At 71.1% G+C, this 57,078-nt stretch carries 55 protein-coding genes and 1 pseudogene (1 of these 56 only partly in view); 46 read left to right on the top strand and 10 right to left on the bottom strand.

The window, feature by feature from the left end:
• Positions 1-1,398, bottom strand: the 5' portion of a protein-coding gene (locus tag AB0K82_RS31065; protein WP_364403887.1) for an elongation factor G-like protein EF-G2. 747 nt of this gene lie to the left of the window's left edge; 1,398 of the gene's 2,145 nt are visible here — the first part of the coding sequence; it begins with the start codon at positions 1,396-1,398; its stop codon lies beyond the left edge, outside the window.
• A gap of 233 nt (positions 1,399-1,631) precedes the next feature.
• Here AB0K82_RS31065 and pgsA point away from each other — a divergent pair, with 233 nt between their 5' ends.
• From pgsA to AB0K82_RS30975, 18 genes are all read left to right on the top strand, one after another.
• A complete protein-coding gene (gene pgsA / locus AB0K82_RS31060; protein ID WP_364403927.1) occupies positions 1,632-2,255 on the top strand; it encodes a phosphatidylinositol phosphate synthase in 624 nt (207 codons plus the stop codon).
• Entirely contained in the window at positions 2,252-3,139 is an 888-nt protein-coding gene (locus AB0K82_RS31055; protein WP_364403886.1) for a phosphatidylinositol mannoside acyltransferase, read from the top strand. Before pgsA ends, AB0K82_RS31055 begins: the two co-directional genes overlap by 4 nt.
• Positions 3,140-3,186: 47 nt before the next feature.
• Positions 3,187-4,317, top strand: a complete 1,131-nt coding sequence (locus AB0K82_RS31050) for a glycosyltransferase family 4 protein (protein ID WP_364403884.1) — start codon at positions 3,187-3,189, stop codon at positions 4,315-4,317.
• A gap of 2 nt (positions 4,318-4,319) precedes the next feature.
• Positions 4,320-4,877, top strand: a complete 558-nt coding sequence (locus AB0K82_RS31045) for a hypothetical protein (protein ID WP_364403882.1) — start codon at positions 4,320-4,322, stop codon at positions 4,875-4,877.
• Positions 4,878-4,964: 87 nt separating this feature from the next.
• Complete coding sequence (locus AB0K82_RS31040) at positions 4,965-6,005, top strand: DUF3048 domain-containing protein (RefSeq protein ID WP_364403880.1); 1,041 nt, start codon at positions 4,965-4,967, stop codon at positions 6,003-6,005.
• Between the two features lie 103 nt (positions 6,006-6,108).
• Positions 6,109-7,026, top strand: a complete 918-nt coding sequence (gene pdxS / locus AB0K82_RS31035; RefSeq protein WP_308206030.1) for a pyridoxal 5'-phosphate synthase lyase subunit PdxS — start codon at positions 6,109-6,111, stop codon at positions 7,024-7,026.
• Between the two features lie 216 nt (positions 7,027-7,242).
• On the top strand, positions 7,243-7,887 hold the full coding sequence (locus AB0K82_RS31030; protein ID WP_364403878.1) for a hypothetical protein: 645 nt from the start codon (positions 7,243-7,245) through the stop codon (positions 7,885-7,887).
• Positions 7,888-8,042: 155 nt separating this feature from the next.
• Positions 8,043-9,239, top strand: coding sequence for a helix-turn-helix domain-containing protein (locus AB0K82_RS31025; protein WP_364403876.1), 1,197 nt, complete (start codon positions 8,043-8,045; stop codon positions 9,237-9,239).
• Positions 9,240-9,430: 191 nt separating this feature from the next.
• Positions 9,431-10,036, top strand: a complete 606-nt coding sequence (pdxT, locus tag AB0K82_RS31020; RefSeq protein WP_364403874.1) for a pyridoxal 5'-phosphate synthase glutaminase subunit PdxT — start codon at positions 9,431-9,433, stop codon at positions 10,034-10,036.
• The gene (locus AB0K82_RS31015) at positions 10,033-10,785 is read left to right on the top strand and encodes a YebC/PmpR family DNA-binding transcriptional regulator (protein WP_364403872.1); all 753 of its coding nucleotides are present in this window, start codon (positions 10,033-10,035) and stop codon (positions 10,783-10,785) included. The genes pdxT and AB0K82_RS31015 overlap by 4 nt, the downstream gene beginning before the upstream one ends.
• A 67-nt stretch (positions 10,786-10,852) precedes the next feature.
• On the top strand, positions 10,853-11,995 hold the full coding sequence (locus AB0K82_RS31010; RefSeq protein WP_364403870.1) for a GNAT family N-acetyltransferase: 1,143 nt from the start codon (positions 10,853-10,855) through the stop codon (positions 11,993-11,995).
• A gap of 95 nt (positions 11,996-12,090) precedes the next feature.
• The gene (ruvC, locus tag AB0K82_RS31005) at positions 12,091-12,615 is read left to right on the top strand and encodes a crossover junction endodeoxyribonuclease RuvC (protein WP_364403868.1); all 525 of its coding nucleotides are present in this window, start codon (positions 12,091-12,093) and stop codon (positions 12,613-12,615) included.
• 94 nt (positions 12,616-12,709) lie between these two features.
• Positions 12,710-13,312, top strand: a complete 603-nt coding sequence (gene ruvA, locus AB0K82_RS31000) for a Holliday junction branch migration protein RuvA (protein WP_364403867.1) — start codon at positions 12,710-12,712, stop codon at positions 13,310-13,312.
• A 40-nt stretch (positions 13,313-13,352) separates the two neighbouring features.
• Positions 13,353-14,390: a Holliday junction branch migration DNA helicase RuvB gene (gene ruvB / locus AB0K82_RS30995; RefSeq protein ID WP_364403865.1), complete on the top strand. Its 1,038-nt coding sequence runs from the start codon at positions 13,353-13,355 to the stop codon at positions 14,388-14,390.
• A 156-nt stretch (positions 14,391-14,546) separates the two neighbouring features.
• Entirely contained in the window at positions 14,547-15,080 is a 534-nt protein-coding gene (gene yajC, locus AB0K82_RS30990; RefSeq protein WP_364403863.1) for a preprotein translocase subunit YajC, read from the top strand.
• 121 nt (positions 15,081-15,201) lie between these two features.
• On the top strand, positions 15,202-16,926 hold the full coding sequence (gene secD / locus AB0K82_RS30985; RefSeq protein ID WP_364403925.1) for a protein translocase subunit SecD: 1,725 nt from the start codon (positions 15,202-15,204) through the stop codon (positions 16,924-16,926).
• On the top strand, positions 16,926-18,074 hold the full coding sequence (gene secF / locus AB0K82_RS30980; protein WP_364403862.1) for a protein translocase subunit SecF: 1,149 nt from the start codon (positions 16,926-16,928) through the stop codon (positions 18,072-18,074). Before secD ends, secF begins: the two co-directional genes overlap by 1 nt.
• A gap of 76 nt (positions 18,075-18,150) precedes the next feature.
• A complete protein-coding gene (locus AB0K82_RS30975) occupies positions 18,151-18,690 on the top strand; it encodes an adenine phosphoribosyltransferase (protein WP_364403860.1) in 540 nt (179 codons plus the stop codon).
• Positions 18,691-18,728: 38 nt separating this feature from the next.
• Here AB0K82_RS30975 and AB0K82_RS30970 read toward each other — a convergent pair whose 3' ends face one another.
• Complete coding sequence (locus AB0K82_RS30970; RefSeq protein ID WP_364403858.1) at positions 18,729-20,168, bottom strand: penicillin-binding transpeptidase domain-containing protein; 1,440 nt, start codon at positions 20,166-20,168, stop codon at positions 18,729-18,731.
• Positions 20,169-20,526: 358 nt separating this feature from the next.
• On the opposite strand from AB0K82_RS30970, the gene AB0K82_RS30965 reads away from it, so the two are divergent.
• Positions 20,527-22,701 (top strand): bifunctional (p)ppGpp synthetase/guanosine-3',5'-bis(diphosphate) 3'-pyrophosphohydrolase, encoded by a 2,175-nt coding sequence (locus tag AB0K82_RS30965; RefSeq protein ID WP_364403923.1) that lies wholly within the window; start codon positions 20,527-20,529, stop codon positions 22,699-22,701.
• Between the two features lie 65 nt (positions 22,702-22,766).
• On the opposite strand, the gene AB0K82_RS30960 is transcribed toward AB0K82_RS30965, so the two are convergent.
• Positions 22,767-23,996: a DUF349 domain-containing protein gene (locus AB0K82_RS30960; protein ID WP_364403856.1), complete on the bottom strand. Its 1,230-nt coding sequence runs from the start codon at positions 23,994-23,996 to the stop codon at positions 22,767-22,769.
• 212 nt (positions 23,997-24,208) lie between these two features.
• Entirely contained in the window at positions 24,209-25,039 is an 831-nt protein-coding gene (locus AB0K82_RS30955) for a peptidylprolyl isomerase (protein ID WP_364403854.1), read from the bottom strand.
• A 215-nt stretch (positions 25,040-25,254) separates the two neighbouring features.
• On the opposite strand from AB0K82_RS30955, the gene AB0K82_RS30950 reads away from it, so the two are divergent.
• From AB0K82_RS30950 to aspS, 3 genes are read left to right on the top strand one after another with little or no spacing between them, the layout of a single operon-like run.
• Positions 25,255-25,938: an MBL fold metallo-hydrolase gene (locus AB0K82_RS30950; protein WP_364403852.1), complete on the top strand. Its 684-nt coding sequence runs from the start codon at positions 25,255-25,257 to the stop codon at positions 25,936-25,938.
• A 10-nt stretch (positions 25,939-25,948) separates the two neighbouring features.
• Positions 25,949-27,217 carry a histidine--tRNA ligase gene (gene hisS / locus AB0K82_RS30945; RefSeq protein WP_364403850.1) on the top strand — a complete coding sequence of 423 codons (1,269 nt, stop codon included), beginning with the start codon at positions 25,949-25,951 and terminating at the stop codon, positions 27,215-27,217.
• Complete coding sequence (gene aspS / locus AB0K82_RS30940) at positions 27,214-29,004, top strand: aspartate--tRNA ligase (RefSeq protein WP_364403848.1); 1,791 nt, start codon at positions 27,214-27,216, stop codon at positions 29,002-29,004. Before hisS ends, aspS begins: the two co-directional genes overlap by 4 nt.
• A 45-nt stretch (positions 29,005-29,049) precedes the next feature.
• Here the strand turns inward: aspS and AB0K82_RS30935 are convergent, their stop codons facing one another.
• Positions 29,050-29,871: a DUF4253 domain-containing protein gene (locus AB0K82_RS30935; RefSeq protein WP_364403847.1), complete on the bottom strand. Its 822-nt coding sequence runs from the start codon at positions 29,869-29,871 to the stop codon at positions 29,050-29,052.
• 162 nt (positions 29,872-30,033) lie between these two features.
• Positions 30,034-30,885 carry a LysR substrate-binding domain-containing protein gene (locus AB0K82_RS30930; RefSeq protein ID WP_364403845.1) on the bottom strand — a complete coding sequence of 284 codons (852 nt, stop codon included), beginning with the start codon at positions 30,883-30,885 and terminating at the stop codon, positions 30,034-30,036.
• Positions 30,886-30,965: 80 nt separating this feature from the next.
• Between AB0K82_RS30930 and AB0K82_RS30925 the strand changes: the two genes are divergently transcribed.
• The 5 genes from AB0K82_RS30925 to AB0K82_RS30905 all read left to right on the top strand — a co-directional run bounded on the left by AB0K82_RS30925 (position 30,966) and on the right by AB0K82_RS30905 (position 35,738).
• A complete protein-coding gene (locus tag AB0K82_RS30925; RefSeq protein ID WP_364403843.1) occupies positions 30,966-31,460 on the top strand; it encodes a cupin domain-containing protein in 495 nt (164 codons plus the stop codon).
• 251 nt (positions 31,461-31,711) lie between these two features.
• Positions 31,712-32,305 (top strand): DUF4291 domain-containing protein, encoded by a 594-nt coding sequence (locus tag AB0K82_RS30920; protein WP_364403841.1) that lies wholly within the window; start codon positions 31,712-31,714, stop codon positions 32,303-32,305.
• Positions 32,306-32,394: 89 nt separating this feature from the next.
• Positions 32,395-33,624 carry a cytochrome P450 gene (locus AB0K82_RS30915; RefSeq protein WP_364403839.1) on the top strand — a complete coding sequence of 410 codons (1,230 nt, stop codon included), beginning with the start codon at positions 32,395-32,397 and terminating at the stop codon, positions 33,622-33,624.
• Between the two features lie 74 nt (positions 33,625-33,698).
• Positions 33,699-35,132 (top strand): hypothetical protein, encoded by a 1,434-nt coding sequence (locus AB0K82_RS30910; RefSeq protein ID WP_364403837.1) that lies wholly within the window; start codon positions 33,699-33,701, stop codon positions 35,130-35,132.
• Between the two features lie 216 nt (positions 35,133-35,348).
• A complete protein-coding gene (locus AB0K82_RS30905; RefSeq protein WP_364403835.1) occupies positions 35,349-35,738 on the top strand; it encodes a tautomerase family protein in 390 nt (129 codons plus the stop codon).
• On the opposite strand, the gene AB0K82_RS30900 is transcribed toward AB0K82_RS30905, so the two are convergent.
• The gene (locus AB0K82_RS30900) at positions 35,735-36,445 is read right to left on the bottom strand and encodes an N-acetyltransferase (protein ID WP_364403833.1); all 711 of its coding nucleotides are present in this window, start codon (positions 36,443-36,445) and stop codon (positions 35,735-35,737) included. The two genes, AB0K82_RS30905 and AB0K82_RS30900, sit on opposite strands and share 4 nt — an antisense overlap.
• Before the next feature lie 169 nt (positions 36,446-36,614).
• Between AB0K82_RS30900 and AB0K82_RS30895 the strand changes: the two are divergent.
• The 10 genes and pseudogenes from AB0K82_RS30895 to AB0K82_RS30850 all read left to right on the top strand — a co-directional run.
• Positions 36,615-36,719: pseudogene (locus AB0K82_RS30895) on the top strand (NAD(P)H-dependent oxidoreductase); the annotation flags it as partial.
• Positions 36,720-36,748: 29 nt separating this feature from the next.
• Entirely contained in the window at positions 36,749-37,444 is a 696-nt protein-coding gene (locus AB0K82_RS30890; RefSeq protein WP_364403831.1) for an NAD(P)H-binding protein, read from the top strand.
• Positions 37,445-37,625: 181 nt separating this feature from the next.
• Positions 37,626-38,381 (top strand): phosphatase PAP2 family protein, encoded by a 756-nt coding sequence (locus AB0K82_RS30885; protein ID WP_364403829.1) that lies wholly within the window; start codon positions 37,626-37,628, stop codon positions 38,379-38,381.
• Between the two features lie 70 nt (positions 38,382-38,451).
• Entirely contained in the window at positions 38,452-39,711 is a 1,260-nt protein-coding gene (locus AB0K82_RS30880) for a replication-associated recombination protein A (RefSeq protein ID WP_364403921.1), read from the top strand.
• Positions 39,712-39,822: 111 nt separating this feature from the next.
• Positions 39,823-40,197 (top strand): DUF948 domain-containing protein, encoded by a 375-nt coding sequence (locus AB0K82_RS30875; protein ID WP_252799986.1) that lies wholly within the window; start codon positions 39,823-39,825, stop codon positions 40,195-40,197.
• On the top strand, positions 40,194-40,436 hold the full coding sequence (locus AB0K82_RS30870) for a hypothetical protein (RefSeq protein ID WP_345356324.1): 243 nt from the start codon (positions 40,194-40,196) through the stop codon (positions 40,434-40,436). Before AB0K82_RS30875 ends, AB0K82_RS30870 begins: the two co-directional genes overlap by 4 nt.
• Positions 40,436-43,102 (top strand): alanine--tRNA ligase, encoded by a 2,667-nt coding sequence (alaS, locus tag AB0K82_RS30865; protein ID WP_364403827.1) that lies wholly within the window; start codon positions 40,436-40,438, stop codon positions 43,100-43,102. The genes AB0K82_RS30870 and alaS overlap by 1 nt, the downstream gene beginning before the upstream one ends.
• The gene (gene ruvX / locus AB0K82_RS30860; RefSeq protein ID WP_364403825.1) at positions 43,099-43,557 is read left to right on the top strand and encodes a Holliday junction resolvase RuvX; all 459 of its coding nucleotides are present in this window, start codon (positions 43,099-43,101) and stop codon (positions 43,555-43,557) included. The genes alaS and ruvX overlap by 4 nt, the downstream gene beginning before the upstream one ends.
• A complete protein-coding gene (gene mltG, locus AB0K82_RS30855; RefSeq protein WP_364403823.1) occupies positions 43,554-44,729 on the top strand; it encodes an endolytic transglycosylase MltG in 1,176 nt (391 codons plus the stop codon). The genes ruvX and mltG overlap by 4 nt, the downstream gene beginning before the upstream one ends.
• The gene (locus tag AB0K82_RS30850) at positions 44,726-45,505 is read left to right on the top strand and encodes a shikimate dehydrogenase (RefSeq protein WP_364403821.1); all 780 of its coding nucleotides are present in this window, start codon (positions 44,726-44,728) and stop codon (positions 45,503-45,505) included. Before mltG ends, AB0K82_RS30850 begins: the two co-directional genes overlap by 4 nt.
• Here the strand turns inward: AB0K82_RS30850 and AB0K82_RS30845 are convergent.
• Positions 45,500-46,510 carry a hypothetical protein gene (locus tag AB0K82_RS30845; RefSeq protein WP_364403819.1) on the bottom strand — a complete coding sequence of 337 codons (1,011 nt, stop codon included), beginning with the start codon at positions 46,508-46,510 and terminating at the stop codon, positions 45,500-45,502. The genes AB0K82_RS30850 and AB0K82_RS30845 overlap by 6 nt on opposite strands.
• On the bottom strand, positions 46,507-46,839 hold the full coding sequence (locus AB0K82_RS30840) for a PadR family transcriptional regulator (protein ID WP_364403817.1): 333 nt from the start codon (positions 46,837-46,839) through the stop codon (positions 46,507-46,509). The genes AB0K82_RS30845 and AB0K82_RS30840 overlap by 4 nt, the downstream gene beginning before the upstream one ends.
• 79 nt (positions 46,840-46,918) lie before the next feature.
• Here AB0K82_RS30840 and AB0K82_RS30835 point away from each other — a divergent pair, with 79 nt between their 5' ends.
• From AB0K82_RS30835 to AB0K82_RS30815, 5 genes are all read left to right on the top strand, one after another.
• On the top strand, positions 46,919-47,788 hold the full coding sequence (locus AB0K82_RS30835; protein WP_364403815.1) for a putative RNA methyltransferase: 870 nt from the start codon (positions 46,919-46,921) through the stop codon (positions 47,786-47,788).
• A 205-nt stretch (positions 47,789-47,993) separates the two neighbouring features.
• Entirely contained in the window at positions 47,994-48,641 is a 648-nt protein-coding gene (gene infC, locus AB0K82_RS30830) for a translation initiation factor IF-3 (protein ID WP_364403813.1), read from the top strand.
• A gap of 152 nt (positions 48,642-48,793) precedes the next feature.
• Entirely contained in the window at positions 48,794-48,988 is a 195-nt protein-coding gene (gene rpmI, locus AB0K82_RS30825; RefSeq protein WP_252783340.1) for a 50S ribosomal protein L35, read from the top strand.
• Positions 48,989-49,101: 113 nt separating this feature from the next.
• A complete protein-coding gene (gene rplT / locus AB0K82_RS30820; RefSeq protein WP_252783341.1) occupies positions 49,102-49,479 on the top strand; it encodes a 50S ribosomal protein L20 in 378 nt (125 codons plus the stop codon).
• Positions 49,480-49,505: 26 nt separating this feature from the next.
• The gene (locus tag AB0K82_RS30815; RefSeq protein ID WP_364403810.1) at positions 49,506-50,330 is read left to right on the top strand and encodes an RNA methyltransferase; all 825 of its coding nucleotides are present in this window, start codon (positions 49,506-49,508) and stop codon (positions 50,328-50,330) included.
• A gap of 11 nt (positions 50,331-50,341) precedes the next feature.
• On the opposite strand, the gene AB0K82_RS30810 is transcribed toward AB0K82_RS30815, so the two are convergent.
• Positions 50,342-51,097 carry a sulfite exporter TauE/SafE family protein gene (locus tag AB0K82_RS30810; RefSeq protein ID WP_364403808.1) on the bottom strand — a complete coding sequence of 252 codons (756 nt, stop codon included), beginning with the start codon at positions 51,095-51,097 and terminating at the stop codon, positions 50,342-50,344.
• 538 nt (positions 51,098-51,635) lie between these two features.
• Here AB0K82_RS30810 and AB0K82_RS30805 point away from each other — a divergent pair.
• The 4 genes from AB0K82_RS30805 to pheT all read left to right on the top strand — a co-directional run bounded on the left by AB0K82_RS30805 (position 51,636) and on the right by pheT (position 56,938).
• Complete coding sequence (locus AB0K82_RS30805) at positions 51,636-51,968, top strand: STAS domain-containing protein (RefSeq protein ID WP_364403919.1); 333 nt, start codon at positions 51,636-51,638, stop codon at positions 51,966-51,968.
• Between the two features lie 109 nt (positions 51,969-52,077).
• A complete protein-coding gene (locus AB0K82_RS30800; protein ID WP_364403806.1) occupies positions 52,078-53,226 on the top strand; it encodes a HAMP domain-containing sensor histidine kinase in 1,149 nt (382 codons plus the stop codon).
• A gap of 122 nt (positions 53,227-53,348) precedes the next feature.
• Positions 53,349-54,458 (top strand): phenylalanine--tRNA ligase subunit alpha, encoded by a 1,110-nt coding sequence (gene pheS, locus AB0K82_RS30795; RefSeq protein WP_364403804.1) that lies wholly within the window; start codon positions 53,349-53,351, stop codon positions 54,456-54,458.
• Complete coding sequence (gene pheT / locus AB0K82_RS30790) at positions 54,458-56,938, top strand: phenylalanine--tRNA ligase subunit beta (protein ID WP_364403802.1); 2,481 nt, start codon at positions 54,458-54,460, stop codon at positions 56,936-56,938. Before pheS ends, pheT begins: the two co-directional genes overlap by 1 nt.
• Positions 56,939-57,078: the final 140 nt, after the last annotated feature.

Genomic DNA, 57,078 nt, shown 5'->3' with positions numbered 1-57,078 from the left:
GGTCTCGGAGTTGTTCTCCAGCCGCAGCGTCGGATCCTCGGCCACCAGCCGGGCCAGCGCCTGGGACAGCTTGTCCTCGTCGGCCTTCGACTTGGCCTGGATCGCCGTCGGCAGCAGCGGATCCGGCATCGACCAGGGCGCCATCAGCAGCGGGGCGTCCTTGGAAGAGATCGTGTCGCCCGTCTCGGCGTGGGTGAGCTTGGCGACCGCGCAGATGTCCCCCGCGATGCAGGAGGACATCGTGCGCTGGGCCTTGCCCAGCGGAGAGGTGATCGCGCCGACCCGTTCGTCGACGTCGTGGTCCTCGTGGCCGCGGTCCGCCAGCCCGTGCCCGGAGACGTGCACGGTCTCGTCCGGCCGGAGCGTGCCGCAGAACACCCGGACCAGCGAGATCCGGCCGACGTACGGGTCGGAGGTGGTCTTGACGACCTCGGCCACCAGCGACCCGCCCAGATCGCAGGTCAGGTCGCCCGCCGGTGAGCCGTCGACCTTGGTGACCGCCGGGATGCCGTGCTCGAGCGGCGACGGGAACGCCTGCGTCATCACCTCCAGGAGCTCGCGCATGCCGATCACCGGCCCGGGATGGTCCCCGTGCGGGACCGACGTGGCCAGTACGGGATAGAAGCTGCCGCGCGCCACGGCCTTCTCCAGGTCCTCGACCAGGATCTTGACGTCGATCTGCTCCCCGGAGAGGTAGCGATCCATGAGCGTCTCGTCCTCGCTCTCCTGGATGATCCCCTCGATGAGGGCGCCGCGCTGCTCCGCGAGGCGGTCCAGGAACTCCGGGTCCGGGTCGCGCTCGACGCGCTCGCCGGAGGAGTAGTCGAAGCACCTGCCCGTGAGCAGGCCGATCAGGCCGGCCTCGCACGGGAAGTAGCAGGGCAGCACGCTCTCGCCGAAGGCGTCCTGGCAGGCGGTCAGCACCTCGTCGAAGTCGCCGCGCTGTTGGTCGATCTTGGTGATGACGACCGCGCGCGGCATGCCGACCAGCGCGCACTCCTCCCACAGCATCCGGGTGAGGCCGTCGACGCCGTCGACCGCGGAGACCACGAACAGCGCCGCGTCGGCCGCCCGCAGCCCGGCCCGCAGGTCACCGACGAAGTCGGCGTAGCCCGGAGTGTCGAGTAGGTTGACCTTGATCCCGGCGTGCGTGAACGAGGCGAGCGAGAGGTTCACCGAGCGCTGCTGGCGGATCTCGACCTCGTCGTGGTCACTGACCGTCGAGCCGTCCTCGACGCGACCGGGCCGCTGGATGGTACCGGTCGCAGCGAGCAGCGCCTCGACGAGCGTCGTCTTACCCGCTCCGGAGTGGCCGACCAGCGCGATGTTGCGAATCTTGTCGGGCTGGTCGACCGTCGGTGCCCTGCCGGCGGCTTGGGGAGCTGTCTTGTCCGCCACGTGCCCACCTCCAAAGGACGGATGGGTGTGACGGGTGCCACACCCGTGGTCACCACCATTACCGCCCCGGCCACATATCACAAGGGGTGACCAGGATCGGGTTGAGGCCTACCTGATATGAGCCGTTCCCACCTGCACCGACGCCACGCACTACGATTGGCCCGCCCGGGGGATGGCGCGGCTACGGCCACGGGGCGATGAAATCGAGGCCAGAACACGATCAGAGGATGGCAATGCTCAACCAGTTGCGGCCGGCCCTTTCGCGTGTGATCACGCCGGTGGGCAGGGCGCTGGCCCGCACCGGTCTCACGCCGAACGCGATCACCCTCATCGGCACGCTCGGCGTCGTCGGCGGCGCGCTCGGTTTCTACCCGCGCGGCGAGTTCTTCTGGGGAACCGTCGTCATCACGGTTTTCGTGTTCTTCGACATGTTCGACGGCGCGGTGGCGAGGGTGACGGGGAAGACGAGCCGCTTCGGGGCCTTCCTCGACTCCAACATGGACCGGGTGTCCGACGCGGCGATCTTCTCCGGGCTGATCTTCTACTTCGCCCGGCAGGACCACCAGGACCTGCTGATGATCGGCCTCGCGCTGTTCTGCCTCGTGTCCGGCGCGCTGGTCTCGTACGCGCGGGCGCGCGCCGAGGGCATCGGCGTCGGCGCGACCGTGGGCATCGCCGAGCGCGGCGAGCGACTGATCGTCAGCCTGGTCGCGATCGGCCTCGACGGGCTCGGCGTCCCGTACGTCCTGGCCGTCGGCCTCTGGCTGCTCGCCGTGGCCAGCGCCATCACCGTCTTGCAGCGGTTCGTGGCGGTGCGCCGTCAGCTCGAGGTGCTCGAGGTGAGCGAACCGTCATGAGGGACGAGGCGGCGGACGCGGCGTACGCGCTGGGCTGGGCGGCGGTCCGCCGGCTGCCCGAGCCGGTCGCCCGGGACATCTTCCAGCTGATCGCCGACCGGACGTGGCGACAGCGCGGCCGCGGCGTGCTGCAACTGGAGAAGAACCTCCGCCGGGTCGTCGGCCCGGACGTCTCCGAAGAGGACCTGCGCGAGCTGAGCCGCCGGGGCATGCGCTCGTACATGCGCTACTGGATGGAGGCGTTCCGGCTGCCCGCGACCCGGCGGGAGCGGATCCTGTCCGGCATGCGCATCACCGGCATCGAGGACCTGCGCAAGGACGTCGACGAAGGGCGCGGCGTCGTCGCGGCCCTCCCGCACATGGGCAACTACGATCACGCGGGCGCCTGGATCACCCTGTCCGGGGTGCCGTTCACCACGGTGATGGAGCGGCTGCGGCCCGAGTCGCTGTACGACCGGTTCATCGCCTACCGGGCGAGCCTCGGCATGGAGGTGCTCCCGGCCACCGGCGGCGACGGCGACGTCTTTCGCACCCTGGCCGCCCGGCTGCGCGACGGCAGGCTGGTCTGCCTGGTCGCCGACCGGGACCTCACCGCGTCGGGCGTGGAGGTGGAGTTCTTCGGCGAGACCGCGAAGATGCCCGCCGGGCCCGCCGCGCTGGCCATCGAGACGGGTGCCGCGCTGCGGCCGGTCACTCTGTGGTACGAAGGAGCCGACTGGGCGGTCCGCGTCCACGAGGAGATCCCCGTGCCCGATGAGGGAGAGCGGCAGGACAAGGTCCGCGCGATGACGCAGTCCCTCGCGGACGTCTTCGCCGACGGCATCGCCGCCCACCCGGAGGACTGGCACATGCTGCAACGGGTCTGGCTAAAAGACCTCCGGTGAGACGAGATGAGTGAGACGGCGCGGGCGGCGGAAAGGGCGGGCGGTCGATGAAGATCGGGATCGTCTGTCCCTACACCTGGGACGTCCCCGGCGGCGTCCAGCAGCACGTCCGTGACCTCGCCGAGGCGCTGGTCGCGCTCGGCCACGAGGTGTCGGTGATCGCCCCCGCCGACGAGGACACGCCGCTGCCCTGGTACGTCGTCTCCGCGGGCCGCGCCGTGCCGGTGCCCTACAACGGCTCGGTGGCGCGGCTGGCGTTCGGGTTCCTGTCCGCGAGCCGGGTGCGCCGCTGGATCAGGGAGGGCGGGTTCGACGTTCTTCACGTGCACGAGCCGGCCGCCCCCTCGCTCGGCCTCCTGGCCTGCTGGGCCGCCGACGGGCCCATCGTCGGCACCTTCCACGCCTCATTCGAGCGGTCCCGTGCCCTGTCGGCGGCCGGTCCGATCCTGCAGAGCGCCCTGGAGAAGATCACCGCGCGGATCGCGGTGTCGGAGAAGGCGCGCAAGACCCTCGTCGAGCACCTCGGCGGCGACGCCGTGCTCATCCCGAACGGCGTGACCACCGAGCGCTACGCCATGGCCGAGCCGCTGCCCGGCTGGCCCGGAGACGACGGCGCGCTCGGCTTCCTCGGCCGCATGGACGAGCAGCGCAAGGGCCTGCCGATCCTGCTGTCCGCCTTCGAGGTCCTGGGCCGGCGACGGCCTCGGCTGCGGCTGCTGCTGGCCGGGCCCGGTGACGAGGAGGAGATCCTCGCCCGGGTCTCACCGGATCTTCGCGACCGGGTCGTCATGCTCGGCATGGTCAGTGAGGCCGACAAGGTCCGCGCGCTGCACTCCGTCGACGTGTTCGTCGCGCCCAACACCGGCGGGGAGAGCTTCGGCATCGTGCTGGCCGAGGCCATGTCGGCCGGCGCGCCGATCCTCGCCAGCGACATCGAGGCGTTCCGGCGCGTGCTGCTCGACGGCCGGGCCGGGGCGCTGTTCCCGGTCGGCGACGCGGAGGCGCTGGCCACCGCGGCGGCCGAGCTGCTGGACGACCCGCCCCGCCGCAAGCAGCTGTCGGCGGAGGCCAAGACGGCCGTGCGCGCCTACGACTGGTCGACCGTCGCCCGCGACGTCGTACGCGTGTACGAGACCGTCGCCGGGGAGGCCACCGTCGTCGAGACGTCGGCGGTCTGAGCATGTACCACGTCATGCTCAACATCGCGCTCGCCGCCGCGGTCGTCATCCTGCTCGGCGTCTACGTCTCCTGGCGCGCCACCCGCATCGACCGGCTGCACGTGCGCCTGGAGACCGCGCGCGCCGGGCTCGACGCCGCGCTCGTCCGGCGCGCGGCGGTCGCCCTGGAGCTCGCCGCCTCCCGCCTCCTCGACCCGGCCACCAGCCTGCTGCTGGCCGCGGCCGCGCACGAGGCCCGCATCGCCGACGCCGACAACCGTGAGTTCGCCGAGAGCGACCTGTCCCGCGCGCTGCGGGCCGTCATCGAGCAGCCGGGCTTCCGTGACACCCTCGCCGGCCGCGGGGACGGCGCGGCCCTGCTCGAGGAGCTCGACGCCGCCGCGCGGAAGGTGGCGTACGCGCGCAGTTTCTACAACAACGCGGTCACCGGGACGCGCACCGCGCGGCGCAAACTCCTGCCGCGCCTGCTGCACCTGGCCGGCCGGGCGCCGCTGCCGGAGTTCTTCGAGATCGACGACGCCCCGCCGGAGACTCCGACCGGAGCGGTATCAGCGCGCTGACCGGCCCGGATGCGTGGGCGGGGCCGTCGGCGGACGAGTCGTTCGGCTAGTCTGGCCCTTTCCCGGAATAGTGGGAGAGGACGCCTCATGTCCGTTCTCCAGCCGCATAAAGGGCCACGCGCCGCCGCGCTGAGCGCGGCCGCGCTCACCGTCCTGACGTTCTCGGCGTGTTCCAGCACCCCGAACAGCGCCGCCCCGCCGAGGGCCGTGGGCACCCCCACTCCGGCGGTGTCCGCCACGCCCTCCCCGTCGGCGCGGGCCGTCCATCCGTTCACCGGCCGGCCGGGCGCCCGGAACGGCCCCGTCCTGGCGGTGAAGGTCGACAACACGCGATCCGCGAAGCCGCAGCGCGGCCTGCGCTCGGCGGACATCATCTATGTCGAGCAGGTCGAGGGCGGTCTGTCCCGCATCATGGCGGTCTACTCCTCGACCCTTCCGCCCCGGGTCGGGCCGGTCCGCAGCGCCCGGATCTCGGACCTGCACATCCTGCCGCAGTTCGGCCGTCCCGCCTTCGCCTACTCCGGCGTGCAGAGCAAGATGAAGCCCTACCTCGCCCAGGCGCCGCTGATCGACGTGTCCCCGGACAAGGCATCCGCCGCCTACACCCGGCTCGGACCCCACCCCGCTCCGTACAACCTGTACGCGTCACCACAGCAGTCGCTCGCCGGCGCCCCCGGAGCGACGAAGGCCCGGGACATCGGCTTCCGGTTCGGGACCGCGCCGTCCGGCGGCACCCCGACGACGTCCTACACCGCGCGCTACCCGTCGGCGACGCTCGTCTTCCGCTGGTCGGCCAAGGATCACCGCTGGCTCGTGTCGCAGGACGGCCGTCCGGACCAGGCGGCCGAAGGCGGGCAACTCGGCGGCCAGACGGTCGTGGTCCAGCGGGTCCGCACGACCCGGTCGCAGTTCCACGACTTCCTGGGCAACTACACGCCCCTGGTGCAGACGGTGGGCAGCGGCACCGCGACGGTGCTGCGCGACGGCAAGGCGTACGACGCCCGCTGGTCCCGCGCGTCCGAGGACCAGGGCACGACCTTCACCACCCCGTCGGGGCGGCCGATGACGTTCGCGCCCGGCCAGGTCTGGATCGTCCTCGTGAACGCGGGCCGTCCCGTCACCCCGTGAACAGGGCATGATCGGGCCGCGGCGGAGCCCGGCACCGGCCCCTCCCACCTGGAACTACCATGGAGAGCGACAAGCGTGATCGATTTCTCCTAAGAGGTAGCCCGTGTCCACTGCCACCCCCGCCCAGCCCACCGCCACTCCGGAGACCGGAACCGCCCGCGTCAAGCGGGGTATGGCGGAGATGCTCAAGGGCGGCGTGATCATGGATGTCGTCACCCCGGAACAGGCCAAGATCGCTGAAGACGCCGGCGCCGTGGCGGTCATGGCGCTCGAGCGGGTGCCCGCCGACATCCGGGCCGAGGGCGGCGTCTCCCGGATGAGCGACCCGGACATGATCGAGGGCATCATCAACGCGGTGTCGATTCCGGTCATGGCCAAGGCGCGCATCGGACACTTCGTCGAAGCCCAGGTCCTGCAGGCGCTCGGCGTCGACTACATCGACGAGTCCGAGGTCCTGACCCCGGCCGACTACGAGAACCACATCGACAAGTGGGCGTTCACCGTGCCCTTCGTCTGCGGCGCCACGAACCTCGGCGAGGCGCTCCGCCGCATCACCGAGGGCGCGGCCATGATCCGCTCCAAGGGCGAGGCCGGCACCGGTGACGTCTCCAACGCCACGACGCACATGCGCCGGCTGCGCCAGGACATCCGGCGCCTCGGCGCCCTGCCCGAGGACGAGCTGTTCGTCGCGGCCAAGGAGCTGCAGGCCCCGTACGAGCTGGTCAAGGAGGTCGCCACGGCCGGCAAGCTGCCCGTCGTGCTGTTCACCGCGGGCGGCATCGCCACCCCGGCGGACGCCGCGATGATGATGCAGCTGGGCGCCGAGGGCGTGTTCGTCGGCTCGGGCATCTTCAAGTCCGGTGACCCGGCCAAACGCGCCGAGGCGATCGTGAAGGCCACCACCTTCTACGACGACCCCGACGTCATCGCCAAGGTGTCCCGCGGGCTCGGCGAGGCGATGGTCGGCATCAACGTCTCGACGCTGCAGGACTCCGACCGGCTCGCCGGGCGCGGCTGGTAGGGGCGACGGGCCCGCGTCGCCGTCCGGGCATGAGGACCGAGCATCCTGGAGAAGGGGCCCCCGGCCAGGGGGCCCGGAGGGCCCGTCATCCGGGCGTGAAAGATCCCGGCGCGATCGGGCCCTCCCCAGTCCGGCGTCGGCGGGCTACCCTGACTGGGCCCGGCGGCGTGACGCTTCCGCGGTACCGGTGCAGTGGCCGCAGGAGGGACGAGACCCATGGCGTGGTCCATCGCACTCGCGTGTGCGAGCGTTGACGATCCAGGCCGGGTGTTCCGGCAGGGCCTGACCCCGGACCCGGACGCCGCCGCCGACCTGGCGCGGCGGCTCTACCCCGAGTCGGCGATCGTCGAGAGCGGCGACACGGTCCTGGACTTCGCGCTGTGGCCGTTCGAGGACGAGCTGTTCGTCGGCGCGTACGGCGACGCGCTGGTCGTCTGCGACCGGCGGCTCTACGACGTCGACGACCGGGCCCGTACGCTCGCCGACCAGATCGCGGCGGCGCTGCCCGGATCGACCTGCGGCGTGCTCGTCCTGCACAGCATGGTGTCGGGATGCTGGTTCCGGTGGTACGCCGGCGACCGGCCGCGCCGCGACGTGTTCGTCACGGCCGAGGACGGCGTCGTCGTCGACCTGGGCGAGCGGCTCCCGGCGGAGGCGCCCTTCTGGAAGGCGATCGACGAGGGCGCGCCCGACGTTCCCCTGCCGTTCGACTACGAGGAGTTCGGTCTGGCGCTGGCCCGCGAGTACCTGTTCGGCCGGGGCCTCAGCGAGCGCGGCCGGGACGGCTTCCTGCCCCTGGAGCTCTCGCTCCGCCGGTTCAAGATCCGTTCACTGAGCAGGCTGGGCAGAGGCTCTCACTGACCGGCGAGCACCTTCATGCCGGCCTCTTCGATCACCCGCTGAAGGCGCAGACCGCGGCGATATCCGGTTTGAGGCGCGCCGGTCTGGATAATTCGGTCATAGCCTTATATGTAGCGCCACATCGGAGCGCAGGCGGCACCAGGGGGTGCAGAACAGTGTCCGAGCCCGACAACATCGGTGACCGGCTCAGGTCGCTCCGCGAAGGGCGCTCCCTGACCCGGCAGGAACTCGCGGACGACTCCGGAGTGGACGTCGACCTGATCGAGAAGCTCGAGCACGGCCGGCGGCAGACGGCGCGTCACACCTCGCTGACCAGGCTCGCGAACGCGCTGAACGTCGGGATCTCCCGGCTGCTCGGCGGCGGGCGGCCCGAGGAGCGCGCCCCAGGTACGCCCGACGACGTCCGGCAGGTCCGCGACGTCGTCGCGTCGGCGGACTCGATGCCCGGCATGGACGCCGACGACGCCGGCGAGGCACCCGACCTCGCCGAGCTGAACGCCGCCGTCGACGCCGCCTGGCACGACTACCGGGCGGGGAACATGAGTCGGCTCGCCGGGGTCCTGCCGGGCCTGATCGGCGAGGCCCGCCTGGCGTCCAGCGAGCTCGGGCCGGGCGCGGCCGGGCCGCTCGCCGAGGCGCACGAACTCGCCGCGCGTCTGTTCGTGCACTACGGCAGGTGCGACCTCGCCGAGATCGCCACCGAACGCGCGATCCGGGCCGCCGAGGGCGGCGGCGACGAGCTCGAGTGGGAGACGCTCCACGGCACCTACTCGTGGACCCTGCTCTGCGAGGGCCGGCACCGGGCGTCGGAGGAGCACGCGCTCTCGATCGCCGCGAGCACCGAGCCGGCGATGGACGAGACCGCACTCCGCGACCTGACGGTGTGGGGCGGCCTGATGCTTGCCGCCATGGCGGCGGCCAGCGCGGCGGAGCGCACCGCGTCGATGACCGAGTACCTGGGAATCGCCGGGTCGGCCGCGCACCGGTTCGCCCACGATCGTCTCGACCACCACGTGGGATTCGGCCCGGCCCGCGTGGCGACGCAGGCCACCCGCGACTACGCGATGCTCCACGAGCCCGGCCTGGCACTGCGCGCGGCCGAGGACGTGCACGCCGGCGAACTGCCGCGCAGGTCGTACGGCCGCCATCTGATCGACGTCGCGCGGGCCCAGGCGGAGATCCGGGACCTGCGGGCCGCGGAGGAGACGCTGCGCGCGGCCGAGAGCCTGTGCGCCGAGTCGTTCTCACCCGCCGGACCGGCCTGCGCCGTGGTCGGCGACGTCATGGTCGACGTCGGGCACCTGACCCCGGAGCTGCGCCGCATGGCGCGGTCCGTCGCGGTCCAGGTGTGACGCGCGGCGCGGGCGGGACGCCGGGCGCGGGCCGGGACACGACGCGCGGCAGGTGACGGGCGCGGGCCGGGCGGCCGGCCGGGAGGCGGGCGGAGCACGCCACGCGAACGGGGGAAGATCACTCCCTGCTGTCGTTGTTATGACAGGCACTAGGCTCATTGTCCGTACATCTCATTCTGAAGGGCTGATTCGTGGCTGCTGTCCCGACGATCGGCGTGCTCGCACTACAGGGCGACGTCCGTGAGCACCGGCGCGCGCTGGAGTCCTGCGGCGCCGCGACGGAGTCCGTGCGCCGTCCGGAGGAGCTCGAGCACGTCGACGCCATCGTCATCCCCGGTGGGGAGTCCACGACGATGTGGCGGCTCGCGCGTACGTTCGAGCTGCTGGAGCCGCTGCGCAAACGGATCGAACAGGGCATGCCGGCCTACGGTTCCTGCGCCGGCATGATCATGCTGGCCGACCGGATCGCCGACGGCGCCGAGGGCCAGGAGACCATCGGCGGCATCGACATGCTCGTGCGCCGTAACGCCTTCGGCCGTCAGGTCGACTCCTTCGAGGAGGACATCCACGTGACGGGCCTCGACACGCCGTACCACGCGGTGTTCATCCGGGCGCCCTGGGTGGAGTCGGTCGGCGGCGACGCCGAGGTCCTCGGGCGTGCGGAGGCCGGCGACGCCGCCGGTAGGATCGTTGCGGTCCGGCAGGGACATTTGCTCGCGACGTCGTTCCATCCGGAGCTCACCGGCGACGCGCGGATCCACCGGCTCTTCCTCGACATGGTGAAGGGAACCCAATGAGCGGCCACTCCAAGTGGGCGACGACGAAGCACAAGAAGGCCGCCGTCGACGCCAAGCGGGGCAAGCTTTTCGCCAAGCTCATCAAGAACATCGAGGTGGCCGCCCGGACCGGCGGAGGCGACCCGGACGGCAACCCGACGCTCTACGACGCGATCCAGAAGGCCCGCAAGAACTCCGTGCCGCTCGACAACATCGAGCGGGCCCGCAAGCGCGGCGCGGGCGAGGAGGCCGGTGGCGCCGAGTGGCAGACGATCATGTACGAGGGCTACGCCCCCGGCGGTGTCGCCGTGCTGATCGAGTGCCTCACCGACAACCGCAACCGCGCCGCCTCCGACGTGCGCACGGCCCTCACCCGCAACGGCGGCTCGCTGGCCGACCCGAACTCGGTGTCGTACCTGTTCAACCGCAAGGGCGTCATCATCGTGCCCAAGGAGGGCACCTCCGAGGACGACGTCATGCTGGCGGTGCTGGACGCGGGCGCCGAGGAGGTCAACGACCTCGGCGAGTCGTTCGAGGTGATCAGCGAGGCCGGTGACCTCGTCGCGGTCCGCAAGGCCCTGCAGGACGCCGGCGTCGACTACGAGTCCGCCGAGGCGAACTTCCTGCCGAGCGTCAGCGTCCCCGTCGACGAGGACAACGCCAAGAAGGTCTTCCGCCTCCTCGAGGCGCTGGAGGACAGCGACGACGTGCAGAACGTCTTCGCCAACTTCGACGTCTCCGACGAGATCATGGAGAAGATCGAGGCCTGATCCGCCGGAGCGCGAGCGGCGCCCGGCTCCGGCACGGGCGCCCCGGGCGATGCCGTAGCGTACCCACGTGGACATTCGCGCGCTCGCTCCGGAGGACCTCCTTGCCGCCCACGACCTGAGGATCCGGGCCTTCGGGCCGGTCGACCAGGCGCAGTGGCTCCGTCAGTTCCGCCCCGCCGTACGGCGGGGACAGGTCCTCGGGATCTACGACGGCGACCGTCTCGTCGGCTCCGGCCGGTACCACCGGTTCGAGCAGTGGTGGCACGGCCGCCCGGTGCCGATGGGCGGCGTCGCCAGCGTGTACATCGCTCCGGAGGAGCGCGGCCGCGGGATCGGACGCCGCCTCGCCCGGGGCCTGCTGGACTTCATGGACGGCCTGCCGCTCACGACGCTGTACCCGGCCACCGCGCCGGTCTACCGTTCCGCCGGGTACGAGCACGCGGGCGCGCAGCACTTCGTCACCGTCCCGGCCGAGGCGCTGCGCACGCTCGCCACCGGCCCGGTCAAGGTCCGGCGCGCGGGGCCGGACGACGCCCCGGAGATCGTCGGCGTGCTGCGCCGCCTGCACGCCGAGGCACGGGACAACGGGCCGATCGACCGCGGTGAGGACTGGTTCCGCGACCTGCTGGACGGCGACGACGTCTTCGCCTACCTCGCCGAGGACGGCTTCCTCGCCTACGGCTGGAGCGCGGACGGCCGGGGCCTTGTCGTGCACCGCTGCGTGGCCGGCTCCGCCGAGACGGCCAGGGCGCTGTGGGCGCTGGTCGGATCGGGCTCGTCGGTCGCCCGGAGCGTGCACGCATGCGTCGCCCCGGACGACCCTCTCTTCTGGCTCCTGCGCGACCGTTCCCACGAGGAGATCAAGCGCGTCTCGTGGATGCTGCGAGTGCTCGACGCGCCCGCGGCCGTGGCCGCGCGCGGCTTCCCCGACGGCCTGTCGGCCGAGGTCCCCCTGGCGATCACGGACGAGCTGCGGCCGGGCAACGACGGGGCGTGGCGGCTGACCGTCGGCGGCGGACACGGCGCCCTGACCCGCGCCGAGGCCGAACCGGGCGCCGTCCGCCTGTCCGCGCGGGGGCTGGCCGCCCTCTACGCGGGCGTCCCGATGATCCGCCTGCGCCGCTCGGGCCTCGCGGAGGGAGACGCGTCCGCCGACGCGCTCCTCGACGCGGCGTTCGGCGGGACGCCGTACATGCTCGACTACTTCTGATCTCCGATGCGACACGCCGGGACCGCGGCGGCCCGGCGTCGTACGCGGCGAGTAGCCTCGCTGCGAACACCTGTTCGGAGCGGAGAGGAGTGGTCGTGCGGGTACTCGGCGTCGATCCCGGCTTGACCCGGTGCGGGGTGGGCGTGGTCGACGGCGCGCCGGGCGCGCAACTGCGGCTCGTGAGCGTGGACGTGATCCGCACCAGCCCCGACGACGACATCGGGACCCGGCTGGTCGGCCTCGAGCGCGGGCTGGAGCGCTTCCTGGACGAGTTCCGTCCGGACGCGGTGGCCGTCGAGCGGGTGTTCAGCCAGCACAACGTCTCCACCGTCATGGGCACCGCCCAGGCCGGCGCCATCGCGATCGTCTGCGGGGCGCGGCGGGGGCTGCCCGTCGCGCTGCACACCCCGAGCGAGGCCAAGGCCGCCGTCACCGGCAACGGCCGGGCCGACAAGGCCCAGGTCACCGGCATGGTCACCCGGCTGCTGCGGCTGGACGCCCCACCGCGGCCCGCCGACGCCGCCGACGCGCTGGCCCTCGCCATCTGCCACGTGTGGCGCGGTGGCGCTCAGGCGCGCATCCAGGCGGCGAGGATGAGAAGGTACGGAGTCGACAGGTGAGCGCGGAGGACGGCCGCTCCCGGGCGGTTCCGGCCGAGCACGGTGAGGACGCACGCCCGGCCGGTCGGCCGGCGGCGCACGGAGGGACAGGGCAGTGATCGCATTCGTCAGCGGGAAGGTCGCCGGAGCCGGGCCGGACGGTGCCGTCATCGACGTCGGCGGCGTCGGCCTGTCCGTCCAGTGCACCCCGGCCACGCTCGCCGGGCTGCGCGTCGGCGACCAGGCGCACGTCCCCACCTCGCTGATCGTCCGCGAGGACTCCCTCACGCTGTACGGCTTCGCGGACGACGACGAGCGCGCGATCTTCGAGCTGCTGCAGACGGCGAGCGGCGTCGGCCCCCGGCTCGCGCTGGCCATGCTCGCGGTCCACCCGCCGAACGCCCTGCGCCGCGCCGTCGCCACCGAGGACGTCACCGCCCTCACGAAGGTGCCGGGCATCGGTAAGAAGGGCGCCCAGCGCATCGTCCTGGAGCTGAAGGACCGCCTCGGCGCGCCCACCGACGACCTGGGCGCGCCCCTCCCGGTGGCCCGCGCCGTGCCGTGGCGCGACCAGGTGCACGCCGGCCTCACGAATCTCGGCTGGACCGGCAAGGACGCCGACGCCGCCGTCGACGCCGTGGCCGCCGAGATCGACGGTCAGGAGACTCCGGACCTCGCCACCCTGCTCAAGCTGGCCATGCGGAGGCTGAGCCGATGACCCCGGCCTCCGTCGTACGTACCGGTGGGGGAGCGGGCGCGTGAGCGACGAGCGGTTCGTCTCGCCGATCGCCGACGGCGACGACAAGGTGATCGACGCGGCGCTGCGGCCGAAGCGCCTCGAGGAGTTCATCGGCCAGGCGCGGGTGCGCGAGCAACTGTCGCTCGTCCTGCACAGCGCCATGCGGCGCGGCCGGGCACCGGATCACCTCCTGATGTCCGGGCCGCCCGGCCTCGGCAAGACGACCCTGGCGATGATCATCGCCAGTGAGCTGGGCGTGCCGCTGCGGATCTCCTCCGGTCCGGCGATCGAGCGCGCCGGCGACCTCGCGGCCGTGCTGTCCACGCTCTCCGAGGGCGAGGTGCTCTTCCTCGACGAGATCCACCGGATGGCCCGCCCGGCCGAGGAGATGCTGTACGTCGCGATGGAGGACTTCCGGGTCGACGTCGTGGTGGGCAAGGGCCCAGGCGCCACCGCGATCCCGCTCGACATCGCGCCGTTCACCCTGGTGGGCGCCACCACCCGGGCCGGGCTGCTGCCCGCCCCGCTGCGCGACCGGTTCGGGTTCGTCGCGCACATGGACTTCTACGAGCCCGCCGACCTCGAGCGCATCATCCAGCGCTCGGCCCGGCTCCTCGATGTGCGGATGGACGACGCGGGCGCCTCCGAGATCGCCCGTCGCGCCCGGGGCACGCCCCGGATCGCCAACCGGCTGCTGCGCCGGGTCCGCGACTACGCGGAGGTGCGCGCCGACGGCGTGATCACCGAGGAGGTGGCCCGGCAGGCGCTGACCTTGTACGAGGTCGACGCCGACGGGCTGGACCGGCTCGACCGGTCGGTGCTGGAGGCGCTGCTGACCAAGTTCGGCGGCGGCCCCGTCGGCCTGTCGACCCTCGCGGTCGCCGTGGGGGAGGAGCCGGAGACCGTCGAGGTGGTCGCCGAGCCCTTCCTGGTGCGCAAGGGCCTCATCGCCCGCACCCCCCGGGGACGGATCGCGACACCGGCCGCCTGGCGGCACCTCGGTCTAGCCCCACCGCCCACGGCGGAAGGTACGCTTTTCGAAGTGGCAGAGGAGTGACGGGGAACTTCTCGGCGCGCGGGTTCGTCCCGTCGTTGCCGGGGTTTCAGGTACTCCTTTACACTCCGGAGCCGGTCGCCGTCAGCAGATGGCACGCCTTTCGCGGCGCGAACAAGTCGACGGCGGGCTCAACTCTCACATCGGAAGGATGCCCCGGTGCAGGGCAACACAACAATCACAGCGCTCACCCACGTCGTCGCGGCGAAGAGCGGCAGCAATCCGCTGATGTCGCTGCTTCCCCTGATCCTCATCGTCGTGGTCTTCTATTTCCTGCTGATCCGTCCGCAGCGCCGGCGGCAGCAGCAGCAGTCCCAGCTGCAGAACCAGCTGGTGCCCGGCCAGCGGGTCATGACGACCGCCGGAATGCTCGCGACGGTCGCCGCCGTAGAGGACGACGCGCTCGTCCTGGAGATCGCTCCGGGGGTCGAGGCCCGCTTCGTCAAGCAGGCCATCGCCCAGGTCCTGGACGACCCCTCCGATGAGGAAGAGGATGAGGAGTCCGACGAGGCCGAGGAGCTCGCTCAGGAGCACGCCGCCGACGAGCCGACGGCCGACGCCGAGGCCGAGCCCGAAGTCGCGCAGGACGACATCGAGCCGAAGACCGACGCGAAGACCGTCGCGGAGGACAAGAAACCAGCGGAAACGTTGAAGGACGGCGAGCAGAAGGCCGGCAAGAAGCCGTCGGCCTGACCAGGACCTGACCGTAGACGAAGGACGAAAGACGACCGTGGCTCCGCCAAGCAGAAACACTGCAAAACCAGGGCGCGTTCTCCTCGCGCTGTTCGCGATAGCCGTAGCCCTGGTGGGGCTGATGTTCTGGCAGGGCCAAAAGAAGCCCAAGCTGGCACTGGACCTCGCGGGCGGCACCACCGTGACGCTCACCGCGGAGCCCACGAAGCCCGGTGCCAAGATCGGTGACTCCGAGATGGGCCAGGCCATCAAGATCATGCGCGAGCGCGTGAACGGCCTGGGCGTCTCCGAGGCCGAGGTGACCAAGCAGGGCAACAACGTCATCGTCGTCCAGGTCCCCGGTCAGGGGCAGGAACGGGTCGTCAAGACCATCGGCACCACGGCGAAGCTGGAGTTCCGCCAGGTGCTCGTCGCCGCGCCGGTGGGTGTTCCGCAGCAGACGCCGACCTCCACGCCCAGCCCGACGAGCACGGGCAAGGCCAAGGGCGGGGCGAGCCCCTCCGGCAGCGCCAAGCCGTCGAGCAGCGCGAGCGCCAAGCCGTCCGGCAGCGCGACGCCGAAGGGCCGTGCGCTCGCGCAGGCGCTCACCAAGGCGACGCCGAAGCCGTCCACGTCCGGGAAGGCCGCGCCGAGCCCGAGTGCCTCGCAGTCGCTCACGCCCGAGCAGCTCCAGCAGTTGCAGCAGCAGCTCCAGCAGCAACAGCAGCAGCAGACCGGCGAGGACTTCTCCGGCGTCGACCCGGCGGTCAAGGCGCAGTTCGACAAGCTCACCTGCGTCGGCAACGACGTCGGCCAGGGCAGGACGCTGGACCCTGCCAAGCAGGCCGCCGTGTGCGCCAAGCCGGACCCCAAGACCCACAAGGTCGACTACAAGTTCATCCTGAGCCCGGCCAAGATCTCCGGTGAGCAGGTCACCAAGGCGCAGGCCATGCCGCCGGACCCGCAGAACGGCCGGGTGCAGTGGGTCGTCAGCCTCGACCTGAACGGCACCGCGACCAAGGCGTTCGCCACCTTCACCCAGGAGGCGGCCGCGCTCGGCGAGAACAACACCCGCAACCACTTCGCGATCGTCCTCGACGGCACCGTCTACTCCTGGCCGGGCGTCAAGGAGGCGATCACGTCGGGCAACGCGCAGATCGAGGGTCAGTTCAACCAGCAGGACGCCACCGACCTGGCGAACGTCCTGAAGTACGGCGCGCTGCCGCTGAAGTTCAACCAGAGCTCGATCGAGTCGGTCTCGGCCACCCTCGGCAAGGACCAGCTCACCGCCGGCCTGCTCGCCGGCGCGATCGGCCTCGGCCTGGTCGTGCTGTACTGCCTCTTCTACTACCGCGGCCTCGGTTTCGTCGCGATCTTCAGCCTGGTGGTCGCCACGGTCCTCACCTACGAGGCGGTCGTGCTGCTCGGGAAGTTCATCAACTTCCGGATGTCCCTGGCGGGCATCGCCGGTGCGATCGTGGCGATCGGCATCACCGCGGACTCCTTCGTCGTCTTCTTCGAACGGCTGCGGGACGAGATCCGCGAGGGTCGCACGCTCCGCACCGCCGTCGAACGCGGCTGGGTCCGCGCCCGGCGCACGATCATCGTCGCGGACGCCGTGTCGTTCATCGCCGCCCTGATGCTGTACTGGTTCGCCATCGGCGGCGTGAAGGGCTTCGCCTTCACCCTCGGACTCACCACGCTGATCGACGTGGTCGTGGTGTTCTTCTTCACCAAGCCGCTGGTCACGCTGCTGGCCCGGACGAAGTTCTTCGGCCGGGGCCACCGGTTCTCCGGCCTTGATCCGAGCACACTGGGCATGACCAAGCGCGCCACCACCCGTCCCGTCGGCACCAAGGAGGCCTGATGTCACGCCTGGGCAACATCGGTGGTCGCCTGCACCGCGGCGAGATCTCGCTCGACTTCGTCGGGCGGCAGAAGACCTGGTACGCCATCTCCGGCCTCATCCTGGTCATCAGCGTCGTCTCGCTGCTCACCCTCGGCCTGAACTTCGGCGTCGAGTTCAAGGGCGGCACGGTCTTCCAGTTCCCGACCAAGCCGGGGGTGACGACCTCCGACGCCCGCGACGCGGTCAAGGCCGCCGGGGTCGTCAAGGAAGACCCCATCGTCCAGAAGACCGGCACCGGCTGGCGGGTGCAGACCGAGAGCCTGAGCTCCACGGACGTCACCAAGGTCCAGGACACGGTGCAGCAGAAGCTGCACCTGGCCAAGCCCGACGACGTCAGCCCGCAGAGCGTCGGCGCGAGCTGGGGTAAGGACGTCTCCCAGAAGGCCATCGAAGGTCTGCTGGTCTTCCTGGTCGCGATCATCATCTACCTGTCGATCGCGTTCGAGTGGCGAATGGCGGTCGCGGCGATCATCGCGCTGGCGCACGACATCCTCATCACGGTCGGCGTCTACTCGCTCGTGCAGTTCGAGGTGACGCCGTCCTCGGTGGTCGGCCTGCTGACCATCCTCGGTTACTCCCTGTACGACACGGTCGTCGTGTTCGACAAGGTCCGGGAGAACACCCGGTCGCTGACCACCTCGAACACCATGACCTACAGCAACGCGGCGAACCTCGCGGTCAACCAGACCCTGGTCCGGTCGATCAACACCACGGTCATCGCGCTGCTGCCGGTCGCGGGCCTGCTGTTCATCGGCGCCGGCGTGCTCGGCGCCGGCACTCTCAAGGACCTGGCCCTCGTCCTGTTCGTCGGCATGCTGGCCGGTGCCTACTCCTCCATCTGCATCGCGACGCCCATCGTGGCCGACCTGCAGGAGCGGCAGGAGAAGTACCGGACGCTCGCCAAGCGGGTGGCGGCCAAGGCCAACAGCGCCAAGCGCAAGGCCAAGCCGGAGGTCGAGGTCGCCGAGCTGCCGGAGGACGACGTCCAGGACGAGGCGGAGGCATCCTCTGTCGGGGCCGGTGTCCGGGTCGTGCAGAATGGTCCGCGGCAGCAGCCGCGCCGAGGCGGCGCCAAGGGACGGCCCAGCGGCAAGAAGAAGCGCTGAGCCGAAGAACGAGCATCGTGCCCATCTCGCGGCGGATCGCCTGATCCGCCGCGAGATGGCGTCTAGGAGGAGGAACGTGTCCTCGCGACCGGTCGACCTGACGAAGCTGATCAACGAGCGGATCCGCGAGGTCCCCGACTATCCCAAGGCCGGGGTGGTGTTCAAGGACATCAGTCCGCTGCTGGCCGACCACACCGCGTTCGCGGCCGTCGTCGACGCCATCGTGGCCTACTACGGCCGGGGCACGATCGACAAGGTCGTGGGGATCGAGGCCCGCGGCTTCATCCTGGCGGCTCCGGTGGCGTACCACTTCGGCGCCGGATTCGTGCCGGTCCGCAAGAAGGGCAAGCTCCCGGCGGCGACGTACACCGAGAGCTACGACCTGGAGTACGGCAGCGAGACGATCGAGGTGCACCAGGACGCCCTCGCGCCGGGCGAGCAGGTGCTCATCGTCGACGACGTGCTCGCCACCGGCGGCACGGCCGCCGCGGCCGCCCAGCTCGTCCGCCGCTCGGGCGCCGAGGTGGCGGGCCTGTCCGTCCTCATCGAGCTCGGCTTCCTCAAGGGCCGCGACCGGCTGCCCGACCTCGACGTCCACGCGCTCATCCAGGGCTGAGGCGCCCTCCCTCCGCGCCGTCACCGCGAGTAGGAGCCTCACTGCACGTTGAGAGCCTGGACCATGCGGTTGACGATCGGGCCTGCGGCGTCGGCGCCGAAGCCGGTGCCCTCGGTGACCACCGCGAAGGCGATCTTCGGATCGTCGGCCGGGGCGAACCCGGCGAACCACCGCTCGTTGTACGAGAGGCCGGTCTCCGCGGTGCCGGTCTTCCCGGCGATGTTTCCGGACACCTTGCCGCGTGCCGTGCCGGTCGAGACGACCTCCCGCATCATGTCCTGGAGCTGGCTCGCGGTCTGCGCGCTGGTCGCGCGGAAGAGCTCCTTGGGCGAGGCCGCCTCGATCTCGGACTGGTCCGGGGAGGTGACGCGCTGGATGAGGTACGGCTTCATCACCACGCCGCCGTGGGCGGCCGCCGCGGCGGCGAGGGCCATCTGCAGCGGCGTCGCGGAGACGCTGCCCTGGCCGATTCCGCTGCGCCCGACGTCGTCGCCGCCCATGTTCTTCGGGTAGACGCTGGCGGCGCTGCGCAGGTTGTTCTCGATCGGGATGTGCTGCCCGAACCCGAAGCCGGACGCCTCCGCGCCGAGGTTCTTCTGGCCCATGTCCAGCGCGAGCTTGCCGAACGTGCTGTTGCACGACTGCGCGAACGCCTCGATGAGCGGCAACTGCCCGCCGTTGCACGGGCCGGAGTCGGCGTCGTTGTGCAGAGGGTTTCCGGAGGGCAGGGTCAGCACGCCGGGAGTGTCGACGGGGCTGTCCTTGCTGAGCCCCCGCTTGTCCATGCCCGCGGCCGAAGTGATGATCTTGAAGGTGGACCCGGGCGCGAAACTTTCATCGATCGCCTTGTTGATCAGTGGGCTGCCGGCGGCCTTGAGCAGCCGCTCGTACGCCTTCGCCGACGCGGTCGTGGAGTGCACCGCGATGCTGTTGGCGTCGAACGACGGATAGGACGCCATCACCTTGATCGCGCCGGTCTTCACGTCGATCGCGACGGCCGCGGCCCGGCGTGAGGTGCTTGCGCGCAGGGCCTCGTACGTCGCGCGCTGGGCCGCCGGATCGATGGTCGTGTCGACGGTCGCGCCCTGGTTCGTTTTGCCGACGATCGCGTCGAACCAGTGCTGGACGGTCAGCCGCGGGTCCGTGCCGGCCAGCAGACCGTCGGCGGCGGCCTCCACGCCGGTCACGCCGCCGCTCGGCGCGAAGTAGCCGGTGATGGGCGCGAACACCTCGGACTCGGGGTACTCGCGCTGATACCGGAAGTCCTTCTGGCCGGTGTCGCGCGACCTGGCGATCACCGTGCCGCCCGCCATGATCAACCCGCGGTTCCGGTTGAACTGCGCGAGGAAGTGCCGGGCGTTGAGCGGGTCGTCGCGCAGCTTCTGCTCCTGCGCGCCCTGGATGTAGGTGACGTTCACCATGAGCGCCAGGACCATGAGCAGCGCGAAGACCGTCATCCTGCGGAGTGTCTTGTTCATCGGGCTCACTTTCGCCGGTGCCGTCCCAGCATCTCGCGAGATCGTCCGGGGCTCCCCTCGGCCCCTGCCCGGAATGGGTGATGGGCACCGACTGGAAAACGACTACGGATAAACTGTGGTTCCGACGCATGAATGGGGAGGCTGAGTGCCCGGTGAGGTGGTCTCGTCCGACGCGGTATCCGATGCCGCGCTGACCTCGCGGGCCCAAGCGGAGAAGCCCCCGTCGCCGGCGGCGCCCGGCGGTCCCCCCGAGCCGAAGCCGGATGACGGTGACGCGACGCCAACGAGCGCGGCCGCGCCGTCCGCCGCCCGGGTGCGCAGAAGGCTCGCCCGGCTCGGCGCCCAGCGTGGTCCAACGATGAATCCCGTACTCGAACCTTTGATCAAAACGCTCCGGAACACCCATCCGAAGGCGGATGTGCGTACCGTCGAGCGCGCCTACGACGTCGCCGCCCACCATCACCGCCACCAGAAGCGCAAGAGCGGTGATCCCTACATAACCCATCCCCTCGCCGTCGCCACCATCCTCGCCGAGCTGGGGATGAACACCGAGACGCTCTGCGCCGCGCTGCTGCACGACACCGTCGAGGACACGACCTACACCCTCGACCAGCTGCGGTCCGACTTCGGCGACGTGATCGCCGCCCTGGTCGACGGAGTCACCAAGCTCGACAAGGTGAAGTACGGCGAGGCGGCCGAGGCCGAGACCGTCCGCAAGATGGTCGTGGCGATGTCCCGCGACATCCGGGTGCTGGTCATCAAGCTGTCGGACCGGCTGCACAACATGCGCACCCTGCGCTACCTGCCGCGGCCGAAGCAGGAGCGCAAGGCCCGCGAGACCCTGGAGATCTTCGCGCCGCTGGCCCACCGCCTCGGCATGAACACGCTGAAGTGGGAGCTGGAGGACCTCGCCTTCCAGACGCTCTTCCCGAAGCGGTTCGACGAGATCGCCCGGCTGGTGTCCGAGCGCGCTCCCCGCCGCGACATCTACCTGCAGGAAGTGATCGAGAACGTCTCGGCCGACCTGCGCGAGGCCAAGATCAAGGCGACGGTCAAGGGCCGGCCGAAGCACTACTACTCGATCTACCAGAAGATGATCGCCCGCGAGGTCGGCTTCGAGGAGATCTACGACCTCGTCGGCATCCGCGTCCTCGTCGACACCGTCCGCGACTGCTACGCCACACTCGGCACGATCCACGCGCGATGGAACCCGGTCCCCGGCCGGTTCAAGGACTACATCGCGATGCCGAAGTTCAACATGTACCAGTCGCTGCACACGACGGTGATCGGCCCGGAGGGCAAGCCCGTCGAGCTGCAGATCCGTACCCGCGCGATGCACAACCGCGCCGAGTACGGCATCGCGGCGCACTGGAAGTACAAGGAGGAGACGGTCGGGGGCGGGGCGCCCCCCGGCAAGGCGGGGGACATGGCCTGGCTCCGGCAGCTCCTCGACTGGCAGAAGGAGACCACCGACCCGGCGGAGTTCCTCGAGTCGCTGCGCTTCGACCTGTCGGTCTCGGAGGTCTTCGTCTTCACCCCGAAGGGGCAGGTCCTGGCCCTTCCGCAGGGCGCGACCCCGGTGGACTTCGCGTACGCCATCCACACCGAGGTCGGGCACCGTACGATCGGCGCCCGGGTCAACGGCCGGCTCGTGCCGCTGGAGTCGACCCTCGACAACGGCGACACGGTGGAGATCTTCACCTCCAAGTCGCCCGACGCCGGGCCCAGCCGGGACTGGCTCAACTTCGTCAAGAGCGCCCGCGCCCGGAACAAGATCAAGCACTGGTTCTCCAAGGAGCGCCGCGAGACCGCCATCGAGCAGGGCAAGGACGCCCTGGCCCGGGCGATGCGCAAGCAGAACCTCCCGCTGCAGCGGCTGCTGTCCGGCGAGGCGCTGGTGGCGCTGGCGCACGACCTGCGCTACTCCGACGTCTCGGCGCTGTACGCCGCGATCGGCGAGAGCCACGTGTCCGCGCAGAGCGTCGTGAGCAAGCTCGTCGACGCCCTGGGCGGGGTGGAGAGCGCCGCCGAGGACCTCGACGAGACCGTCATCCCGACCAAGAAGCGGCGGTCCCGGCCCGCGGGCGACCCGGGCGTGGTCGTGGCCGGTGACCCGGACGTGTGGGTGCGCCTGTCCCGGTGCTGCACGCCGGTGCCGGGCGACGAGATCGTCGGCTTCGTCACCCGGGGCAACGGCGTCTCGGTGCACCGGGAGGACTGCGTCAACGTCGCGAACCTCCGTACCCAGCCCGACCGCATGGTCGACGTCAAGTGGTCGCCGGGGGAGGACTCGGTCTTCCTCGTGGCCATCCAGGTCGAGGCGCTGGACCGCACCCGGCTGCTGTCCGACATCACGCGGGTGCTGTCGGACCAGCACGTCAACATCCTGTCGGCCTCCGTCGCGACCAATCGCGACCGGGTGGCGATCAGCAGGTTCAGCTTCGAGATGGGCGATCCGAAGCACCTGGGCCACGTCCTGAAGGCCGTCCGCAACGTCGACGGCGTCTACGACGTCTACCGCGTCACGAACTGAGGCGAGTAACGGAAGCGGCCCGGTCTCCACTGGAGACCGGGCCGCTTCCGTTCAGGTTCTCGAGATCAGGAGAACTCGGCGAGGGTGCGCTCGGCCTCCTCCAGCCAGGCGCGGCGTGCCGTCAGGGCCTCCTCGGCGTCCCTGACGTCCTTGTCGCGGCCACCGCTGCGCGCCTTGTCCAGGCGTGCCTCGAGCTGCTGGATGGAGGACCGCAGCTGGGTGACCGTCGCCTCGGCGCGTGCCCGGGCCTCCGGGTTGGTGCGCCGCCACTCCGACTCCTCGGCGGAGCGCACGGCCTCCTCGACCCGGCGCAGCCGGCCTTCGAGCTGGTCCCGCGAGTCGCGCGGCACCATCCCGATCGACTCCCAGCGCTCCTGGATCGTGCGGAGCATCTGGCGCGCGGTGCGCACGTCCCGGACGGGAAGGATCCGCTCGGCGTCCTGGAGGACCTTCTCCTTGGCCTCGGCGTTCTGCCGGAACTCGGCGTCGCGCTCGGCGAAGGCGGCGGACCGGGCGGCGAAGAAGACGTCCTGCGCGCCCTTGAACCGCGCCCACAGCTCGTCCTCGACCTCCCGGGACGCCCGTCCGGCCATCTTCCACCGGCGCATCAGGTCGCGGTAGGCGGCGGCCGTGGGACCCCAGTCGCCCGAGTTGCTCAGCGCCTCGGCCTCGGCGACCAGGCGCTCCTTCTCGTGCCGGGAGGTCTCCCGCTCCTCCTCCAGGTTGGAGAAGTACGCCTTGCGGCGCTTGGTGAAGGCGTTGCGGGCCGTCGACAGGCGCTTCCAGAGCGCCGTCTCGGTCGGCCGGTCGACGCGCTCGGCGGCCTTCCACTCCTCCACCAGCTGACGGAGGCGCTCACCGCCGTTCTTCCAGTGCGTCTCCTCGGCGGCGATCCGCTCGGCCTCGGCGACGATCCGCTCCTTGACCTCGCGGGCGTGGCCGCGGGCCTGGTCGCGGGCGACCTTGATCTCCTCGCGCCGGCGGCCGAGCAGCCCGGTCAGGGCGTCCAGCCGCCGCGCCAGGCTGTCCAGGTCACCGACCGCGTGCGCCTCGGTCACCGACTCCCGGAGCCGGGCGATGCTGTGCTCGGCCTGCGCGGGAGCCAGATCCGTCGTCTTGATCCGCTGCTCCAGCAGGTCGATCTCGGTGACCAGCGCGTCGTACTTGCGCCGGAAGTACGCGAGGGCCTCTTCGGGCGCGCCGGCCTGCCAGGAACCGACGGTGCGCTCGCCCTCGGCGGTCTTGACGTAGACGGTGCCGTTCTCATCGACACGGCCCCAGGGATCAGCGGTCACCGTGGCCCTCCCGGTCGTGGAGCGTGCCCGCCATGAGCGGCCGGACGACCCGGACGGAGCCGTCTCCGCCTGCCCCGTGCCGGATTCCCCAAGGATCGGTGGCGCTGCACACCGTTGCCTCCTGTTTCAAGGCCCGGGCCGTTCGTCGGGCGCCGGACCCACCGTGACGACCTCGGGAGTCGTACTCCCGCAGGCCACCCTAACCTTCCCCATTACCCCATCTTCGCGACGGTGAGGTGTTTTATTTCAATTTTCTTCTTTGGGGCGGTCATCCCGGACTGCGGGTCGGCGGCGGTCGCTCCGGCCTTGGCGACCGAGTCGACGACGTCCAGCCCCTGCGTGATCTCGCCGAAGACCGTGTAGTCGGCGGGCAGCTTCGCGTCGCCGTACATGATGAAGAACTGGCTGCCGTTGCTGTTCGGCTGGCTGCTGTGCGCCATGGCGATCATGCCGCGCTTGTAGGTCGCCTGCCCCGAGGAGTCGGCCTTGGGGACGTTCTCGTTGCCGAAGCCGTACGCCGGGCCGCCGCTTCCCGTGCCGGTCGGGTCGCCGCACTGCAGCACCTTGATGCCGGTGTCGAGCCGGTGGCACTTGGTGTTGTCGAAGAACTTCTTGGACGCGAGGTACTGGAACGAGTTGACGGTGCAGGAGGCCTTCGTGCCGTCGACCTTGGCGACGATCTTGCCCTGGTCGGTGTCGATCGTCATCTCGTACGTGCCCTTGACCGGCTTCACCGGCGGCGTGCCGACGTTCTTGGCACCCGGGTCGGACATGGGCTGGTAGGCGCACTCGCCGGGCTTCGCCGAGACGGTCGGCGTCGCGCTGGCCGATTTCGACGCGGACGCGGCCGTCGTCGTGGTCTTCTTGTCCGACTTGTTCATCGCGAACGCGATGGCACCGCTTCCACCGGCGATCACTGCCACGGCGGCCACCGTGCCGATGACCTTCATCCTGCGTGCTCGCGCCCGCCGGGCCGCACGGCGCTGCATCTGGCGCTCGTAGCGCTGCCGGGCCAGCTGCTTCTTGCGGTCTTTACCCGCCACCGGTGTCGCACCTCATTGATTCGCGTCATGAACAGGGAAACGTGCTGCGCATCGTAGCGGTCCTGGCCGGTATTTTCCTGAGTGGCCCACAGAGGCCGCCAAATCGGTCCAAGACCGGACGCCCCGCGGCGCTCCCGCGTATGTCGTTCGCGGTCGGCCACGTGCCGCCGGTACGCTCAAGCTGCCGGAAGCAGGCGCCTTAAGAGAGGACGATCGTGCTCATCGCCGGGTTCCCCGCGGGGTCCTTCGCCACGAACTGCTATGTCGTGGCACCCGCGGCGGGGGAGGAATGCGTGATCATCGACCCCGGCCAGGACGCCGAGTCCGGGGTCGAGGAGCTCCTCCGCGAGCACCGGCTCAAGCCGGTCGCCGTGGTGCTCACGCACGGTCATATCGATCACGTCTGGTCGGTGGCCCCGGTCTGCGGTGCCCGAGACGTCCCCGCGTACATCCATCCCGACGATCGGGACCTGCTGGCCGACCCGGCCAAGGGCTTCCCGCTCGGCGTCGGACAGCAGCTGCTGGGCGGTCTCACCTTCAGCGAGCCCGACGACGTACGGGAGCTCGCCGACGGCGCGACGCTGACGCTGGCGGGGCTGGAGCTGATCGTCGAGCACGCCCCGGGCCATACGCCCGGGTCGGTGACCTTCCGGCTCGCGGACGAGCAGGTGATCTTCTCGGGTGACCTGCTGTTCGCCGGCTCGATCGGCCGCACCGACCTGCCGGGCGGCGACCACCCGGCCATCCTGGAGAGCCTGGCGCGGGTGTGCCTGCCGCTCCCGGACGAGACCACCGTGCTGCCCGGCCACGGCACGCAGACCACGATCGGCCGCGAACGGGCGACCAATCCGTTCCTCAAGGACATCGCCCCGATCGACGGCCCGCACAGGGGACTTTGAGAACACCACGATGAGCTCGAACTTCCAGGCCCCCAGAGGGGTCAGCGAGTACTTCCCGCCGCGCTCGGCGACCTTCCTCGCCGCCCGCGACGCCTTCGCCGCGGCCGCCACGCGCGCCGGCTACGCCTACCTCGAACTCCCGGTCTTCGAGGAGACCCGCCTGTTCGCGCGCGGCGTCGGCGAGTCGACCGACGTCGTCAGCAAGGAGATGTACACCTTCGAGGACCGCGGCGGCCGCTCTCTCACGCTACGCCCGGAGTTCACCGTCGGCGTGCTGCGGTCGGTGCTCCAGCACGGTCTCAACAAGGGCGAGCTGCCGGTCAAGGTCTGGGCCGTCGGCCCGGCGTTCCGCTACGAGCGCGCCCAGAAGGGCCGGTACCGCCAGTTCTACCAGGTGGACCTCGAGGCGATCGGCTCCGAGGACCCGGCGGTCGACGTCGAGACGATCGCGCTCGCCTGGGACTTCTACCGCGGCCTCGGCCTCACCCGCCTCTCCCTGCACCTCAACTCCCTGGGCTGCCGGGAGTGCCGTCCGGTGTACCGCGCGGCGCTGCAGGAGTTCCTGCGCCGCCTCGATCTGGACGAGGACACCCGCGCCCGGGTCGAGATCAACCCGCTGCGCGTGCTGGACGACAAGCGGCCCGAGGTGCGCGCCCAGCTCGAGGACGCCCCGCTCGTCACCGACCACCTGTGCGGGGCGTGCAAGGCGCACCACGACCGGGTCCGCGAGCTGCTCGCCGACCTGTCCATCCCGTGGGTCGACGACCCGCGCCTCGTGCGCGGCCTCGACTACTACACCCGCACGACGTACGAGTTCGACCACCCGTTGCTCGGCGCGCAGTCCGGCATCGGCGGCGGCGGCCGGTACGACGGGCTGTCCGAGGACATCGGCGGCCCGCCGCTGCCCGGCATCGGCTTCGGCCTCGGCCTCGACCGTACGGTCCTGGCCATGGAGGCCGAGGAGGTCGCCGCCGTCGCCGAGCGAGGAGTCGACGTGTACGGCGTGCCGCTGGGCGAGGAGGCCGAGCGTAAGATCTTCGGGTTGATCGCCCAGCTGCGCCGCGAAGGTGTCGCCGCCGACATGTCCTACGACGGCAAGAAGCTCAAGGGCGCGATGCGCGGAGCCGGCCGGTCCGGGGCGGCGTACGCCGTGATCCTCGGCGAGCGAGATATCGCCGCCGGGTCCGCACAGGTCAAGGACCTGGCCAGCGGCGACCAGGTCGCCGTTCCGCTCGCCGAGCTCGTGACGACGTTGAAAGAAAGGCTTGCTCAAAGATGATCCGCACACACGAGGCGGGCTCGCTACGCCGTGACCACGCCGGGCAGCAGGTCGTGCTGGCCGGCTGGGTGGCGCGCCGCCGCGACCACGGGGGCGTCACCTTCATCGACCTGCGCGACGCCTCCGGGATCGCCCAGGTCGTGTTCCGCGAAGAGGACACGGCGCACGACCTGCGCTCGGAGTTCTGCGTCAAGATCACCGGTGAGGTCCGCGTACGCCCGGAGGGCAACGAGAACCCCGAGCTGCCGACCGGCGAGATCGAGGTCGTCGCCTCCGAGATCGAGGTGCTCAGCGAGTCCGCGCCGCTGCCCTTCCCGATCGAGACGGACGCCAACGTCAACGAGGAGGTGCGCCTCAAGCACCGCTACCTCGACATCCGCCGTGAGGCCCTGGCGCGTTCGCTGCGCATCCGCTCGCAGGGCTCCTACATCGTGCACGACGTCCTGCGCGGGCACGGGTTCGTCAACGTCGAGACGCCGACGTTCACCAGCTCCACGCCGGAGGGCGCCCGCGACTTCCTCGTCCCGGTGCGGCTCAAGCCGGGCCACTGGTACGCCCTGCCGCAGTCGCCGCAGCTCTACAAGCAGCTGCTCATGGTGGCGGGCCTGGAGCGCTACTACCAGCTCGCCCGCTGCTACCGCGACGAGGACTTCCGCGCCGACCGGCAGCCGGAGTTCACCCAGATCGACATCGAGATGAGCTTCGTCGAGCAGGAGGACGTCCTCCAGGTCGCCGAGGACCTCGTCGGACGGCTCTGGAAGGAGATCGTCGGCTACGAGATCCCGCGTCCGATCCCGCGGATGACCTACGCCGACGCCCTCAGCCGGTACGGCTCGGACAAGCCGGACCTGCGCTTCGGCAACGAGCTCGTCGACGTGACCGAGTACTTCGCCGGCACGTCGTTCCGCGTGTTCCAGGCGCCGTACGTCGGCGCGGTCGTCATGCCGGGCGGCGCCTCCCAGACCCGCAAGGAGCTGGACGGCTGGCAGGACTGGGCCAAGTCGCGCGGCGCGAAGGGGCTGGCGTACGTCCTGGTGCAGGAGGACGGCACCCTCGGCGGCCCGGTCGCCAAGAACATCTCCGAGGAGGAGCGGTCCGGCCTGGCCGCCAAGGTCGGCGCCAAGCCCGGCGACGCGGTGTTCTTCGGCGCCGGCAAGCCGCACGCCACCCGCGAGCTGCTCGGCGCGGCCCGCCTGGAGATCGGCCGCCGCTGCGGCCTGATCGACGAGTCCGCGTGGGCGTTCACCTGGGTCGTCGACGCGCCCATGTTCGAGGAGACCGCCGAGGGCGGCTGGACGTCCGTCCACCACCCCTTCACCTCGCCCAAGCCGGAGTGGGTCGACTCCTTCCACGACAAGCCGGGGGAGGCGCTCGCCAACGCGTACGACATCGTCTGCAACGGCAACGAGATCGGCGGCGGCTCGATCCGTATCCACCGCGGCGACGTGCAGCAGCGCGTCTTCGAGACCTTGGGCCTGGACCGCGAGGAGGCCGAGGAGAAGTTCGGCTACCTGCTGGAGGCGTTCAAGTACGGCGCGCCGCCGCACGGCGGCATCGCGTTCGGCTGGGACCGGGTCGTCATGCTGCTGGCCGGCCGCGACACGATCCGCGATGTGATCGCCTTCCCGAAGGCAGCGTCCGGCTTCGACCCGCTGACCGGCGCGCCCACGCCGATCACCGAGGAGCAGCGCAAGGAGGCGGGCATCGACGTCCGCCCGGAGGACGAGAAGCCGGCCGAGCCCAACGAGCCCGGCCACATCGTCCGCCCCTCCACCGAGAAGTACTGAGGGCCTGATCGACGGGGATCCCGGTCAGGGGTCCCCGTCGATGCCTCAGTCCCACCAGAAACTCCACCTCGGCGCGCCGACCAGCCTCTCGGCATAGGTGGCGAAGACGATGTAGTCCTGCTCGATGTTGTCCGGGCAGAGGAGATAGTGCTCCAGCGCGAGCCGGTTCGCCTCCTCCGGGCGCGGCGGAGCGGCGACCGACACGTGGACGGTGCCCCCGACGACGCCGATCAGCCGAGCGCCGAAGCGGTCCTCCCACGACCTGATCACCGCCCAGAGCTCGCCCGGGTCCACGTGGTTGCAGCATTTGTAGAAGTCAAGGGTCAGCAGGACGTCCGCGCTCCGCTCCACCGGGACGAGAGCGAGATGGAGGGGTTCGCCGTCCTGCGCCAGTTCGGCCGCCATGGCGGCGGCGTGTTCGGCGACGTCACGGCTCGGCATCGACCCGGCGGCCAGACCCGGCCAGGTATCGAACGGCGGGCCGGGATCATCCGGCCAGGGCACCACGCCCTCAGGGACTTCAACCGGGGGAGCGGCGTCCCATTCCGCCTTCTGACGCAGGTAACGCTGCCATTCGCCCCGGAAGTAGTCCGTCACGTCGAACGCGGCGTCATCCCAGGGGCCGCCCGAGTGCGACACGTAGTCGCAGTACAGAAGCAGCACGGGCAACAGCCCGGTCGCGGCCCGCTGAGCGTCGAGGCGCCGCCACCAGTCGGCGGCGTCTTTCAGCGGTTCGTCACTGCACCAGAGCACGGGGAGATGGCTGCACTCGCTGCCCGAACAGTGTTCGGCCGCGGAGACGAGGCGCCCTGGGGGCAGGTGCGCGGGCAGACGGGCGAAGGCGTCCGCAAAGGATCTTTCAGTCACGCGGCCGACTGTAGGAGCCTCCGCCTACAGGCTCGGGCGTCCCGAACACTCGGCAAAGGCGCCGCCGAAGCGGGACGTAAGGGGTGAACTGGCGTGTCCGGGCGGCGTTGACCGAGCGTTTGCGCCGAGTGTCCGGCGATGAAGTCAGGCCGGATGCGGCGCTCAGGCGTGGTAGGCGGCGATCGCGGTCTGGACGAAGGAGCGGATCAGTGGATTCCTGTCGCTCTCGTGCCATGCCACCACCAGGCGGCTCAGCGGCATGTCGATCAGCGGAACCACGGTGAGCCCCTCTCCCGGTTCGTGGTTCAGAAGAGTCATGCCGACCGTGCCGTTCCAGAGAACCGCTTGCCGGCATTCCTGGACGGCACGCACCACCGGACCCTCGCGAGGCTCCCCGCCGCTCCAGTACGACTGCCAGAGGGGGTCGGTGCCCTCCGGGAAGAGGAACCAGCGGCGATCGGTCAGGTCGGCCAGCTTCAGGCTGTCACGGTGGGCCAGCGGATCGTCGGCGCGCAGCAGCGCGCCCACTGGATCGGCGCGAAGCTCGCGCACGGCCAGACCGGTCTCGTCGAACGGCCCGCGGGTCAGGGCGACGTCGACCCCTCCGGCGTGCAGCCCGCAGGTGGGATCGGTCAGGTCGGTCTCGCGGACGCGGACCTCGACGCGCGGGTGCCGCCGATGGTAGGCGTCGGCGAGGCGTGTCGCGCCCGGATCTGTGGTGTCACCCAGGATGCCGACGGTGATGGTCGCGGCGCCGGCCGCCGCGGCCACACGTGTGCGTACCCGGTCGGCCTGGGCGAGCAGGGCGCGTGCCTCGTCGAGCAGCACCGCCCCCACCTGAGTGAGCGTGACGCCGGCCGAGGACCGGTCGAACAGCGTGGCGCCGACCTCGGTCTCCAACTGCTTGATCGCCCGACTCAGCGGCGGCTGACTCATGTGCAGCCGGGCGGCGGCCCGGCCGAAATGGAGTTCCTCCGCGACCGCGACGAAATAGCGCAGCGTGCGTAGCTCCATGGTGCGACGATACTCGTACGGTATCGACGTCCGAGAACGGGTCTTGGACAGTCGCGGCGCCCTGGCAGTGGAATCGGGGCATGACAGACGAAACGAAGGACGCCGCACCGCTCGCCGAGCCCGCCGTATCGGTGGTCGGTCCGAATGACGGCGAGACGATCTTCCTGGGTACCACGCGACTGCGCGTTCTCGAAGACGGCAGCAACACCGGGCACCGCCTCGGGCTCGCCGAGTCCGTCCTCGCGCCGCACACGCCCGGACCGCCGCAGCACCGTCACGCCCAGCACGACGAGGGTTTCTACATCATCTCCGGCACGGTGCGGTTCACCGTCGGAGAGAAGGACTACGACGCGACCGCGGGCACCCTCGTGATGGTCCCGCCCGGTGCCCCCCACACGTTCGCCAACGTGACCGACCAGCCGGCCGTCATGCTCAGCACTTTCACACCGGACCTTTACGTGCAGTACTTCCGGGACCTACGGGACATGATCGCCGGTGGCCGGGCAGTGACCCCACAGGCGACCATCCGAACCATGAGCCGTTACGCCACCGAGCCCGCCACCGACTTCGCCTGAAGGCCGAGAGGACAGGCACCGCCTGGCCGCCCGTACGTCGGAACCCATGGATCGGCATCGTGAACGTCGTGGTTCACCTGAGTCGCGGGGACCGCCAGATCGCTCTCAACCTGACGCTCCTTCTCGCCGCGGCCGTAACCGTCTGGCTGGCGACGACATGGCGGTGACTTCGAGCGGGGCCTCCTGAGGTCCGGACCGCGCACCCGAAAATCGGTTGCTCGGGTCACGGTGCGGCGAGATCGTGGCGTCTCATGCGGACGCATGAGATCAGGGCCGACCACGACCGCACGTCGATCGTCGTCTACCAGGCGTACCGGCCGGAGATCGCCCGGCCGGCGGTCGAGCGGGGGCGGTTCGTGCCGCCGTTCTCACGGACGCGCATGACCTGGATCAAGCCGTCGTTCCTGTGGCTCATGGCGCGCAGCGACTGGGCGCGCAAGCCGGGTCAGGAGATGATCCTGGCCGTTCGCATCAGCCGGGAGGGCTGGGAGGAGGCGCTGTCGCAGGCGGTGCCGACCCACGCCGACCGGCGCCTCTACCGCGACGGCGCCGAATGGCGTGCCGCGTTCAAGCACTCCAGGGTTCACGTCCAGTGGGACCCGGAGCGGACGCTGCGCGGGCGGCCCCTCGACGCCCGCAGCATCCAGGTCGGACTCAGCCGGCACGTCATCGATCGGTACGCCGACGAGTGGATCCTGGACATCCAGGACATGACGCCGCTGGTCCGCAAGATCCAGCGACTGCTCCACGACGGTGAGACGGCGAAGGCCGGGGCCCTGGTCCCGCGTGAGCGCGTCTATCCCCTCGATCCGGAACTCGCCCGGCGCATCGGCGCGGACGTCTGAGACATCCCACCATCCCTTGCGCCGGCTCGCCGAATGAGACAACGTCTGAAGGACGGACGTTTCAGACCGATCGTCAATACGAGGTTGCGATGCCCGCCAGCGCGAAGCCCGCCACGTACGATCCGTTCGACGAGGCGTTCCAGATCGATCCGTACCCGGCGTACCGGCACCTGCGCGACCACGATCCGGTGCACCGTCACTCCGACCCGCCGTTCTGGGCGCTGTCCCGCTTCGACGACATCTGGAGCGCCGTACGGGACAACGCGCGTTTCTCCTCGGAGCAGGGGCTGACCTTCCATCCGGACGAGATCGGCACCCTCGGCCTCGCGCCGACCATCGTGATGCTCGACCCGCCCCGGCACGGGCAACTGCGCGCGTTGATCGGCAAGGGCTTCACGCCGCGTCGCGTCGCCGCGCTGGAGGGCCTGATCCGCGAATTCGTGCGAACGCGCATCGCCGACTTGGAGCGCAAGGCGGCCGACGGCGAGCCGGTCGACCTGCACCGGGACTTCTCCTCGCCGATCCCGACCTTCGTCCTGGCGCATCTCCTCGGTGTGCCGGAGCGGCACCGTACCCGGTTCGACCCATGGGTGACCGCGCTGACCGGCCTGCAGGACAGCGGCTTCCGGCTGGAGGAGTCCGCCGCCGTCGGCGCCGTGGCCGAGATGTTCGAGTACTTCTCCGAGGTGATCAGTGCCCGCCGCCGCGACCCCGGCGACGACCTCATCAGCGCGCTCACCGCGGCCGAGGTGGACGGGGAGCGCCTGACCGACTGGGACATCCTCGGGTTCTGCTTCGTGATGGTCGCCGGCGGCAACGACACCACCGGCAACCTCATCTCGCACGGCGTCATGCTGTTGGACGCCCACCACGACCAGCGCGAGCGGCTGGTCGCCGATCCAGCGCTGATCCCGAACGCCTTGCTGGAGTTCCTCCGGCTGGAGGGCTCGGTGCAGGGGCTGGCGCGCACCACGCTGCGCCCGGTGACGCTGCACGGGGTGGAGATCCCAGCGGGGGAGAAGGTCATGATGCTGTACGGCGCGGCCAACCGCGACGAGCGCGAGTTCGGGCCCACCGCCGGCCGGCTGGACATCACGCGCGAGGTACCCCGGCACCTCGGCTTCTCCAGCGGCGTGCACTTCTGCATCGGCTCCCACCTGGCGCAGTTGCAGGCGCGGGTGGCGCTCGAGGAACTCCTCGCCCGCCAGCCCACGGTCGGGGTCGACCTCGCCGGGGCGCGGCGGTTGCGGTCGGCCTTCACCCGTGGGTGGGTCAGCCTGCCGGCCACGGGGATACGCGTACGCGCGCGGGACCACTGACGACCGAGCGCGGTTCGGTAATTGTCAACTCAGTATGTAGGGTTGGTGGACAATCTCATAGAGAGGGCCCCCTCGTGCGCTTCGCTCTGACCTCTCGCGCGGCGACGCTCCTGGCCGCCGGCGTCCTCGCCGCCTCCGTTTCCGCCGGCCCGGCCGTCGCCTCGTCCGTGCCGCTTCCCCCGCACAACCCGTACGCGGGCCCGGACGGCACCGCCACCATGCACGCCGACACCGGATCCTCGGACGCCACCACGCTGTCCGGCCCCGGCCCGGGGACGCTGAAGTCACATCTGGCGCAGCTGGCCTCGGCCTGCCCGACCATCCTGGTCGGCTACGACGGCCGCCCCGTCGCGCTGTGCACGACGATCCTGGGCCAGACCCCCACCGTCCATCTGCTCGACCCGGCGAGCGGCGACTCGATCGCCGAACTGGCCCTCGCCAAGGGGTCCTCCGTGCTCGGCGGCGTCTACGCCTACCTGGACGACAAGGACCGCCTCGTCCTCGTGGACGGCGACCACGACCTGGTACGCATCGGGCACCACCAGGCGGCCGACGGCTCCTGGCGGCTTCAGGTCGACGGCTCGCTGTCGCTCGCCGGCGCCATGTCGGGCGACGACTCGGTGATCGGCATCTCCCCGGACTGGCAGGGCCGCGTCTGGTTCGCCACCGCGAACGGCGTGGTCGGCACCGCCGACGACAGGACGGGCGTCGTCCGGACCATCTCCCTCCCGGCCGGCGAGACGATCGCCAACAGCATCTCGACCGCACCCGTCGGGACCGCCGTCACCTCGACGCACGCCACCTACCTCCTCGCCGCCGACGCGGACGGCACTCCGCGCGTCCGCTGGCGGCGGACGTACGACCGGGGCCCCGGCCGCAAGCCGGGGCAGCTGAGCTGGGGCAGCGGGTCGACCCCGACCTTCTTCGGCCCCACCGACGGCACCGACTACCTGACGATCGTCGACAACGCCGCGCCCACCGTGAACCTGCTGGTCTACCGGGCCGCGACCGGAGATCCGGTCTGCGAGGTGCCGGTGCTCAAGGCCGGCGGCAGCGGCAGTGAGAACTCACCGATCGGCGCGGGCGACTCGGTGTACGTCGCGAGCACGTACGGCTACCCGTACCCCACCCAGCCGTCCGGCGCCACGGTGCCCGCCACCGCCGACTTCGTGGGCGGCCTGTCCCGGGTCGACGTTCGCCCCGGCGGATCCGGCTGCACGCTGCGCTGGGACAACAAGGTCCGGTCCGCGGCCGTGCCCCGGCTGTCCCTCGGCGACGGGCTGATCCACACGGTCCTGCGCGAACCGGTGATCCCCGGAACGACCGCGACCTCGATCCTGGACCCGTACTACTACGCCGAGATCGATCCCGGCACCGGCTCCGTCGTACGCAAGCAGTTCATCGGCGTCGGCGCCGTGTACGACACGCTCCAGATGGTCGGCGGCATCGCTCCCGGACGCGTGACCTACCAGGGCACGGTCACCGGCATCGTGCGCGTTTCGAATTAGCGCGCCCGGTCGTCGTCGCGGGTGTTTCCCGCGACGCGTTCGGCGTACTCAGGGTTCAGCGGATGCAGCACGAGCCGCTCCGTCACAAGATCGTCTATTGAGAGATGACCTATCACGAGGCGGTCTCGATCCACATCCGAGGCTCTGTACCTACTAGTATGTACAGCCACTCTCGGCGGGCGCCGAGACCATCCGTGGCGAAGGAGGACCGCTGAGATGCCACTCGTGCGTATCGACGTGCTCGGGACCGACCAGAAACGGCTCGACGCGCTCGGCCGGGCCGTGCACGAGGCCCTGGGCGAGACGATGGGCTTCCCGCCCGACGACCGGTTCCAGGTCCTGACAGGGCACGACGGCACGAGCAGCACGCTGCGCTACGACGACTACCTCGGCGTGCACCGGGACGAGGGAATCGTCTACGTCGCGATCACCATGCGGTCCGGGCGTTCGCCCGAGCGGAAGCGGGCGCTCTACCGGCGGATCGCCGAGCTCGCCCACGAGTACGCCGGAATCGAGCCGCGGAACGTCTTCATCACCCTGACCGAGAACGAGTCGATCGACTGGTCGTTCGGCGACGGCTTGGCGCAGTACGCCCCGGAGGACTAGGAGGGGAGGCGGCCGCTGGTGCGGGCCTCGTCGTCGAAGCCCAGCCGGTCGTACAGCCGCATGGCCGCCGCGTTGCCCTCATAGACGCCCAGGCCGACCCCGTCACAGCCCTCCTCGAACAGCCGCCGCATGGCCCAGACCGTGATCGACGCGCCCAGCGCCCGGCGGCGGGCGTCCGGGTGGACCGCGATCGCCGCGACCTGGCCGACCTCCGGGGCGGACGTGGTGTCGGCCAGGCAGGCCAGCAGCCCCTCGGCCTCGCCTCGTACGGCCGCCCAGCGGCGCGCCCTGCCGTCACCGGGCCAGACGGACCAGTCCGAGCTCGTGAGCTTCAGCAGGTCGGTGATCGTGTCACCGTCGTCGTACCAGTCGACGCGGTCCTTCGCGGGCTGGACCGGCGGCACCTCGTACGCGACCCGATACCGCCAGTCGCTCGTGTCGGCGAGCGGCAGCGGCGTGCCGCGCGGCACGTTGACGTGCACGTCCGAGGGAAGTTCGCCGCGTAGCGCGGTCAGCAGACCGGCGACCGCCGCGGGCGCGCCGAGCCCGACGACCCGTTTGATCGTCGCGCGGTCGCGGTTCAGGTCCAGGAAGGCGACCGCGCCGTCGGCGCGCCAGGCCGTGCCGCGGCGCGCGGGATGCACGCTCCGGATCAAGGGGTGGCCACCGGTGATCGCCAGGAGGTCGTCGATCGAGGAGGGGATCACGCCGCACAGGCTAGCCCCGCCCTCGGCCGACGAGATCACGACCCCGTTCCCTCCCATGTCACAGGCCGCCGGGCTGCCTCGTCTCGAGGAGCGAGGACAGGTGCTCGCGCCGGGGACGCGCCATTCACCATGACGTCCGCCACGCGGGAACAGAGCAAGGGAATCGAACATGATCAGAATCGGCGTCATCATCGGCAGTACCCGCCCCGGGCGCAATGGCGACCGGGTGGCCCAATGGGTGCGGGACCTGGCGGCCGAACACGCGGGCGACACCGCGGAGGTCGAGCAGAAAGGACGGTCGTCATGCGTATCACGGTCTTCGGAGCCAACGGCCCCACCGGCCGCCTCCTTACCGGCCAGGCACTCGCCGCCGGACACCAGGTCGCCGCGGTCACCCGGCGGCCCGACTCGTTCCCGCTGCGCCATGACCGGCTCCAGGTGATCGGCGCCGACGTGCTCGATCCGGAGGCCGTCGACGCCGCCGTAGCCGGGCGGGACGCGGTGCTGTCGACGCTCGGGGTGCCCGCCGGGAAGGAGCCGATCAGCACCTACTCGCGCGGGGCGGCCAATATCGTCACCGCGATGGAACGGCATCGGGTGCGCCGGCTCGCCGTCGTCAGCTCCAGCGGGGTCGACCCGCACCCGTACTCCGATGGCGGGGTCCTGTTCAACCGAGTCCTTCTGCCTTACGTGACGCGGGTGCTGGGCAGGACGATGTACGACGACATGCGGCGGATGGAGACGCTGGTCCGGGCCGGCGAGCTGGACTGGACGATCGTGCGCCCCAGCGGGCTCTACCACTTGCCGTCGGTCACCGACTACACCGTTGTCGAGGGCCACGCCGACGGCAGGTTCACCGCCCGTGTCGACCTGGCCGCGAGCATGCTGGCCCTGCTGGACGGCGACCGCTACCTCCGCACCACCGTCAGCGTCATCACCACCGCCGACAACCCCACCCTGCTCCAGTGGATCCGCCGCGAAGCGCTCGCCAAGAAGTGAGGGGCGCTTGCCCGCCGTGTCCGGGCGGGGGCGCGCGGACCGTACCGGGTGACGCCGCCCTCGGCCGGCCCGATCATGACCCCGATGTCGGTGGGGCCGGGGACGTACGGGAGCCTCATGTCGATCAACGGGGGAGATCCGCCGTTTTGCGGGTAGTCCCCAGACGGCGAAAGGGCGGGGCATGGGGATGGACACCGCGGGACCCAGGGCGGCGGCGTGGCATCGCTCACGGCTGGTGTCGGGACTGGGGCAGGCCGCACTGATCGTCCTCCTGTTCTACGCGTACCGGATCGGCCGCCGCCTCGCGGAGGCCGGCCCGGCCGAGGCCGTGCGGCACGCGCGGTCGGTCTGGCGCGCCGAGCGCCTGCTCCACCTGCCGAACGAGGCGTCCCTGCAGCACGCGGCGCTGCACTGGGACGGATGGGCGCGGGTGGCCGACGTCTACTACGTCGCCGTGCACTTCCCGGCGACGGCGGTGTTCCTCGCGTGGGTGTGGTGGCGGCACCGGGAAGGCTGGCCGCGGGTACGGGCCGCCATCATCCTGTCGACGGCGCTGGCCCTGGCCGGTCACTTCCTCTACCCACTGGCCCCGCCACGCCTGCTGCCCGGCACCGGGCTCGTGGACCTGATGAACGTCTACGGACCGTCGGCGTACGCCGAGGCGCCCGGCCACGGAGCGTCGAACCAGTTCGCCGCCATGCCGTCGCTGCACGTCGGCTGGGCGATCCTCGTCGCCTGGGGGATCATCCGGTACGGCGCGGGCCGGGCGCGCTGGGCGGCGGTGGCCTACCCGGTCGCGACGACCTCCGTGGTCGTCCTCACCGCCAACCACTACTGGCTCGACGGTGTGGCCGGGGCGATCGTGGTGATCGTCTCCGTCGCGCTGAGCGGCGTCGGCGAACGGATAGTGTCGAGGCGTGGTGCGCAGGGAATCTGAACAGGCCGACAGCCTCTTCGACACGCCGGCCGAGGAGGCGCAGCAGGCGAACGCGCCGCTGGCGGTGCGGATGCGCCCGCGCGGCCTCGACGAGGTCGTCGGCCAGGCGCACCTCCTCGGGCCCGGCACGCCCCTGCGCCAGCTCGTCGAGCGGGACGTCCCCATGTCCCTGGTGCTGTGGGGGCCGCCCGGCACCGGCAAGACCACCCTCGCGTACGTCGTCAGCCAGGCGACCGCACGCCGGTTCGTGGAGATCTCCGCGGTGTCCGACGGCGTCAAGCAGGTCCGCGCCGCCATCGACGTTGCCAAGCGGGAGCTGGGCATGGGCGGCCGGCAGACCGTGCTGTTCGTCGACGAGGTGCACCGGTTCAACAAGGCCCAGCAGGACGCCCTGCTGCCCGCCGTCGAGAACCGCTGGGTGTCCTTCATCGGCGCGACCACCGAGAACCCCTTCTTCTCCGTCATCAGCCCGCTGCTGTCCCGCTCCCTGCTGCTGACGCTCCAGCCGCTCGGCGACGACCAGCTCCGCGAGGTGATCCGCCGGGCCCTGACCGACGAGCGCGGCCTCGGCGGCGCGGTGAAGCTCGCCGAGCCCGCCGAGGACCACCTGGTACGCCTGGCGGGCGGCGACGCGCGCCGGGCGCTGACGTACCTGGAGGCCGCGTCGTACGTCGCCCCGAACGGCGCGCCGATCGACGTCGACGTCCTGGAGAAGGCCGTCGACCGGGCGGCGGTCCGCTACGACCGCGAGGGCGACCAGCACTACGACGTGATCAGCGCCTTCATCAAGAGCATCCGCGGGTCCGACGTCGACGCGGCGCTGCACTACCTCGCCCGCATGATCGAGGCCGGCGAGGATCCCCGCTTCATCGCCCGGCGGCTGATCGTGCACGCCAGCGAGGACATCGGCATGGCCGACCCCACGGCCCTGCAGACCGCGACGGCCGCCGCGCACGCCGTGGAGTTCGTCGGCCTGCCGGAGGCCCGCATCAACCTCGCCCAGGCGGTGATCCACCTGTCCCTGGCGCCGAAGTCCAACGCCGTGGTCAGGGCGATCAACGAGGCCGGCGGCGACGTGCGGCGCGGGCTCGTCGGCCCGGTGCCGCCGCACCTTCGGGACGCGCACTACAAGGGCGCGGACAAGCTCGACCACGGGAAGGGCTACCGCTACGCCCACGACTTTCCCGGCGGGGTGGTCGAACAGCAGTACGCGCCGGACGCGGTGGCCGGGCGGGAGTACTACCATCCGACCAGGCACGGCATGGAGGCGCGCTTCTCCGACGTGGTCGAGCGGCTCCGCGCCGTTCTCCGCGGCAGGCGCGCCGACTGAGATCAGTGCCGTCGGCGGGTGCGGCAAGGTCGTCCGGGCGCGTTTTCGCAAGCCCGGGACGGTAAGGTCGGTCCGACCGAGTTCTCCGCGACCCGAGGAGGAGGAAGCCGCGTGTTGACGGGCGAACAGCTGGCCGGGCTGATCGTGGCCATGTTCTGGGCGATACTCGTCTCCTTCCTCGCCTACGTGCTCTTGAAACTCGCCCGGTTGCTGACCGAGGCGACCAAGACCGTCGCAGAGCTCGGCGACCGGACCGCCCCCCTGCTGGACGACATGGCCGGCACCGTGGAGCGGGCCAACGAGCAACTGGACCGGGTCGACGTGATCACCAAGAACATGGGCAGCGTCAGCCAGAACGCCGCCGCGGTCAGCACCACCGTCACCTCGATCGTGGGCGGCCCTCTCGTGAAGGCCGCGGCGTTCTCCTATGGTGTCCGTAAGGCCATCGGTTCCCGTGGCCACGGCAACCAGGACGGCAAGCGATGATCCGGCGGTTGTTCTGGTTGTCGCTGGGCACCGCGTTCGGCGCCTGGTCGGCGTTCCGGCTCAAGCGGGCGGTGCGCGCCGTCCTGCCGGGCAGTCTCGCCCACCAGGCCACCGGGCTCGGCCGAACCGTGCGGGGGTTCGCCGGCGACGTCCGCGTCGCGATGAACCACCGCGAGGAAGAACTGCGCGACGCCATGCGCCTCGACGCACACACCGATACTGACAAGGACCTGCACTGATGGAGTCGGCAGAGATCGCCCGCCGTTTTCTCCGCTTCTTCGAGGAGCGCGGCCACACCGTGGTGCCCTCGGCCAGCCTGATCGCCGAGGACCCCACGCTGTTGCTGGTGAACGCGGGCATGGTGCCCTTCAAGCCGTTCTTCCTCGGCCAGCGGACCCCGCCGTACCCTCGGGCCACCAGCGTCCAGAAGTGCATCCGGACCCCGGACATCGACGAGGTCGGCAAGACCACCCGGCACGGCACGTTCTTCCAGATGCTGGGCAACTTCTCCTTCGGGGACTATTTCAAGGAGCAGGCGATCCCATTCGCGTGGGACCTGCTGACCCGGTCGGAGTCCGACGGCGGCTTCGGGTTCCCGGAGGACCGGCTCTGGGCCACCGTCTACCACGATGACGACGAGGCCTTCGAGATCTGGCACAAGAAGGTCGGCCTGCCCGAGGACCGCATCCAGCGCCGCGGCATGGCCGACAACTTCTGGTCGATGGGCGTGCCCGGTCCGTGCGGCCCCTGCTCGGAGATCTACTACGACCGCGGCCCCGAGTACGGCCGCGAGGGCGGCCCGGTCGCCGACGAGGACCGCTACCTCGAGGTCTGGAACCTCGTCTTCATGCAGTTCGAGCGGGGCGCCGGCGCGGGCAAGGAGGGCTGGCCGATCCTCGGTGAGCTCCCCGCCAAGAACATCGACACCGGCATGGGCCTGGAGCGCATGGCGGCGATCCTCCAGGGCGTCGACAACATCTACGAGATCGACACCATGTGGCGGATCCTCGACCGCGCCGCCGACCTCACCAAGACCAAGTACGGCCGCGACGCGCGGTCCGACGTGTCCCTGCGCGTGATCACCGACCACGTCCGCAGCGGCACGATGATGGTCGCCGACGGCGTCGTGCCCTCCAACGAGGGCCGCGGCTACGTCCTGCGGCGCATCCTGCGCCGCAGCATCCGGCACCTGCGGCTGCTCGGCGCCGGCGACGAGCGCTACCTGCACGAGCTCACCGCCGTGGCGATCGACGGGATGGGCGAGACCTACCCGGAGCTGCGCTCCGACGCCGCCCACATCCACACGGTCATCGACGCCGAGGAGCAGTCCTTCCTCACCACGCTCCGCACCGGCACCGCGATCTTCGACGCCTCGGTCGAGGAGACCAAGCGCCGCAAGGAGCCGACGCTGTCCGGCGTGCAGGCGTTCACGCTGCACGACACCTACGGCTTCCCGATCGACCTCACGCTGGAGATGGCGGCCGAGCAGGGCCTGTCCGTCGACGAGAACGAGTTCCGGCGCCTGATGGACGAGCAGCGGCAGCGCGCCAAGGCCGACGCCGCCGCGAAGAAGACCGGCAACCTCGACGTGTCCGTGCTGGGCAGCCTCCTCGAGCAGACCGGGTCGGTGGTCTTCACCGGATACGACGCGGTCGCGGGCGAGGCCCGGGTGGTCGGCCTGCTCGTCGGCGGCGCGAGCGTGCCGTCGGCGGGGCAGGGCAGCGAGGTCGAGGTCGTGCTCGACCGCACCCCGTTCTACGCCGAGGGCGGTGGCCAGCTCGCCGACCAGGGCGTCATCCGGTTCGGCAACGGCGCCGAGGTCGAGGTCCTGGACGTCCAGTCGCCGCTGTCCGGCCTGGTCGTGCACCGCGGCCGGGTCCGCAGCGGCGAGGCGCAGGCGGGCGACACCGCGTACGCCGAGATCGACGTGGAGCGGCGCCGGGCGATCTCCCGTTCGCACACCGCCACGCACATGGTGCACCGCGGGTTCCGCAACGCGCTCGGCGAGTCCGCCGCCCAGGCCGGTTCGGAGAACTCCCCGGGCCGCTTCCGGTTCGACTTCACCGCCTCGGGCGCCGTTCCGCTCAGCGTCCTGCGCGACGTCGAGGCCGAGGTCAACGCCATCCTCATCGACGACCTGGGCGTGCACGCCTCGGTGCACCCGATCGACGAGGCGCGCAAGATGGGCGCGCTCGCGCTGTTCGGCGAGAAGTACGGCGACGAGGTCCGCGTCGTCGAGATCGGCGACTACTCCCGTGAGCTGTGCGGCGGCACCCACGTCGCGCGCTCCGGCCAGCTCGGCCTGATCAAGGTGCTCGGCGAGCAGTCGATCGGCGCGGGCGTGCGCCGGGTCGAGGCGCTCGTCGGCATCGACGCCTTCCGGTACCTCGCCAAGGAGAGCGTGCTCGTCGCGCAGCTGTCCGAGCAGCTCAAGACCCGGCGCGAGGAGCTCCCGGAGCGGATCTCCGGAATGGTCACCCGGCTGCGCGAGGCCGAGAAGGAGCTGGAGAAGGTCCGGTCGCAGCAGGTCCTGCAGGTCGCCGGCGAACTGGCGGGCGGCGCGGAGGACATCGGCGGCGTCGGCTTCGTCGCCCACCGCGTGCCCGACGGCACCAGCGCCGACGACCTGCGGCGGCTCGCGATGGACGTCCGCGGTCGCCTGTCCGGCCGGCCGGCCGTCGTCATCATCGCGGGGGTGCCCAAGGACCGTCCCGTGATCGTCGTCGCGACCCGCGACGAGGCCCGCGCCCGCGGCCTGCGCGCGGGCGCGCTCGTCGGCGTCGCCGCGAAGGTCCTCGGCGGCGGCGGGGGCGGCAAGGACGACCTGGCGCAGGGCGGTGGCGCGAACGCGGGCGCCATCGACGAGGCCCTGGGCGCCGTCCGCCGGACCGTGGCGGCCGCGTGAGACAAGGCGTGCGCATCGGCGTCGATGCGGGCAGTGTCCGCATCGGCGTCGCGCGTAGCGACCCCGGCGGCATCCTGGCCTCACCCCTGGAGACCGTGCGGGCCGGGAAAGGCGACATCGACCGGATCGTTCAGATCGTCGCCGAGAACGACGCCATCGAGGTGATCGTCGGGCTGCCGACCTCCCTCTCCGGGCGAGAGGGACCGGCGGCCGCGACGGCCCGCCGGTTCGCGGAGAAGATCGCACGGCTCCTGGATCCCGAGACGGTACGGCTGTTCGATGAGAGACTCACCACCGTGACAGCCGAAAGTGGCCTCCGGGACAAGGGAGTGCGCGGGCAGGCACGGCGAAAGGTCGTCGACCAGGCGGCGGCCGCGGTGCTGCTCCAGGCGGCGCTCGAGGCCGAGCGCTTGACGGGCCGCCCCCCTGGGGAGACTGTCCAGGGGGACTCATGAGCGACGCAGACCTTGATTTCTTGCGCCAACTCTCCGAGCGCCAGCAGCAGCGCCCGGAGCCGCCGGGCGGTGCGCCCCGGGCGAGCCGGGGAGGCCGGGGGCGGCGCCGCAAGAAGAGCCGCAAGGGCCGCAGGCTGGCGCCGTTCATCGCGCTGGCCTTCCTCCTCGTGGTCGTGTGCGGTGGCGGCTATGTGGGGCTGACCACGATCAACGGCATGCTCAATCCGCCCGACTACAAGGGCGAGGGCAGCGGCAGCGTCACCGTCTGGATCCATGAGGGCGACTCGGTCGCCCTCATGGCGAACCGGCTCAAGGACGCGGGGGTCGTCAAGTCGGTCGACGCGTTCATCAAGCTCGCGACCAAGGACACCAGGGCGACGAGCATCCAGCCGGGCTACTACCACCTGCGCCGGCAGATGTCGGTGAAGTCGGCGCTCGACCTCCTGCTCAGCGACGCCTCCCGCGCCGGTCGCCTCACCATCCCCGAGGGCAAGCGGGTCACCCAGATCCTGCCGTTGCTGGCCAGCAAGACCCACATTCCCCTGAAGGACTTCCAGAAGGCCGCGAAACACCCCGAGAAGCTCGGTCTGCCGTCGTACGCCAAGGGCAGGCTCGAGGGCTACCTGTACCCCTTCACGTACGACCCGGACCCGAAGGCCACCGCGACACAGGTGCTGCGCTCGATGGTCGACCAGTTCAAGAAGGTCGCGGCCAACCTCGACCTGGAGGCCAAGGCGCGTGAGCTGGGCATGTCGCCCGGTGAGGTCGTGACGATCGCCAGCCTCGTCCAGGCCGAGAGCGGCCGTCCCGAGGACATGCCGAAGGTCGCCCGGGTCATCGACAACCGCATCCACAGCTCGCAGCCCTGGATGCGCAAGCTGCAGTTCGACAGCACCGTCATGTACGCCCTGGGCAAGTACAACACCGTGGCCACTCTCGCGGAGACCAAGACGCAGAGCCCGTACAACACCTACGTGGTCTCCGGTCTGCCGCCCGGCCCGATCGACAACCCGGGCGAGGTGGCGCTCAAGGCCGCGCTCGAACCCGAGAAGGGCGACTGGCTCTACTTCGTGGCCCCCGACCCGAAGACCAAGATCACCAAGTTCACGTCCAGCTACCCCGAGTTCCAGAAGCTGAGGCAGGAACTCGCGCGCAACACGGGGCACGGATGACGCACGCCGCCGTCCTGGGGTCGCCGATCGCGCATTCGCTGTCGCCGGCCCTGCACCGCGCCGCGTACGCCGCGCTCGGACTCGACTGGACCTATGAGGCCGTCGAGTGCCGCGAGAGGGATCTGCCCGGCCTGCTGGAGCGGCCGTGGGCGGGCCTGTCGCTCACGATGCCGCTGAAGCGGGCCGTGCTGCCCCTCCTCGACGAGGTGTCGGGGCTGGCGCGCGCGGTGGGCGGCGCGAACACCGTGATCTTCCAGGGCGGGCGCCGGCTCGGTTTCAACACCGACGTGTACGGCATGGTCACCGCGTTGACCGAGGCCGGAGTGCGGTCGCCCGGGTCGGCGGCCGTGCTCGGCGGCGGGGCGACCGCCTGCTCCGCCCTCGCGGCGCTGCGCGACCTCGGACTGTCGAAGGCCGTGGTCGTCGTACGGAGCCCGTGCCGTGCGGCCGAGGCCGTGTCGGCGGCCGACCGGTTGGGCGTGTCGGTGACGGTGCAGACGTTCGCCGACGCGATGCCGCACGCCGACCTGATCATCTCCACCCTGCCGGCCCACGCCGCCGACCCGTACGCCGAGGCCATCGCCGGGGCCACGAACGCCCTCTTCGACGTCGTGTACGCGCCCTGGCCGACCGCCGCCGCCGAGGCCGTCGGCGGGCGCGCCGGCATCGTTGTGGGCGGGCTGCCGATGCTGGTGCACCAGGCCGCCCGCCAGGTCGAGCTCATGACGGGGCACGCACCCGCTCCGGTGGAGGCGATGCGCGCCGCCGTGTCATGACGCGCTGCGGCGCCGCCCGCGAAGGCGCGAGGCCAGCGCGCCGCCCATGATCGCCAACAGCGCCGGGAAACCGATGACGAGCAACGCACCGGCCGCAGGGCCAGATGTCCCCCAGCCCGTGAACCACACAACGAGTGAGCACAGCAGCGGCGACAGGGCGAGCAGGACGACGGCGATCGATCGGCGGCCGGACGCCGAGCGCGGGCGGGCACAGGAGACGAGTATCAGCGCGAGTGCGCCGGCCGCCGGTAGCCAGACCGGGTCGAGGATCATCGCCGACCGCACGAGGATGACACCGCGGTCGCCCAGCAGAGGGTCTCCTGGTGAGGGAAGCCCAAAGAGCGCGTAGGCGAACATGGCGACGCCCACCAGAAACAGGGTGCCGTGCCATCGGCCGAGCGACGAGAGGGCCGGGCGGAGACCGTCGGAGAGGGACAGCGCGGAGGCTGCCAGGACCGCCAGGCCGAACCAGACCAGGTTGCCCTCCACGTCACCGGCCTGCACGGCATAACGGCCCTGTGCCACTGCCAGCCACGGTAGCTGGGACAGAGCCGCGGCCCAGGCGAGTCCGACGGCCGGACGACGCAGGCGTAGCAGGCTCAGCGCGCCGACGACCGGCCACGGGGCCCACATCGGCCAGACCTGGGCGGGCTCCGGGAACAATGCCGCGTAAGAGCTGCCCGAGTCGACGTCGAAGATGATGAAGCCGTTGGGCATCATCATCGTCTCGTGCCGGAAGTAGGCGAGCAGAGCGGTGCACGCCAGCGCGGTCGTCACCAGGGCGAGGACGGCGAAGGCGTCGCGCCATACCGGGCCGCCGAGGGACCGGATCTCGCGTCGCACGTGGATCCGGATGGCTCCTCCGACGAGGTCGGTGGCGTCCCGGGGGCTTGGCCGCTCCCGTCCGGGGCCGGCGGTCGCGAGGAGAACGCCGAGCATCTCCTCGCGCTGGTCGACCGGGTAGAGCCGCAGCCAGCGCCGCAGGCGGTGTTCGAGGGAGCTCATGCGGATCCTCCGGCGAGGCGCAGGCGGGCGGTGGCGGTCTCGGCGTTGCTGCGCAGGCGTTCGGCCTCGGCGGCGAGGCGGGCCGCCCCCGTCTCGGTGAGCCGGTAGTGGCGGCGCAGCCGGCCCTCAACGACCTCCTCGCGGTCGATCTCGGCGAGACCGTCGGCGGTCAGCCGGTCGAGCGCGGCGTACAGCGTCCCGGCCCGCAGGCGCACCCGCCCGTCGGAGATCCGCTCGACGTCGCCGATGATCCCGTAGCCGTGCTGTGGTCCGGCTGCCAATGCGGTGAGGATCAGGAAGGTGGGTTCCTGGAGCGGCCTGTGTCTCATAGCGTCGTTATATACCGATGATCGATATATCGACAACCGGCGGGACGAGGCGGTCGTTCGGCTGCACCATCATGGGAGGGTGCTCGCCGACGTCGTTCCGTACCTCCAGTGCCCGCTGTGCGCGGGCGACCTCATCGTCGCGGGAGCGGCCCTGCGCTGCTCCGAAGGGCACGCGTTCGACATCGCCCGGCAGGGCTATGCCAACCTGCTGACCGGCAAGGCCCACCTGGGGACCGCCGACACGCCGGAGATGGTCGCGGCGCGCGCGGACTTCCTCGGCGGCGGCCACTTCGCCCCGCTCGCCGAGCTCATCGCCGAACGCGCGGCCGCGCTCGACCCGGGGGAGGGGTGCGTGCTGGACGCCGGCGCGGGCACGGGCCACTACCTCGCGGCCGTCCTCGATCGGCTGCCCGGACGCCCCGGCGTGGCCCTCGACATCTCCAAGCACGCCCTGCGCCGGGCCGCGAAGGCGCATCCGCGGATCGGCGCCCTCGTGTGGGACGTCTGGCGGCCCCTCCCCGTCCGTACGGGCACGGTGTCGGTTCTCATCGATGTCTTCGCGCCGCGGAACGGCGCGGAATTCCACCGGGTGCTCCGGCCCGACGGGACGCTGATCGTGGTCACGCCGGCCGCGCACCACCTGGGGGAGGTGATCGGGCCGCTCGGCCTGATCTCCGTGGACGAGCGGAAGGCGGACCGCGTTTCCGACTCGGTGGGTGAGCGGTTCGCTCCCACGGGGACATGGGCGCTGGAGGTTCCGCTGTCCCTCACCCGCGCCGAGGTCCGGTCGCTCGTCGCCATGGGGCCGAGCGCCCGGCACGCCGACCCCGGCGCGTTGCGGGCCGCGATCGACGCTCTTCCGGAGTCGATCAAGGTCACCGCGGCCTTCGAGGTGCGCGCTTTCGGCGTCCGGGGCACACCTGCTTTGGACGTACGGCCCGTAACCTGATAGCTTTGACTTTTGACTGGCCTGACGTTCACGCGTCGGGCGCGCAAGCGGAGGGCACCTCCCACCTGATCGGCCGCGCTCCCTCGGGAGTCGAGAGGCTGATGGGTCCCGGTCAGGCACGCTGTCGGCGTGCCCACCTCGTCGGCTTCGGCCGCCGGGGCGTCCGGTGGTGGCCCTGCATGCGAGTCATGCGGGGCTTTTTCGTTTGAAGGGGCCCGGGGCATGGCCGGTCAGGACAGCTCGAAAGCCCCAAGGAGGTCCCATCAGCGCCGAACCGCGTATCAACGAGCGCATTCGCGTGCCCGAGGTCCGGCTCGTCGGTCCGAACGGCGAACAGGTCGGCATCGTGCCGATCGCCAAGGCACTCGACCTTGCTCGGGAGTCCGACCTTGACCTCGTCGAGGTCGCCCCGACCGCGAGGCCGCCCGTGGCCAAGCTCATGGACTACGGAAAGTTCAAGTACGAGTCCGCGATGAAGGCCCGCGATGCGCGACGTAACCAGGCGCACACGGTCATCAAGGAGATCAAACTCCGGCCGAAGATCGACCCGCACGACTACGGCACCAAGAAGGGCCACGTCGAGCGGTTCCTCAAGGCAGGTGACAAGGTCAAGGTCACGATCATGTTCCGTGGCCGCGAGCAGTCCCGACCGGAGCTGGGCTTCCGGCTGCTGCAGCGGCTGGCGGAGGACGTCGAGGAGCTCGGCTTCGTCGAGTCGCGGCCCAAGCAGGACGGCCGCAACATGATCATGGTCCTCGGGCCGCACAAGAAGAAGAGCGAGGCCAAAGCCGAAGGTCCGCGCGCGACCGGCAGTCGAGCGCGGCGGCAGGAGGAGCACGGTTCCCCGGCCTGACCGGGCACACAGCTCCGCTACGACCCTGCTCGCTGAGCGGGGTCGTCTCGCGATGAGGTACGCACACCGCGCCTCCCCGGCGTCCGGTACTCCCTGAGGAGTCGCCGTGCGCCCGGACCGAGGTGCATGGAGATAGGGAGACGTCGGCGACCATGCCGAAGATGAAGACGCACAGTGGTGCCAAGAAGCGTTTCAAGAAGACGGGCACCGGCAAGGTCATGCGCCGCCGCGCCAACCGCAACCACCTGCTCGAGCACAAGCCGACCAAGCGCACGCGCCGGCTCGACGGAGCGGTCGTCCTGTCGAAGAGCGACGAGAAGAAGATCAAGAAGCTGCTCGGCGACTGAGCCCGGCACCACCTGATCGCCGGGCTCCGGCACCTCGACGGTGCCGAGAGTCCCGTTAGTCGAACGACCGGCCGGGCCTAAAAGGCGCGGCCTCCACGAAGGAGTTTCAAGACGTGGCACGCGTGAAGCGGGCGGTCAACGCCGCCAAGAAGCGTCGGGTCGTCCTCGAGCGGGCGAGTGGCTACCGTGGCCAGCGGTCGAGGCTGTACCGCAAGGCCAAGGAGCAGCAGCTCCACTCGATGACGTACGCCTTCCGCGACCGGAAGGACCGCAAGGGCCAGTTCCGTCGCCTGTGGATCCAGCGGATCAACGCGGCGGCCCGCGCGAACGGCATGACGTACAACCGGTTCATCCAGGGCCTGCGCGAGGCCGGCGTCGAGGTCGACCGTCGCATGCTCGCCGAGCTCGCGGTCAACGACGCCGCGGCGTTCGCGGTCCTGGTCGAGACGGCCAAGAAGGCGCTGCCCGCCGAGGGCAGCGCGGCCGCCTGACGGTACAAGTACAGATAACGACGCTGATGGCGGGCCGCGAGCTGACCTCTACTCGATCACCACGGGTGAAGGCGGCTCGTCGGCTCGCCAAACGCGCGTTCCGCCGCCGCGAGCGGCGGTTCCTCGCCGAGGGCCCCCAGGCGGTACGCGAGGCCCTCGCGCTCGACGGCGTCCTCGCCGAGCTGTTCACCACGGCCGAGGCGGAGATCCGCCATCACGACCTGATCGCTCAGGCCGAGCGGTCCGGGGTTCCGATCTTCCGGGTGAGCGGCGAGGTCATGGTCGAGCTCGCGCAGACCGTCACCCCCCAGGGGCTCCTCGCCGTCTGCGCGTTCGTGGACGTCGATCTGCGAGCGGCGCTCGGGACCCCGCCGCGCCTCGTCACCGTGCTGGCGCACGTGCGGGACCCCGGGAACGCCGGCACCGTGCTGCGCACCGCCGACGCCGCGGGCTCCGACTCGGTGATCTTCACGGACGCGTCCGTCGATCCGTACAACGGCAAGTGCGTACGCGCGTCGGCGGGCAGCCTGTTCCATCTGCCGGTCGTGGTCGGACCGCGCTTCGACACCTTGATCCCGGCCCTGAAGGAGTCCGGCCTGACGGTCCTGGCCGCCGACGGCGCGGGGAAGTGCTCCCTGGACGCCGCGCTGGACAAGGGAACCCTCAGCGGCCCGACCGCCTGGGTGTTCGGCAACGAGGCGTGGGGCCTGCCGGACGAGATCCTGGACGCGGTCGACGAGGTCGTACGCGTCCCGATCTACGGCGGCGCCGAGAGCCTCAACCTCGCCACCGCCGCCGCCGTGTGCCTGTACGCCTCGGCCCGCGCCCAGCGGGCCGGCGAGCCCTCCTGACGTCGCGGTCCTCAGCGCAGGGCCAGGGTGAGGGCCACCCCGAGCCCGAACGTGACGACGACGGCCCGTAGGACCCCCGGAGACAGGCGGCGGGCCACGCGGGCGCCGAAGAAGCCGCCGACCAGACTGGTCACCGCCATGATCGCGACGGCCGGCCAGCGCACCGGGCCGAACAGCGCGAAGGCGACAAGGGCCACCGTGTTGATCACCAGGGACAGCACCGCGCGAACGGCGTTGAGCCGCTGCAGGTGGTCGTGCACGAAGACGCCGAGCAGGCCGAGCAGCATGACGCCGAGCCCGGCGCCGAAGTACGCGCCGTAGGCGCCTCCGACCAGGACGCCGCCGTGCAGCATCAGCCGGTGTCCGGCTCCGGTGAGGCGCTGCGCGGCGTCGAGTCGGCGCTTCAGCCACGGCTGTGCCGCGAGAAGGAGGCTGGCCAGCGCGATCAGCGCGGGCACGAACGCGGCGAAGACGCTCGCCGGGGTGTGAAGCAGCAGGACGCAGCCGATGACGGCGCCGAGCACGCTGGTCAGGCTCAACCCGATGGCGCGTTCGCGCTGGCCGGCCAGCTCGGCGCGGTAGCCCACGACACCGCCGACGTAGCCGGGCCAGAGCGCGACCGTGTTGGTCACGTTGGCCGTGATGTTCGGACAGCCCACGGCCAGCAGGGCGGGGAACGAGATCAGCGATCCACCGCCGGCGATCGCGTTGACGCCGCCGGCCACCACACCGGCCACCCCCAGCAACGTCAGGTCGAGGTGGTCCAAGTCCGGCTCCCTCCCTCGTCGACGGGGATCTCCGGCGCGGTCGCGGAGAGTGATGGCGTCGATCGACGACTGTATCCGGACCGCCCATCCCGGCGTCACCCACCCGACAGGACCGGTGTCACCCGCCCGACAGGACGGGTGTCACCCGCCCGACAGGACGGGACGCCCGGGATCGGGCGAAGGAGACGCCTCACCCGGCCGGCGGAGGTCAGTGGGATGTTCGATACCGAACGCAACAGTGATGTCTTCTCGCTGTAACAAATCAGCGTCCCGATTCGTTCATTGGACGAAAAGACGACATGATCGGTGGTGTCGATTCCGCCGCGCCGGATCGGTCGACCGGCCCGAGGCCGGTGCCCGCTTCCCGGCGCCCGTCGCGGCGTTGACATGGATTCCGATGAACGGGGCAAAAGGGTTGGAAACGAACATAAGAGGCATTCCGCTGCCTCGCCGCCGCGCGGTGGCGAGTTGCGAGAGGGGCCCGGGCAGGTCTCCGCTGGCGCGCGGGGGCGCCCACCGGTGCCAGGCCGGGCGCGTGATGGCGGCCCAGGTCGTCCGGCGCAACGGCGCCGCGGCGGTCGTGGCGATCGGCGGCGAGATCGACGTGCAGACGGCGGGGCGGCTGCGCGCGGATCTCCTGGAGCTCATCGACGGCGGGCACATCAACCTCGTCGCCGACTTCGGCGCCGTCCACTTCTGTGACGCCGCCGGGCTCGGTGCGCTGGTCGCCGTGGGCAACCGGCTGCGGGAGAAGGGCGGCACGCTTCGCCTGGCGCGGGTGCGGCCGGCGCAGCGGAGGATTCTGCGAATCACTCGGCTCGACGAGTTGTTCCCGACGTATGACACGGTCGATGAGGCGTTCGGTAACTGACATCCGGGCGACATGTCAGGAACATCCGTAATTAACGACACTGGCGTGGCGGTATTTACGTCGTCCGCACTAGAGTCAGGCCAGCACTGTCAATATGGAGCCGGGGGAGGTGGCCGCGGTCGTGGGCGGACCGGTTCCGCGCGACGTTGAACCCTCCGCCGGGCAGACGGCGCAGCGGGGAGTCTCTTCCGAGCAGCGCGAGGTCTCTGCCGAGCGGTGGGACGTCGCTCCCGACTCGCTGCCCGACGGGCTCGTCGTGGCCGACGCCGATCGGCGGGTCGTGGTGTTCAACCGGGCGGCGGCCCGGCTGACCGGCATCGCGCAGGCCGCGGCCCTCGGCAGCGACTTCGCCGACGTGCTGCCGCTGCGCGACGCCGACGGCCGCGACTGGTGGAAGTGCCTCGACCCGTACGGCGGTCTGGCCACCCGCACCCGTCACCCGGAGCGGCCGCTGTACCTCGGCGACGGGCCGGAGTTGCTGGTCACCGCCTCCTACGACCGGGAGGCGGACGGCACCGTCCGCCGGTTCACGATCGCCCTGCGGGACGCGGCCGAGCGCGCCCGCCACGAGCGCGGGCGGGCCGACCTCGTCTCCACCGTCGCCCACGAGCTGCGGTCCCCGCTGACGAGCGTCAAGGGCTTCACCGCCACCCTGCTGGCCAAGTGGCACCGCTTCAACGACGACCAGAAGCGGGTCATGCTCGAGACGGTCAACTCCGACGCCGACCGGGTGACCCGGCTGATCACCGAGCTGCTGGACGTCTCGCGCATCGAGGCGGGCCGGCTGGAGATGCGCCGCCAGGTCGTCGACGTCGTCGAGGAGGCCCGCAAGATCATCGCCGGCCGGGTCGCGGCGGGCGACCCGGCGGACCGCTTCACGCTCGACGTCCGGGGCGAGCTGCCGGAGATGTGGCTCGACCCGGACAAGATCGACCAGATCATCGGCAATCTCGTGGAGAACGCCCTGCGACACGGGGCTGGTACCGTAACGATCGTGGTGGAGCCGGACGCGGGCGCGCGTGGAGCCGTCGTCGCCGTGCGCGACGAGGGTGAGGGCATCCCGCCGGAGGCCGCCCAGCGCGTCTTCCGTCAGTTCTGGCGTGGCCACGGCCAGCCCCGTGGCGGCACGGGCCTCGGTCTCTACATCGTCAAGGGCCTCGTCGAGGCGCACGGTGGCGCCATCTCGGTACGGCGCGCCCCGGGCGGCGGCGCCGAGTTCCGATTTAGTCTGCCCGCCGGGGCTCCAGACTTCGCCTGAGAGCGCCGCGGGCTTCCCGAGCGGCCCGTCCCGCCATGATCTGATGGCCGCGTCACGGGCCGCAGGCCATGCGCCGACTAGACTCGTTCGCCGTTCCGCCATTGCTGGAGTAACTGACACTCATGTCCGCACCCAATAAGTCCTATGACCCCGTCGAGGTCACCGCGCTCCATCCGGACGAGGTGGCCCGCGCGCGCGACGAGGCGTTCGCCGCGATCCGGGCCGCCGCGAGCCTCGACGAGCTGAAGCAGGTCCGCCTCGCCCACGCCGGCGACCGCTCGCCGCTCGCGCTCGCCAACCGGGAGATCGGCGCCCTGCCGCCGCACGCCAAGGCCGAGGCGGGCAAGCGCGTCGGCGCGGCCCGCCGTGAGGTCTCTGAGGCGCTCAAGACGCGCCAGGCCGAGCTGGAGGAGGAGCGCGACCAGCGTGTCCTCGTCGAGGAGGCCGTCGACGTCACCCTCCGGCTCGACCGCGCGCCGCGCGGCGCCCGGCACCCGGTGACCACCATCGCCGAACGCATGGCCGACGTCTTCGTCTCCATGGGCTTCGAGCTGGCCGAGGGCCCCGAGGTCGAGGCCGAGTGGTTCAACTTCGACGCGCTGAACTTCCCGCCCGCCCACCCGGCGCGCGAGATGCAGGACACCTTCTTCGTCGAGTCCGAGGACTCCGGGCTGGTCCTGCGCACCCACACCTCGCCGGTGCAGATCCGCGCCCTGCTGACGCGTGAGCTGCCCGTCTACGTCGTGTGCACCGGCCGTACCTTCCGCACCGACGAGCTCGACGCGACGCACAGCCCCGTCTTCCACCAGATGGAGGGCCTCGTCGTCGACGAGGGCATCACGATGGCCGACCTGCGCGGCGCGATCGGCGCGTTCGTCACCGGCATGTTCGGCGCCGGCCTGAAGACCCGGTTCCGCCCGTACTACTTCCCGTTCACCGAGCCGTCCGCCGAGGTGGACATGCAGTGCTTCGTCTGCCGCGGCGCCTCGGCCGAGCCGGGCGGCGAGCCGTGCCGCACCTGCCGGTCCGAGGGCTGGATCGAGCTGGGCGGCTGCGGCATGGTCAACCCGCGGGTGCTGGTCGCCGCCGGGGTCGACCCGGAGCGGTACAGCGGCTGGGCGTTCGGCCTCGGCGTCGAGCGCACGCTCATGTTCCGGCACGGTGTCGAGGACATGCACGACATGTTCGAGGGTGACGTGCGCTTCACCCAGGCGTTCGGGATGGAGATCTGATGCGCGTCCCTGTTTCGTGGCTGCGGGAGTACGCCGAGCTGCCCGCCGAGGTCACCGCCCGCGACATCGCCCAGAAGCTGATCGCGGCCGGTCTGGAGGTCGAGTCGGTCGAGGCCGTCGGGCACGACGTGTCCGGCGTGGTCACCGGCCAGGTCCTGGAGATCGAGGAGCTGACCGGCTTCAAGAAGCCGATCCGGTTCTGTCAGGTGGACGTCGGCGAGGCGGAGCCGCGCGGCATCGTCTGCGGGGCGACCAACTTCACCGTCGGCGACCGGGTCCCGGCCTCGCTGCCGGGGGCCGTCCTGCCCGGCGGCTTCAAGATCGCCGCGCGCAAGACGTACGGCCGGGTCTCCGACGGCATGATCTGCTCGGAGGCCGAGCTCGGCCTGGCCGAGAGCAGCCCCGGCATCCTCGTGCTGCCGCCGGACACGCCGCTCGGGGCGGACTTCGTCGAGTTGGCCGGGCTGCGCGACGAGGTCCTCGACATCGCGATCACCCCCGACCGGGGCTACACCGCGTCGATCCGCGGCATCGCGCGGGAGGCGGCGACGGCGTTCGACGTGCCGTTCCGCGACCCGGCCGACGTCGAGATCCCGGCCGAGACCGGCGAGTCGTACCCGGCGAGCATCGCCGACCCGACCGGCTGCGACCGCTTCGTGCTGCGGGAGGTGCGCGGCTTCGCGCCGGACACGCCGTCGCCGCTGTGGATGCGGGTCCGGCTGGCCCGCGCCGGGATGCGCTCGGTCTCCCTGGCCGTCGACGTCACCAACTACCTCATGCTGGAGCTCGGGCAGCCGCTGCACGCCTTCGACCGGGCCAAGCTGACCGGCCCGATCGTCGTACGCCGCGCGGAGCCCGGCGAGCGGCTGGAGACCCTCGACCACGTCGTACGGGATCTGCATCCCGACGACGTCCTGATCACCGACGGGTCGGGTCCGCTCTCGCTGGCGGGCACGATGGGCGGCCTGCACACCGAGATCGACGAGAAGTCGACCGACATGGTGATCGAGGGCGCTCACTTCGCGGCGAGCGACCTGGCACGCCAGGGCCGTCGGCACAAGCTCAAGAGCGAGGCGCTGTACCGCTTCGAGCGCGGTGTCGACCGGGAGCTGCCGCTCGTGGCGACCTACCGGGCCGTGCGGATGCTGGCCGAGCTCGGCGGCGCGGAGATCCTTCCGGGGGTCACGCACGCCGAGGCGCCGGCGGAGACCGTCACGATCACGATCCCGGCGGACCACCCGGACCGCGTCGCGGGCGTGACCTACGGCCACGACACGGTCGTGCGGCGGCTCCGCGACGTCGGCTGCGAGGTCACCGGCGAGGACGTCCTGACCGTGACGCCGCCGTCCTGGCGGCCCGACCTGTGCGACCCGAACGACCTCGCCGAGGAGGTCATCCGGCTCGAGGGGTACGAGAACATCCCGGCCCGCGCGCCGCGCTCGGTGGCCGGCCGTGGTCTCACCCCGGCGCAGCGGCTGCGCCGCCGCGTCGGCCGGGCCCTGGCCGCCGCCGGATACCACGAGGTGATCAACTACCCGTTCGTGTCCGCGGCCGACGCGGACGCGCTGCAGCTGCCCGCCGACGACGCCCGCCGGCGCGCGCTGCGACTGGCCAACCCGCTGACCGAGGAAGAGCCGTTCCTTCGGACGACGCTGCTGCCGGCGCTGCTGCGCTCGCTGCACCGCAACCTCGGGCGCGGCTTCTCCGACGTCGCCCTGTTCGAGACGGGCCTGGTGTACCGGCCTCGCCCGGACGCCCCGACGCCGCCCCGGCCGCCGGTCGACCGGGCGCCCACCGCCGAGGAGCTCGCCGCGATCGAGGCGGCACTGCCGGACCAGCCGTTCCGGGTCGCCGTCGTCCTGGCCGGACAGCGTGAGCCGGCCGGCTGGTGGGGCGAGGGCCGCCCGGCGACCTGGGCCGACGCCATCGAGGCCGCCCGGATCGTCGCGGCCGAGGCGGGCGTCGAGCTGGAGGTCAAGGCGGACCAGCACGCCCCCTGGCACCCCGGCCGCTGCGCCGCGCTGTTCGCCGACGGGACGCTCGTCGGCCACGCGGGGGAGCTGCACCCCCGGGTGACCAAGGCGTTCGACCTGCCGGCGCGCGCCTGCGCGATGGAACTCGACCTGAGCCGGCTCGAGTCGAAGGCGGTCGGCACGGTGCTCGCGCCGCACATCGCGACCTACCCGGTGGCCACCCAGGACATCGCGGTCACGGTGGCCGGTGACGTCCCCGCCGCCGAGGTGGAGACGGCTCTGCGGGCGGGCATCGACGCCCACGGCGCCGGTGACCTGCTGGAGTCGATCCGGCTGTTCGACGTCTACACGGGGGAGCAGGTCGGCGAGGGCAACAAGTCGCTCGCCTACACGCTCCGCTTCCGCGCGTCCGACCGTACCCTCACCGCCGAGGAGACCACCGCCGCCCGGGACGCCGCCGTGGCCGCGGCGGCCGAGCGGGTCGGCGCCGTCCTGCGGGGCGCCTGAGGAGGGGCCTGTCGCAAAGCCCTCGTCCGTAGGAGTTTGCGGTGGGCTCCGGGCCCGCGCCGTGGTCACGCACCAGCATTCTGATCATGGTCGGCGTCGGGCTGGACACGGTGAAGCAGATCGAGAGCCAACTCCAGCAG

This window comes from Actinoallomurus sp. NPDC052274 (genome assembly GCF_040679475.1).
Classification (GTDB): domain Bacteria; phylum Actinomycetota; class Actinomycetes; order Streptosporangiales; family Streptosporangiaceae; genus Actinoallomurus; species Actinoallomurus liliacearum.
Note: the sequence above shows the minus strand (reverse complement) of the source record. Positions and strands in the feature narration are given on the sequence as shown.

Coding starts and splice junctions, on each gene's coding strand:
- pgsA (WP_364403927.1), top strand. CDS start 1,632: ATGCTCAACCAGTTGCGGCCGGCCCTTTCGCGTGTGATCACGCCGGTG.
- AB0K82_RS31055 (WP_364403886.1), top strand. CDS start 2,252: ATGAGGGACGAGGCGGCGGACGCGGCGTACGCGCTGGGCTGGGCGGCG.
- AB0K82_RS31050 (WP_364403884.1), top strand. CDS start 3,187: ATGAAGATCGGGATCGTCTGTCCCTACACCTGGGACGTCCCCGGCGGC.
- AB0K82_RS31045 (WP_364403882.1), top strand. CDS start 4,320: ATGTACCACGTCATGCTCAACATCGCGCTCGCCGCCGCGGTCGTCATC.
- AB0K82_RS31040 (WP_364403880.1), top strand. CDS start 4,965: ATGTCCGTTCTCCAGCCGCATAAAGGGCCACGCGCCGCCGCGCTGAGC.
- AB0K82_RS31030 (WP_364403878.1), top strand. CDS start 7,243: ATGGCGTGGTCCATCGCACTCGCGTGTGCGAGCGTTGACGATCCAGGC.
- AB0K82_RS31015 (WP_364403872.1), top strand. CDS start 10,033: ATGAGCGGCCACTCCAAGTGGGCGACGACGAAGCACAAGAAGGCCGCC.
- secD (WP_364403925.1), top strand. CDS start 15,202: ATGTTCTGGCAGGGCCAAAAGAAGCCCAAGCTGGCACTGGACCTCGCG.
- secF (WP_364403862.1), top strand. CDS start 16,926: ATGTCACGCCTGGGCAACATCGGTGGTCGCCTGCACCGCGGCGAGATC.
- AB0K82_RS30970 (WP_364403858.1), bottom strand. CDS start 20,168: ATGAACAAGACACTCCGCAGGATGACGGTCTTCGCGCTGCTCATGGTC.
- AB0K82_RS30965 (WP_364403923.1), top strand. CDS start 20,527: ATGAATCCCGTACTCGAACCTTTGATCAAAACGCTCCGGAACACCCAT.
- hisS (WP_364403850.1), top strand. CDS start 25,949: ATGAGCTCGAACTTCCAGGCCCCCAGAGGGGTCAGCGAGTACTTCCCG.
- aspS (WP_364403848.1), top strand. CDS start 27,214: ATGATCCGCACACACGAGGCGGGCTCGCTACGCCGTGACCACGCCGGG.
- AB0K82_RS30930 (WP_364403845.1), bottom strand. CDS start 30,885: ATGGAGCTACGCACGCTGCGCTATTTCGTCGCGGTCGCGGAGGAACTC.
- AB0K82_RS30925 (WP_364403843.1), top strand. CDS start 30,966: ATGACAGACGAAACGAAGGACGCCGCACCGCTCGCCGAGCCCGCCGTA.
- AB0K82_RS30920 (WP_364403841.1), top strand. CDS start 31,712: ATGCGGACGCATGAGATCAGGGCCGACCACGACCGCACGTCGATCGTC.
- AB0K82_RS30915 (WP_364403839.1), top strand. CDS start 32,395: ATGCCCGCCAGCGCGAAGCCCGCCACGTACGATCCGTTCGACGAGGCG.
- AB0K82_RS30905 (WP_364403835.1), top strand. CDS start 35,349: ATGCCACTCGTGCGTATCGACGTGCTCGGGACCGACCAGAAACGGCTC.
- AB0K82_RS30890 (WP_364403831.1), top strand. CDS start 36,749: ATGCGTATCACGGTCTTCGGAGCCAACGGCCCCACCGGCCGCCTCCTT.
- AB0K82_RS30885 (WP_364403829.1), top strand. CDS start 37,626: ATGGGGATGGACACCGCGGGACCCAGGGCGGCGGCGTGGCATCGCTCA.
- AB0K82_RS30880 (WP_364403921.1), top strand. CDS start 38,452: ATGCGCCCGCGCGGCCTCGACGAGGTCGTCGGCCAGGCGCACCTCCTC.
- AB0K82_RS30870 (WP_345356324.1), top strand. CDS start 40,194: ATGATCCGGCGGTTGTTCTGGTTGTCGCTGGGCACCGCGTTCGGCGCC.
- alaS (WP_364403827.1), top strand. CDS start 40,436: ATGGAGTCGGCAGAGATCGCCCGCCGTTTTCTCCGCTTCTTCGAGGAG.
- mltG (WP_364403823.1), top strand. CDS start 43,554: ATGAGCGACGCAGACCTTGATTTCTTGCGCCAACTCTCCGAGCGCCAG.
- AB0K82_RS30850 (WP_364403821.1), top strand. CDS start 44,726: ATGACGCACGCCGCCGTCCTGGGGTCGCCGATCGCGCATTCGCTGTCG.
- AB0K82_RS30845 (WP_364403819.1), bottom strand. CDS start 46,510: ATGAGCTCCCTCGAACACCGCCTGCGGCGCTGGCTGCGGCTCTACCCG.
- AB0K82_RS30840 (WP_364403817.1), bottom strand. CDS start 46,839: ATGAGACACAGGCCGCTCCAGGAACCCACCTTCCTGATCCTCACCGCA.
- rpmI (WP_252783340.1), top strand. CDS start 48,794: ATGCCGAAGATGAAGACGCACAGTGGTGCCAAGAAGCGTTTCAAGAAG.
- AB0K82_RS30815 (WP_364403810.1), top strand. CDS start 49,506: ATGGCGGGCCGCGAGCTGACCTCTACTCGATCACCACGGGTGAAGGCG.
- AB0K82_RS30805 (WP_364403919.1), top strand. CDS start 51,636: ATGGCGGCCCAGGTCGTCCGGCGCAACGGCGCCGCGGCGGTCGTGGCG.
- pheS (WP_364403804.1), top strand. CDS start 53,349: ATGTCCGCACCCAATAAGTCCTATGACCCCGTCGAGGTCACCGCGCTC.
- pheT (WP_364403802.1), top strand. CDS start 54,458: ATGCGCGTCCCTGTTTCGTGGCTGCGGGAGTACGCCGAGCTGCCCGCC.